Here is a 57,671-nt window from a genome sequence, read left to right as displayed (position 1 = left end):
AACAATTCGTCGAGCAGAAACACCGCCTTCAATTTTAATATTCGACCCGACTCCGAACATCTCCAGTGCTTTTTCCGAATAGAAGAAACCTTTTATATTACTGGGATTGTCTTGGTAGAGACTATTATTCCTTATTTTAATATCTCCCCCCGCAAAAATAATTAAAGAGCCTGTGTTGTTTAACCCATTAATTACTGAGTACTCAATTGTTACATCTCCCTTTACATACATAATCGTATTAAATTGGCCATTAACACCTTCAATCGTCACATTTCCTTCAACAAATATGGGACCATCTAATTTTATTTTTTCAAAATTATTTGGATATTCCCTCTCACTATATTCTGATATGTCAGTATTTCCAATGATTAAATTTCCTCCTATATACGCACCATTTTCAAATTTCGTTTCTTTAAAGTTTGATTTTGAGCCACGAATATATAGACTTCTTTTTGTTGCAAAATTTCCGAAGTAATTGTTACCTGTAAACTCAAAATCTTCATTTGTTGAAGGATTTTTACAATTATTTTTTTCACAATATTGAGGGTAAACCTTTTTGTTTTGATAAGATAAGTCTTGATTAAAAGATTTTTTATAACCACCATCTAAAGTTTGAGCATATATGACACTAGGACCCTCTGGGAAATAAAAAACATTTTTTTGGTTTTCAATCTGAATATCATCCCTTATCGGTTCTCTTTGTGTAATGACCGGTAGTGTCCCGAAAAAAGCTTTTGAAAGGTCACCGGTTGTATTTACGTATTTACTGTCAGTTGTTTTTTCAACATATTTACATTTTGGCCAAAACCAAGGTCCGGTACAAACCCAATATTTATCAGTAGATCCTTGATTAAAATTGGTCGTTTCAATATGTTTGTCGTAATCAGGATTATGATCAAAAGTATATACATTACCTTTCAAAACAATATGAGATGCTTTTTGTCCCTCAACAGGGGAAGCAGTTGGCAATACTGATGGAATCCACTGTTGACCTCCTAAATATGCATAGCCCCTGTCAGTAGTAATTATATTTCCATCAACTTTGAAATCGCCTTTAATCGATACACCTCCATGTAAGAACAAGTTACCTTCCCCTCTAACACAATATTTGCTATTTGTATTACATTTCTTAGAAAGCTCATCTGATTTATATGCACCAACTGTATATTTCAAAGTGTCAAGTGTCGACTGTGCTCCAAATACGACTTTTGTTGTTGTTGATTTTTTCCTTCCGTCAGCTATTCCGGTACTGACGATGGTTGCACGCTTTTTTAGTGGATTATCCTTAACTGAATCGATATTAGTTATTTTCGCCTCATAAGAACCCGTTTCTCCTGTATTTATCGCAACACCAGATTTGTATTTATTAAGAGTAGTTTCTAATATTGACTTAAATTGATCTTGCGTAAGCCCGTTTTCGCCAAGTTCTTTCTTCAAGTCCATGTTAATTTGATTCGTCAAATGGTCAATGCCCATCATTGCCAATTCTTGTGCTTGAATGTTGTGTTCACTTGTTTGATTTCGCTTCGAACCTGTCAACGTTGCTGTTAATAGCGCCATGGCGAGTACAGTAAAAAGGATGAAGACAAACATCGTTAATAGAAGGGAGTAGCCTTTTTCATTATTTGTTAATCGCATTTTGGTTAACCTCCTTTCGATCATCAAGAATGTTAAATATACTTGTCAACTCCAGTTTACGTTTTGTGTCTTTTGTCTGTAGAACAAGTGCAACCATATACTCAGACTCACTTGTTGCTATTATTTTCGATTCATTAGATAACTCTACATTCGAATCTAGTGGTTCTAACTCTTTATTTATTAAAACGACTTTGCCATCTTTAAATCCTAATTGTTTTTCCTCGGTTCCTTTTTTGATTGTAATATAGGATAAATTATTCGTTTCATTGGGGAGTTGTTTTATATCAATGTCACTCACCTTTAAAGTAAAAAACTCATCTATAAAATTAGCCATAATATAATCAGCTTCATCTCTCAATTTTGTTTCTTCCATTGTTCTTTCGTAGGAGCGAATTCCATTAAATAATACAGAATATATAACGATTCCTATAAATGACAAAATGGTAAGCGTCGCTAAAAGTTCGACTAATGTTAACCCGTTATTTGAGCGGATGAATTTATTCTGCATAATTAACATATCCTTCCACTTTCGACGTAATCGGCACTTTTGAATCGAGTAGTTTTGTCTCGACTAATACATGAACAAGGCTTAAATCTTTTTGATCGTTGTCACGGCTTGGTTTAATTCTAACTTCATAGTCCTTATCATTAATGATTTGAGATATTTTTATTGAGCCGTCATCCTCAATTTGAAATCCTTCTGCAGGGGTAATGCCGGTTTCAGTTAACACAAAATAATAAGATGGATTTCCTTTTACACTTTCCAACGTTGCTTTTGCCAAATGAACCGCAACAAGTTTTTCATTGTTTCGATTTGCTGTATTATTTGTAAATAAGAAAATACTTGAGAAAGTTAAAATAATGATTGATAGAATCGTAATTGACACGATGACTTCCACTAAAGTAAATCCTTGTTTATTGGAAAAACGTTTCCCCACAGGGACAACCTCCCCGAAATAATTTTGTTTGTAATTAGTATCAATTTTTACTCGATCGTTTTATAGTGAAATTGTATTAGTATCTGTTATAGTTCTATTTTCCCAAAAAGTGTTGCAGTTTGTTATCAAAAATATTAAACTTAAGTTAAATTCAAATTATATGTTCAAGTTTTTGGCAAATTTACCAATTTATTTATATTAATTATTAGGTTAAAATAATATTAGACAATGATTGTACTATTTATATAATACCTAAATTAGGAAAAATAGACTACTAAAATATGACAATATACTCATAAATTTCAAAAATTCAGGGCAAATTAGTCCTTTTTGCGAATATAACGAATAGAAAAACTAAATTTCTATCTGAATCAACCATATAACATGACATTTGTCTGATATAGGTAAAAAGAACTTTGTGTATCGATGAACTGTTATACATGACATTTGGCATATAAATTTTAAATATTCAGGGTAAGGTGGTTTCGTGATGGGTAGGGTGAAAAGGACAAAGGGACTTTACGTTTTGCTTATTGGTATTTTTATTTTTTCATTTGGTTTTTATGAAGTCGGTTCAAATCATTTTGCTTATGCAGCCACCACATTCCCGAAAGGATCATCCATCGGCGGAATTGATGTGGGAGAAAAAACGGAAGATGAGGCGGTTTCCTTATTATTGTCAGCAATTGAACGTTGGAAAAATGAAGGAGATTTTATCGTCCAGACGGCGAATGATTCCGTAGTCATCCCATATAAAAATATTAAATTTGATGTAAAAGACTCCGTAAAGGAAATGACAAATCAAATTGACAAGCCATGGTACGCCTTTTTTACGAAGTCTGAACCGCAACAATTGCCACTTACTGTGAGTGTTGATGTTACTGATGAACTGCTTGATAAATTTGGAAACTCGATCGATGTTAAAAAAACCGTTCAATTAATAGAAAACACGATTTCTTATCTTGGCCAGCATAAAATAACGGCAGTTTCTTCCAATCAGAACGATGCGGAAGTAGCAATTGCGGAAACTTCTTGGGAAATACCGAGTGATTATCTGTTTATGGATGAACTGCTTGAGGAATTAAACAGGATTTCCATTCCTGCTAATTCATCTTTTTCTTATCTTGAATCGATTGCCGACAAGGTAAGTTACTATAGTGAAGCGGAAGGAAATTTTGTCGTATCTATGCTATATGCCCTTCTTTTACAAACAAATGTAGAATTTGTTGAACGACATTCACAAGGAATCATTCCAAGCTATTCAGAACCGGGGATTGAGGCAAAGGTAAGCAAAAACGAAAAAAAGGATTTTATTGTGTATAGCCCGGGACCGAATGAGATTCGCGTGACAGCAGAACAAACGGGAAATGTGTTGAAAATGGGCTTAAGGTCCAAAAAGCCGGAGAATACATATCGCTACAGTATTGAAAATAGTCTCGATGTTGATTATCGAACAATCAACCGATATAACAAAGATTTGCAACCGGGTCACAGGCAAGTGCTTCAACCGGGTCAGAAAGGGAAACGGGTCGAAGTATATCGAATTACTGTTTCTTCAACCGGAGAAAAGATTGATAAAGAGTTGATCAGCAAAGATTTTTATTTACCAACACCGGAAATTTTGCTTCTCGCACCTGCTGTTGAGGAAACGGGTAATGGTACGGAAACCGGCGAGAACGCAGGGACGGGTGAAGCAAGTACCACTACTGAAGACGGGACAGTCCCGACTGACCAAACACCGAACACAACAATCGGCCCGGGAAATACAATGAATGCTACTGACGGCAATGACGCTAATCCTGCGGCAACAACAGATGATTCAATCTATGAGCAACCGAATGTTGTAAAATAGATGGAAAATTTTAGCCGGCACTGAGTTTGTCCCAAATCTACGTAGCTCGGATTCCTACACGAAAGGGTTGTGGCCTTGATGTGCTTTTTCTCCCAGAATAAAAAATAATCCTTTCAAAAACAGGAGGTGGACCCGTTGGCAAGAAAAAGATTAGGTGATCTACTTGTCGAATCCGGATTGATTTCAGAGGAGCAATTAAACAGTACCCTTAGAAGAAAATCGGCAGACGAAAAATTAGGGGATGCCTTACTTCGGGAAGGATATATTACCGAACAGCAATTGATTGAAGTTTTAGAGTTCCAACTTGGGATTCCTCATATCAATATTTTTCAATATCCGATTGATCCGGATGTAATTCAACTGGTCCCGAAAGAACTGGCCAAAAGACATTATGCGATGCCGATTCGTCGTGACAAAAATAAATTATTAGTGGCGATGGCAGACCCGATGGACTATTTTGCCATTGAAGAACTGCGGATGGCGACCGGTTATCATATTGAACCGGCGATTGCGACAAAAGATGAATTATTTCGGACCATAACAAAATATTACGACCTGCAGGAATCAATGGAAGAAGTCATGGGAGAAATTGCAACAAGTGAAACATTGGATGAAACAAGAGTGGCCGATGATGATTCACCGGTTGTTCGTCTCGTCAACCAAATCATTGACAATGCTCTCGTGCAACGAGCAAGCGATATCCATTTTGACCCGCAGGAAACTGAATTGCGCGTCCGTTATCGGGTTGACGGGATTTTACGAACAGAACGATCTTTGCCAAAACATATGCAAAACGTCATTGTTGCCCGGATTAAAATTATGGCGAATTTAAATATTACGGAAACTCGCTTGCCTCAAGATGGTCGAATTAAAACAACAATCAATTTTAGACCGGTCGATATTCGTGTTTCGAGTTTGCCCACCATTTACGGGGAAAAGATCGTAATGCGGTTACTCGACTTATCCAATACCTTGAATCGGATTGATAAAATCGGATTTTCAGAAACAAATTTGGAAAAATTCACGGATATGCTGAAACGACCGAATGGAATCATTTTAATTACCGGTCCGACCGGTTCGGGAAAATCATCAACTTTATATGCAACATTGAACGAGTTAAATTCCGAAGATGTGAACATTATTACGGTAGAGGATCCGGTTGAATACCAGATGGAAGGTGTCAACCAAATTCAAGTCAGTGAAAATATTGGTCTTACTTTTGCAAATGGTTTGCGGTCGATTTTACGACAAGACCCGGATATTGTGATGATTGGAGAAATTCGAGATACCGAAACGGCAGAAGTTGCTACCCGTGCATCATTGACCGGGCACTTAGTATTAAGCACGCTTCATACAAATAGTTCAATTGAAGCTCTTTCTCGCCTGGTCGATATGGGGATTGAACCGTTTTTAATTTCTTCTTCCATACTGGGGGTCGTCGCACAGCGTCTTGTTCGTCGTGTTTGTCGGGACTGCGGACAAACCGTTCCTGCGACGGAGCGGGAGCAACAAATTTTTTCCGGCCGCGGGTTAACCATCGAAACAGTTCGGCGGGGGCGCGGTTGTCCAAGCTGCAATATGACCGGTTATCGCGGGCGGATAGCGATTCATGAAGTATTGCCGATTGATGAAACAATTCGTCGCTTGATTTTAAAAACAGCGTCAACCACGGAAATTCGTGACTATGTTCGGAAAAAAGGAATGGAGTTTTTAATTGATGACGGGTTGAAGAAAGTAAAAGAAGGAGTAACAACGACGGAAGAAATTTTACGGGTAGCTGTATTGGAATAGGGGGATGACAATGACAACAAACATAAGAGCATTATTGGAAAAAGCGTACGAAGAACAGGCATCAGACCTTCATATCATTGTAAATTCCCCGCCGATTTTGCGCATAGACGGACAATTACGTCCGGCAGGCGGTTACCCGTTATCGCGGGTTGATACCGAAAATATGGCGAGAGACCTTATTCCGGAGTCGCTCTGGGACCATTTTATTGAACAGGGTGAAGTCGACTTTAACTATGAATTGGAAGGAAAGTCCCGGTTTAGGCTTAACGCATATCATCAAAGAAATAGCATTAGTATCGCAATTAGGACGATTCCGGCAACGATTCCGACAATTGCCGATTTAAACTTGCCAAAAACGCTGGAAGATTTAATGGACAAGCCACAAGGATTAGTATTGGTTACCGGTCCGACCGGTTCCGGGAAATCGACAACACTTGCAGCAATGATTAACTATATTAACCATAATTTTGCCAAACACATTATTACATTGGAAGACCCGATTGAATATGTGCATCAACATATCAAATCAATTATTAATCAGCGGGAAGTCGGCACAGATACGAAAAGTTTTGCCAATGGGCTTCGGGCGTCACTGCGGCAAGATCCCGATATCATTCTTGTCGGGGAAATGCGAGATTTGGAGACGATATCGACGGCCATCACTGCTGCAGAAACCGGGCATTTAGTACTCGCAACATTACATACGTCCAGTGCCGCCCAAACGATTGACCGGATTATTGATGTATTTCCGCCTCATCAACAGCGGCAAATTCGACTCCAAGTATCCAATGTGTTACAAGGGATTATTTCCCAGCGTTTGTTTCCGGTTCGCGAAGGTGGCGGTCGGGTGGCTGCAACGGAAATTTTAATAAATACACCATCTGTTGCTAACTTAATTCGTAATGAAAAAATTCATCAAATCCAAAATGTTTTACAAACGAGCCGAGCCCAAGGAATGCATACGCTTGAGATGTCGATTCAAAGTTTAGTAAAGAACGGAACAATCAGTTATGAAATTTCCGCCCCATATTTAAATACAGGTGATACAAATGGCTATTTATAAATATGTCGGCCGGTCAAAAGAAGGAAAATTGAAGCGGGGAACGGTTGATGCAATTAACAAAACCCAAGCGATTAATAAATTGCGGGAACAAGGGATCAGTCCACGGGAATTAACGGAAGCAAAAGGTGTATTAAATAAGGAAATTACCATTGGACATCAAGTGAAACAACAGGATTTCGTCATTTATTGTCGCCAATTTGCTACATTGATTCGGGCGGGCGTTTCCATCGTGGATTCAACCAATATTTTAGCGAAACAAACCGAAAGCAAAGCATTGAAAAAAGTGCTGATGGCCATTGAGGAAGATATTCGTTCCGGGATTCCGTTTTCGGATGCAGCGGGAAAATATCCAAAAATCTTTCCGCAAATTTTTGTTAATATGGTGCGTGCCGGGGAAGCAACCGGTAACTTGGATGAATCCTTGGATCGACTGGCTACTTATTTGGAAAAACAATATGACTTAAAGAAAAAAGTCCAGTCGACCATGGCTTATCCGATTACGTTAATCATTGTCATTATTGCCGTTGTAATCTTTTTAATGGTTACGATTATTCCGAATTTTACGGCTATGTTTTCCCAATTTGACGCAGAGCTGCCTGCAATTACAAAATTTATGCTTGGTGTCAGTAACGTCGTTCAAAAATTATGGTGGCTTGTAATTTTAATCGTACTGGCAATAGGGTTTCTATTTGCTTTTATGATGAGGCAAAATAAAGCTTTTCATTATGGCGTCCATGTTGCCATGTTAAAAGCACCCATTTTTGGGAAACTTTTGCAAAAATCAGCTATTGCACGAATGTCGCGAACGCTCGCATCGTTATTTTCCAGTTCCGTCCCAATCTTACAAGCGTTGACGATTGTTGAAAAAGTCGTGAATGACCCGGTTATTGGAAAAATTGTGTTAGAGGCACGGGACAGTTTGGAAAAAGGGAATAAGCTTTCCGAACCGTTGGAAAAAAGCTGGGTGATTCCTCCATTGGTTACGCAAATGGTGGCCATCGGTGAAGAAACCGGATCACTCGATTTTATGTTGGAGAAAATTGCCGATTTCTATGAAGCGGAAGTCGATCGCTCGGTCGATACATTGAAATCATTAATCGAACCGGTCATGATTGTCCTTTTGGCCGTCGTCGTAGGTACCATTATTCTATCCATCATGGTCCCGATGTTTACGATTTATCAGCAAATTTAATAAGTTAGCAGTTTTTCATTGTTTTTAACACCTTTGTTTGTTGTGTAAAAATAATATTCCTTTTAGGGGGTGATGGCCAAGGGAATGGGATATGAAGGGCAAGAAATAAGATCAAAAATGAAAAAAAATAGGAGGATAATAAAATGCAAAAACGTATGAAGTTATTAAAAAACCAAAAAGGGATGACGTTGGTTGAATTATTAGCTGTGTTAGTAATTTTGGGGATTATTGCCGCGATTGCAATACCGATGATTGGGAATGCTATTTCAGAATCAAAACAAAAAGGAGAACTTAATGATGCATTAAATATTATTGCTGCAGCTAAATTGGCTGATGCAAATGGTGATAAGGCAGGTAGTGATGATTCATATACCAAGGAAGAATTAGTTGAAGGCGGTTATTTAGATGATAGTGCATCAACTTCTTTTACAAGTGTGGATAAAAAAGATAAACAATGGATATTAAAAGGTTATAAATTTAATAAGGCTACAAAAATTGCAAAAACCGGTGGCGGTTACTCAGAAGCAAATATAAAAAAAGCATTAAAAGGCGAGGTACCTACTCCTACTACACCATAAAAAAAATAATAGAGCGGTAACTTTTAATAGCAATTAAAAATTTTTTTATGAATACAAGGAGGTCCACCCATGCTCAATTTATTTTCAACCAAAAAATCAATCAATCTCGTTATCGATGATTATGCCATTCGGATGGTAGATTATCCGGGCGGTGGTTTGACAAAAGTGAAAGACATGAAGGAAAAAGCCATTCCCGATGGACTGCTTGAGCATGGGCGGATTCTTGATGAAATGGAGTTTTACGCATTTTTAAAGGATGTCGTCCAAGATTGGGGGATCAAGCACCGCAATGTCCGCTTTTATGTCCCGGATTCTCTTATGATTATGAAAAAGGTTGAATTTCCGGCTCAATTGAATGATGAAGATGTCAAAGGTCATTTTTATATGGAACTCGGGCGGACCTTGTATTTGCCGTTTGATAATCCAATCTTTGACGTGTATCCTTTACCTCAGGCAGATCCTTCCAACAGTCAGAGGGAAGGTTTGCTTTTTGCCGTACCGGAAGAGGAACTAAACAAATATACAGCGATATTTGAAGATGCCGGCTTGAAACCGGTCGTCGCCGATATCCGTTCCATCGGGGTTTACCGCTATTATCGTTCCTTGCAAAACCATTTTGACGAAGAGACGGCGATTCTCTTTTTTGAACTAAATTTGAACTCGATTATGATTAGTATTTTTTCAGAGAATCGTCCGGAGTTTTTAAGATTTTTAGACTTGGAAATTTCGTTAAAAGATTGGCGATGTGATGTTCAGGAAGATGGTTCATTAACATGGATTTTTGATGGAGATGAAGAAGTCTTTTACGGTTTGTTAGATGACCAAATGATTGAGCTAGAAAGAATGATGAATTTTTATCGTTACTCGTTACATAAAGGGGAAAAATCCGTTTCAAAAATAATCTTACTTGGTGACTTTCCGCGACTTGATATTATTGTGAAAAAAATTGCTGCCAGTGTCCCGATTCCGGTAGAAATTCTGGAGGCATATCTTTCACCGGCAAAAACAGATAAAGTGGACAGGGTATTCATCCCTGCGCTGGGACTTGCATTAAAGGGGGAAGTGAAGTGATTCCAGAAATTAATTTATTACCGGAAAAAGACCGGGTGAATCAGCGATCTACGTTTATCGTGCTCGCCATTTCAATGATATGGGTTTTCCTCCTTATCTTTATGGTTATCCAATATTTCCAAATAAAAGGGGATATTGCTGTTTTCCAATCAAGAGAGGAAATGTTGACAGCTCAAAAGGCGGGACTAGAAAAGCAAACGGAAGATGCAACAAATGAAGTGGGCTACCCGGAAGCTGTAGCTTATGTTGAAAAATACACTGTTCCGACTTCAAACGTCATTAAAGAGTTAATTCATTTATTGCCAGACGACAAAAGCTACCTTAGTAACTATTCCTATGATGGCAATAATGTGACAATCCAAACACAATTTGAATCATTGGATATGGTAGCCAGTTACGTGTCAAAGTTAAATGGATCAAAATTTTTTACCGATGTGAAAGTAGACAGTATTTCTACTTTTTCTTTGGAAGAGTCAGAAGATAATACGGAAGCGGTAAATTTTAAAGAAATGCCGAGATATGACGTAAACATGAGCATTGTTATTAATCTGTCGTCCCTTTTGCCGGCCGGGGGTGAAGCTGATGAGTGATTTTTTTCAAGAAAAACGGAAAATCGTCCTTTTTATTGGTATTATTTTATTTCTACTTTTAGGGTTACTGTATTTTTATTTGATTATGCCGTTAAAAGATGACGCAAATGCAGCCGAACAAAATGTGAAGCAACTGGAAACAGAGGTAAAGGCCTTGGAAAATCGGTTAAACCAAAATGAAACTGATCAGCCGGAAAATACAGCAAAACTGGAAAAAAAGATGCCGTTATCCCGTCAATTAGATGAACTGATCTTGTCACTGCAAGAAATAGAAATGGTAAGCGGCAGTCAAATTGCCTCGATTAACTTTAATAATTATGATGGCGGATTAACGGAAGCGGATGGTACAAATGAAAATAATGAATCTACAGAGGGTACGGACGAAGCGACTGCGGATGATACAAATAATAATGATGAATTAACAGATAGTACAGACGATCTGACAATGAATGAAACAGATGAAAATCAGTCGGATGAACAAGCGACAGAGGATAATGAAAACAGTGAGGATAATGAATCCGATACGAATGATGAAAGTGAACAAGCGACGGATGAAACAGTAACTAATTTACCAACAAATGTAAAATTAATTACGATAAATCTATCCGTAGCATCACCTGATTTTGAGCATTTTCAACTATTTTTACAGGAATTGGAAAAACTGGAACGGATTACTCGTGTCGATACGCTGACTTTTACAAAACCGGCTGAACGAGAGCTTTTATATGAAAAAGATGGTAATCAAGCTGTCACGGCAGATGTGCAAATCACTACTTTTTATTATAATGGTGTTAAATAATCGAAATGATCTTTGAAGAGGAATTTGCCATGAATGAAATCATCACTTTGTTTTTCTTTATATTTGGCTTAGTTTTTGGTTCGTTTTTCAATGTGGTCGGACTTCGTATTCCGAAAAAAGAGTCGATCGTTTACCCAAATTCTCATTGTACAAAATGTCATCATGAACTGTCTTGGTATGAAAATATACCCGTGCTTTCGTATATTTTTTTACGGGGAAGGTGCCGGGTTTGTAAAGCTCGAATCTCTCCCATTTATCCGGTTATGGAGCTTGTTACCGGCATATTATTTGCTTTCTCCTTTCATCAATTTGGCTGGACGTTTGAAACAGTAATTGCCGTTTTACTGTGTTCACTGCTCGTCATTATCACAGTTTCTGATATTGCCTATATGATTATTTCTGATAAAGTTCTGTTGTTTTTCTTGATTGTATTTCTCATTTTACGGATGATTTATCCGCTTTCACCATGGTGGGATGCTGGATTAGCGGCCGTACTCGGTTTTGGGATTCTCTATTTATTGGCAGTCGTTAGTCGTGGTGGAATGGGCGGCGGAGATATTAAGTTATTTTTTGTCTTAGGTCTCGTTCTCGGAACAAAAGCCACGCTGATGACACTTTTCCTTGCTTCATTAGTTGGGGCTGTATTTGGGTTAGGGTTCATATTGATGAAAGGATACCAAAAACGAATCCCGATTCCCTTTGGCCCGTTCATCAGCATCGGCGCAATTATCGCCTATTTTTATACAGATTCATTGATTCAATGGTATTTGGGTATGTTTTTCTAGTATGGTAGATGGGAATCCGAGCTTGGGGAACAGGTTCCATTTTTTTTTAAAGAATTCGGTACATGAGGTAAGGGGGTTCCATTTTTGAATGTTTTTCAAAATAAAGAGGAATCCGGTACATATTGGAACGGATTCCTTATTTTTCCATCTCCATTCATCGATGGTTCTAAACTTCCATTGTTTTATAGTTGACTGATATTGGTTTCCTTTTTTAATATAATATTATTGAATTGAATGATTGTATCAAGATAAGGATTTTTTAACTAAATGCCCATTTTCCGGTGGTACACTTCCTAAATTTCCGACCAATATATACATTTCCCTATAAAAATATTCCACAATTTATTTTAAAATAAATAGTTATGTTAAAATATTAACTATCATTTTCTAATTCTGATAAAATATTATTTAATATAACTAAAAGGAGTAAAAGTGAATGAATAAAAGAAAAATTGTTTCCAAACTGTTTATTTCAATTTTCACCTTATTTACCATTATTTCGCTAGTTTTACCATTTTCTAACGCAAAAGCAGAGGAAAAAACTTATATCATTGCGACCGATGTCACCTTTGCTCCATTTGAATTCCAAGATGAGAATGGTGATTTTGTCGGAATTGATATGGACTTACTAAAGGCTATTGCCGAAGATCAAGGATTTAAATATCAAGTGAGGCCACTTGGTTTTAATGCAGCAGTCCAAGCTTTAGAAGCAAAACAAGTGGATGCGGTTATTGCCGGGATGAGTATTACAGATGAGCGTAAACTGAAATTCGATTTCTCGGATCCGTATTTTGATTCCGGCGTCATTATGGCCGTTGATGAGGACAATAACAAGGTTTCATCTTATGAAGATTTAAAAGGTGAGCGAGTTGCCGTAAAAACCGGTACCGAGGGAGCTGCTTTTGCCCAAAGTATCCAAGATAAATACGGATTTAAAGTCGTTACATTTGATGATTCTGCCAATATGTATGAAGATGTAAAAACAGGAAATTCCATCGCCTGTTTTGATGATTATCCGGTTTTGGCTTATGGGGTTAAACAAGGGAACGGGTTAAAAATCGTAACAGATAAAGAGTCTGGTAGTTCATATGGATTTGCTGTGGCAAAAGGGGAAAATGCCGAACTGCTGCAAATGTTTAATGACGGATTATCCAACTTAAAAGCATCCGGTGAATATCAAAAAATATTGGACAAGTATTTAGAAACGGGTGATGAAGAGGCTGATTCAGGTTTCTTCGGATTATTAAAGGAAAGTTTTCCAAGTTTAATGTCCGGTCTAAAAATGACAATCATCTTAACAGTTGTTTCATTAGTTGCCGCCACCATCCTTGGAGTTATTTTCGGTTTATTCCAAGTGTCAAATAAGAAACTTTTGCGTGCTATTGCAACGATCTATGTAGATATTTTCCGCGGCACACCATTACTTGTTCAAGCATTCTTTATTTATTTTGGAGTTCCTGCAGCGCTAGACATTCGAATTACCGCAGTTGTTGCCGGGATTATTACGTTAAGTTTAAATGCCGGTGCGTATATTGCTGAAATTGTTCGCGGTGGTATTCAGTCGGTCGATAAAGGACAAATGGAAGCTTCCCGCAGTTTAGGACTTCCATATCGAAAAGCCATGTCGAAAGTTGTTTTGCCACAAGCGATTCGGATCATGATTCCATCCTTTATTAACCAATTCGTCATCACATTAAAGGATACTTCGATTCTTTCCATTATCGGAATTAATGAATTGACACAAAGCGGGAAAATTATTATTGCAAGAAATTTGGAATCTTTCCAAATGTGGTTAATCGTCGGTATTATTTACTTTATTATTATAATGATCTTAACGAAAGTATCGAATCATTTGGAAAGGAGGATTAAACATGGAGAAAATTAGTGTAAAGAATTTGAAGAAAAACTTTGGCGACTTAGAAGTGTTAAAGTCGATTAGTTTAGATGTCCATGAAGGTGAAGTTATTTGTATCATTGGACCATCCGGATCCGGAAAAAGTACATTTCTTCGCTGTTTAAATTTATTGGAAGAAGTGACAGAAGGGGAAGTTATTGTCCATGGTGTTAACTTAACAGATAAAAATATAGATATTAATAAAGTTAGAGAAAATATTGGGATGGTGTTCCAACATTTTAATTTGTTTCCCCATTTAACGGTATTGGAAAATATTACGTTAGCACCTGTTGAATTGAAAAAAGCAACGAAGGAAGAGGCAAAGGAAGCGGCGTTGAAACTTTTGGAGCGGGTTGGATTAAAGGATAAAGCAGAGGTAAAACCGGATCAATTATCAGGCGGGCAAAAGCAAAGGGTAGCCATCGCACGTGCCCTAGCCATGAAACCTGATATCATGCTGTTCGATGAGCCGACAAGTGCACTCGACCCGGAAATGGTCGGTGAAGTGCTGGCCGTTATGAAACAATTGGCCGAAGAAGGTATGACGATGGTCATTGTCACGCATGAGATGGGCTTTGCAAGAGAAGTAGCCGACCGGGTCATTTTTATGGACGGAGGATACATTGTCGAACAAGGAACCCCGGAAGAAATCTTCGGAAACCCACAAAACGAACGGACAAGAGACTTTTTGAATAAAGTGTTGTAAGAAAAAGGAAGGAACTGGTTAATTACTAGTTCCTTTTTAGCAATTCCATCGTTAATGCAGTAGCTTTTTTGGAATTACTTTTCTTCAACTGTTGTCCTTTTGTCGGAATTCACCAGTCCCCCCAATTCAACAGCATCACCAAAATTGTCGAAATTCCACGAACACCTTTCCATATGAAACGACAAAAGTCTTGTTATTTTTTAAAAATCATATGATAGGATAGAAGGGAACTCTTCTAAATTGTGCAGCTAATGAAGTATTCTACAAATCTAGCAAGCTGGGAGGTACAATATAGTGGATGAGGAAAATAAAAATCAAATTAAAATAAAAATAAATGGTGAAGATAAAGAATTTAAAGAGGAATTGATCATTCATGATTGGAAAGCGAAAAGGGAAGTTGCAGCAACGGAAGAACGAGCGATTCCGCTGTTAAAAAATAAAAAGAAAAAAAGACCTGCACTCCCAAAAGGAAGAAACCATCCGGCTATCATTATTTCTTGCATCTCCGCCATTGTAATAGGAATCTTAATTGGAATTATCTTATTACAATTTATGACAAAAGACGCAAATGGAAACGGACAAGGCTCTCAAACGGATCCAGCGAACAATGGTACAACAACAGCCGGTAATGAGCAGGTTATTTTACCCGCAGTGAGTTTGTATATTTTGCAACAAGGGGCATACAAGAGTCAAGAATCGGTGGATAAAATCATTCAAGATTATAAAAAAGAAAATCAACCGGTTGCTTCCATAAATACCGGGGAAAATATACGTGTTTTCATTGCTGTAACAGATACACTCGAAACAGGTAAACAAATGAGGGAAACCGAATTTTATAAAAATACGTTCACTGAAACATGGCCGACGAAATTAGAAATGAATGAAAAAGTAATCCAACATTTAACAGGCGATGAAAAAACATTTTTAGAATCAGCTTATCCAATATATGAAAAACTAGTAGTAGAGGGAACAAAAGCATATTTACAAGATGGCCAAAACATCAATATGAATGAATTGACAAGTGAAATTGACAAGATGAAAAACTTCAAAAAGTTACAAAAAAAGCCGGTCCAAGAATTACAGAAAAATTTAATTCATGCGTATGAGGCATTGAATGGATATTTGAAAGATCGAAACATCGAGAATTGGCAAAAACTACAGCAATATTTATTGACTTTTGTTTCAAGCTATTACTTATTTTAAAACATTCCACCACTTAGCTTTCGTTTGGAGTGGTGGATTGCTATTATTTTCAACGACCAATTCGTAGAGGCGGATCCAGGTCCCCTCTTTTTAGTCGGAGTGTGAAGCCGCTATTTTTATTGGAATTATTTGGCAACCGTCAAATAATCGACCCATTTCGCATATAGTGGGGAAGGGGATTAAAGTCAATTATCTACCCAAACGTCGATTTTTGAGGAGGGACAGTGGTACTTAAAGAGACATCGATCCAAACCCCGATTCATCCCCCACACAAGTAGGGAAGGGGTATACATAAAGAGACGATTTGTCTTAACATATAGTAGGGAAAGGTGGACTTTGTGCAAACCTATAGATAAAATATAACAAAAGCACATTTTTGATGTCTTTTTCGTTTCAAAATGATGTTTTATGTCAGAAAAGGATGTCGAAAATGGATTTTTTGTAAGTGAAAATTAATTTTTATGTCGTTGAGTATAAAAGTATCGTTTGATAGTATTATTTTGTATCTCCCCCTCGTACAGATCTTAAACAGGAAGGTGAAAATATGGCACGCCTCATTTTAGCTTCGTCATCACCGCGTAGGCAGGAAATCCTCCAGTCTTTACGTGCATCCTTTGAGATTATAACAAGCAATGCAGATGAATCGGTCGATTGTAACATGCCTCCTGAAGAAATTGTTATGACATTGGCTGAACGAAAGGCGCAAACAGTTGCAAAGGAAAATCATGATGCATTTGTTATCGGGGCAGATACAATCGTTGTTTATAATGACCGGATTTTAGGAAAACCAGCCGATCGCGATGATGCTAAGCAGATGTTAATGATGTTATCTGGCAATACACATGCTGTTTTTACAGGTACATGCATTTTACATGGGAACGATAAAGAAATTTTTTATGAAAAGACAGAGGTTTCATTTTGGGAATTGGCGGAAGCAGAAATCGATCGATACATTCGTACAGGAGAGCCTTTAGATAAAGCGGGGAGTTATGGGATCCAAGGATATGGGGCGATCTTGGTGAAATCGATTCATGGTGATTTCTATTCTGTTGTTGGTCTACCGGTGGCAAAACTATATCGGGCATTGAAAAAGATGGGTTATCCGATCTAAGGACAAGCCTAGATCATCATATGAAAATAAGCAGTTTGTGAGGGAACACGGACTGGCATAAAGTCATATAGAAATCAGCCGTTCATGAGGCGCCCGAACTGGCATAAAGTCATATGAAAATTCAGCCGTTCAGCGTTAAAATCGCGGTAGCCCCATTAACATGCCCGTAAGATTTTTGTGTAAGACGCTAATCCATTTTTAGGAAAACTTTCGGTGACTTTTCCCCAAAAAATGAATAGGAGGAGATAGTTATTACGCAACAATTATTAATTAAAGATTTTCCGAAAGAAGAGCGGCCGCGCGAAAGATTTATCCATCACGGACCGAGTAGTCTTTCAAACCAAGAACTTTTGGCAATTATTTTACGAACGGGAACAAAAAATGAATCGGTTCTCCAATTGGCACAACGGCTTATAAAAGAATTTCAAGGATTACGAATGCTGATGAATGCCTCACTGGAAGAATTGACGAAAATAAAGGGAGTCGGTGAAGCAAAAGCCATCCAATTATTGGCCGCAATCGAACTTGGAAAACGAATTGCCAATATGAAAAATGAAGAACGTTACGTCATCCGTTCTCCTGAAGACGGAGCAAACTATGTCATGGAAGAAATGCGCTTCTTAACTCAGGAGCATTTCGTATGTTTATTCCTTAACACCAAGAATGAAGTGATTCACAAACAAACCATTTTTATAGGAAGTTTAAATGCTTCCATTGTCCACCCGCGTGAACTGTTTAAAGAAGCATTCCGACGTTCAGCCGCCTCGATGATTTGCCTTCATAATCATCCATCCGGAAATCCCGAACCAAGCCGGGAAGATATTGAGGTTACCAGGCGACTTGTCGAATGTGGTAGAATTTTAGGGGTGGATGTACTCGATCATATTATTATCGGTGACAAACGATATGTCAGTTTAAAAGAAAAAGGATATTTATAAGCCAATTACTACTATTATTTTTTTGCACAATGAGATATAATAATACGTATGATTTTTTTGTTTTTAAAAAGACGAACGAACCCTTATTTAGCGAAAAAGTTAAGAAACGAAAATTGGTCAATAAAATGACAATATTTGACAAACGATAAAAACGTGCTGTTTATATACAACATGATGAACAAGAGAATGTATGAGAAAGGGAGATACAACCATGTTTGGAATTGGTTCAAAAGATTTAGGAATTGACTTAGGAACAGCGAATACACTTGTCTACATCCGTGGAAAAGGTGTCGTATTGAGAGAACCGTCCGTTGTAGCATATCAGACGGATACAAAGCAAATTGTTGCGGTCGGAAATGATGCGAAAAATATGATCGGTCGTACACCCGGAAATGTTGTTGCCCTCCGCCCGATGAAAGACGGGGTAATTGCAGATTATGAAACAACAGCAAAAATGATGAAATATTTTATTAATCAAGCTTTGAAAAATAAAGGCGGATTTGGAAGAAAACCGTATGTCATGGTATGTGTACCATCCGGAATTACTGCGGTTGAAGAACGTGCTGTCATCGATGCAACTCGTCAAGCCGGGGCACGGGACGCATATACGATTGAAGAACCGTTTGCAGCTGCCATTGGTGCTGATCTCCCTGTTTGGGAACCAACCGGCAGTATGGTGGTTGATATTGGTGGCGGAACAACAGAGGTTGCAATTATTTCTTTAGGTGGAATTGTTACGAGTCAATCGATTCGTATTGCCGGTGATGAAATGGACGATTCCATTATTACCTATATTCGGAAAAATTATAATTTGATGATTGGGGATCGGACTGCTGAAACGATTAAGATGGAAGTTGGATCGGCCGGTATGCCTGAGGGAATTGGAAATATGGAAATTCGCGGGCGTGATTTATTAACCGGTTTGCCAAAAACCATTGAAGTAACGCCTGAAGAAATTGCCGAAGCCCTGAAAGATACGGTATTTGCGATTGTTGAAGCGGTCAAAAATACGTTGGAAAAAACTCCGCCTGAATTGGCAGCAGATATTATGGATCGTGGCATTGTCCTTACAGGTGGTGGAGCATTACTGAGAAACTTGGACCGAGTCATTGCCAACGAAACAAATATGCCCGTCTTAATTGCCGAAAACCCGCTCGATTGTGTAGCTATCGGAACCGGTAAAGCTTTGGAACATATTGATTTATTTAAAAATAAAGTAAGAGGGTAAATGTAAGAATCCTTTGTAAAACAATGTTTATACTTCAGTTTTTAAAAAATTGGATTTTCAACAAATTCGAGGTCACTGAAAAAGAAAAAAATCAGCTGAACACGAGTTTCTTCTTGTTTGCTTAGCCACCTGGCATTAGATATGGGAGAGTAGATATCGGGATAGGCTGTCAAGGAATTTCTCGTTGGTTTAGTGTGTTTATCCTACTCAATATTGTGTAAGGTAAACTTATCAGTGGTCTCGTTACCTTCTACATAATTTGTTCAATGTTGTCGTTCATTGCAATAACATATAAGAATCAGCAGTCGTTAAAGTCAATTGCTTTCGCGACTTCATGCGGTAAAGTGCAAGTAACAACATATAAGAATCAGCCATTAGTTAAAGAGGTGTAAATCATGCCACAATTTTTTAAGAATAAGCGTCTTATCATTTTACTTTCAGGGATTATTATCCTTGTGGCATTGATTGGTTTTTCATTAAGAGAACGGGATCAATTATCGTGGCCGGAACAATTTGTCAAAGATACAGCAGGCTTTGCCCAGATGGTTTTTGCAAAGCCTGCTCATCTTGTTTCAAACCTCGTCGAAAATATGCGAGATTTACTGCAAACCTATGAAGAAAATAAAATTTTAAAAGAAAGATTGGATGAGTACGCCCAAATTAAAGTGAAAGCGGATCGGTTAGAAAAAGAAAACGCGGAGCTTAAAGCCTTGATTGATAAGGAAAAAGATTTAGCCTCTTTTACTATCCATCATGCTTCGGTTATTGCCCGTGATCAAGATCGCTGGCAAGAAACGTTAACAATCGATAAAGGTGAGGTACAAGGAATAAAGAAAGATATGGCTGTTATAACTGCTAATGGAATGATCGGAAAAATTAAAAGTGTCGGAAAGATAACTTCTACTGTTCAATTACTTTCTACCGTAGATCGGACAAACCGAACCCACGTCGCTATTCAAGGCGAACATGATATTTACGGTTTAATTGAGGGATTTGATGTTGAAAAGCAGCAGTTGATTATTAAACAAATCCCGGCAGAAGAAAAAGTCAAAAAGGGCATGGATGTGATTACATCCGGTTTAGCAAATGTTTTTCCTAAGGGATTATACATTGGAAAAATTGAAAAGGTAGAACCTGATCAATACGGATTGACACAAACAGCTTATGTGAAACCAGCCGCGAATTTTTATAACCTTGAAAACGTCATTGTCGTTGAGAGAGAAATGACAGCTTCGGAAGAATCGGGGGAATGAGTCATGAGAAAGCAATGGTGGATTCCGGTTCTTGTGATTATTTTCTTTTGCGTGGAAAGTCAGTTTGTTAATTTTATTCCAACCCGGCTGTTTTCACAATATTGGATTGTTGTCCCGCGTTTTCTCTTTCTATTATTGATTTTTATAACTATATATTATGATAAAAAGTTAGGTCTCATTTATGCCTTGGTTACAGGTTTGATTATGGATATCGTGTTTATTGATATTTTGGGAATATATTTATTTTGGTACCCGGTTACGATTTATCTTGTATCAAAATTAATGAAAAATTGGCATGCGAATCTTTTCATTGTAGCTTTTGTTAGCTTGCTGGCGATCACACTTGTCGAATTCGGGATTTATGGGGTCTTTTCGATTTTACAAATAGCCAATATGCCACTAAAGTTTTTTGTTTTTCAACGCTTATTCCCAACCCTAGGCGCAAACCTGGCATTTTATATATTATTTTCCTATTCACTGAAAAAATATTTTACCCGATTAAGAAAAATCAGAAGTGAAGAAGAGGGAATGTTTCAATCATAACGGTTCTGAAGATGAGTTTTACATATATTTTTGCAAATCGTGTTCGCTCGCTTCCAGAAACGGGTAAAGCTCTACAGTATTTTGCGTTTACGGATTGTTCATGTGTAATTTTCGGAAAAAATTTGATTGTTAATCGTCCTGTACAAGGAGTTTATTTTTTATAAAATTTGTTTTTCGGATTTTTACAGGAAAAATAAAGGAAATTGCCTGGCTTTTGTCGAACTTTACTTTATTGAGGTGAAATCATGCATGATGAAGACGCAAAATGTCACGATAAAAGGTACAAAAGACGGGCTATTGTTACGTCTTGATGATACTTGTTCCTTTTTTGACCTTTTAAAAGAAGTTGAAGAGAAATTGTTTCCACATTCACAGCTCATGGACGATTCTCATGAAGTTTCTGTTCGTATTCATACCGGTAATCGATTACTTACCAAGGAACAGGAACAGCAATTAAGAGAATTAATCAGTCCGGAAAAAAATTTAATCATTGCATCTATCGAATCAAATGTTATATTAAAAGAAGAACTGAATCGAATAAGAACCGAAAAAGGTTTTACAGTCGTAACCAAAATTGTTCGCTCGGGGCAAATTTTGGAAATTACAGGAGACCTATTGTTGATCGGTGATGTAAATCCGGGTGGCAAAGTGATGGCAAGCGGCAATATCTTCATTTTAGGAAGGTTAAAGGGAATGGCTCATGCGGGTATGAACGGTAATGAGGAAGCTGTAATTTGTGCTGCTACAATGACGCCGACCCAATTGCGAATTGCGGATTACTTTGGGCAGTCACTGGATCGGAATAAGATAAACGACGAATCAGAATGTGCCTATCTGAATCAAGAAAAACAATTAGTTATTGATAGATTATCAGTTTTAAATAAGATTCGACCAAACATAAATCGTTTTGTGGAAGGAGGCTTGTCTTAATGGGTGAGGCAATCGTAATTACTTCTGGAAAAGGTGGAGTAGGGAAAACCACTTCTTCTGCTAATATAGGTACTGCTCTGGCTCTACAAGGGAAAAAGGTTTGTTTAGTTGATACCGATATCGGTTTACGTAATCTGGATGTTGTCATGGGCTTGGAAAACCGGATTATCTATGATATCGTCGATGTAGCTACAGGTCGCTGTAAATTACACCAAGCACTTGTCAAAGATAAACGTTTTGAAGATAAATTGTACTTACTTCCTGCCTCTCAAAGCAGCGATAAAACTGCGATTAATCCGGAACAGATGAAAAAGGTAGTCAATGATTTAAAAAATGAATTTGATTATGTCATTATCGACTGTCCCGCTGGTATTGAACAAGGTTTCCAAAATGCCATAGCCGGTGCTGATCGGGCTATTGTTGTGACTACGCCGGAAGTATCATCGGTACGTGATGCTGACCGAATTATCGGCTTACTGGAAAAAGAACCGATTGAACCGCCAAGATTGGTTATCAATCGAATCCGTACCAATATGGTTAAACGCGGGGAAATGCTTGATGTCGATGAAGTAACAAATATTTTGGCTATAGAACTAATTGGTATTGTGGCCGATGATGAAGAGGTCATTAAAGCATCAAATGTTGGCGAACCAATCGTTATGAATCCGGACAGTAAAGCAAGTATCGCTTACAGGAATATTGCAAGACGAATCTTAGGCGAATCGGTACCATTGCAACAGCTTGAAGATAACGGAAAAGGCATGTTTTCACGGTTGAAAAAATTTTTTGGTGCCCGGGCATAGGCATAAATTTTTACATATTTTGATATTTTTAAGAGGATGCTGATAAACATTGGCATTCTTTTTTTATTTTGATGATTCGCGGTCGCACCGATAGTTTTTTCATAGTTTAGCAGTCTAGTGTCAACGGTTCATGAGCGTCCCCGGATCCAACAAGCAACAGAAGAATCCCTGAATTCAACAGTAAAAAAGGAAAATTCACCAGTAAACGGACATAAATTCACCAGTAAAATTGAAAAATTCAACAGCTTGCTCCGTGAATTCACCAGTAAATTACGAGAAATCAACAGTGCCCTACCCGAATTCATCAGTACCCCCCATAAATTCAACAGCAGCAACACCATAAGATTGAAAAAACAAGTTCCAAATTAGACATGTCATATAAACTGCGGACAAGTCATACATTTTACTGAGTGGACAATCCGAGTTTTTTCGGAAGGGGGGAGTAGTTTGAAAGATCGAAGGAAAGAAGTCTTGAAGCGGATTGAAAAACGCAAGAAATATAAACGATCCTATCCGCCTAAAACGATAGAAAGTGAAAGAAATGTGAAGACTCCAGTATTTCCAGAGTACCAAGAACAACATGACTTTACTTGGTTTTCCATGAATGAAGGAATGAAAAACACTGAACATCCGTTATTTAATCGAGAAATATTCTTATTTAAAATATTGGCTTCAGCTTGCTTAGTCCTTATTGTGGCCATTGCGTTCAAAAATCAATCACAACAGCTGGAACCGGTCCGTTCAGCAGTGACACAAGTAATGGAAAAGGAATTCCAATTTGCCATGGTTGCGGACTGGTATGAAGATACATTTGGTAAACCGTTAGCACTTTTCCCGGAGAAGGCACCAAATAAAAAAGAAGCGCCGGCTAAGTATGCACTTCCGGCTAACGGGGTAATTCTAGAAGACTTCCAAGCGGATAATCAAGGCGTTACAATTCAAACGGTAAAAGGAGAAGCAGTCGAGGCAATTCAAAGCGGTGTTGTGAAATTTGCCGGTGTTGATAAAGAATTTGGAAAAACAATTATTATTCAACATCCGGATCAATCGGAAACTTGGTATGGACAATTGGGGGAAATAAAAGTAAAAGCCTATGATAAAGTTCAAGCAGGCGATCAAATCGGCGTTGTTTCATCAAAAGAAAACGAAACAACAGGCGAGTTTTATTTTGCCATTAAACAAGATGAAAAATTTATTGACCCTGTTCAGGTGATTAAGTTTGAATAAATGGTTCCGGCTCCTGACCCAAATCCATATACATCCGTTGCTTTGGCTTGTTGTTGCCATTGCCGTAATAACTGCACGCTTTCAAGAACTGTTGCTATTAATTGTTATTGTTCTGATTCATGAATTAGGCCATGCTGCGGCCGCTTCCTTTTTTTCATGGAGAATTAAGAACATTATCCTTTTACCATTTGGTGGAGTTTTAGAAACAGATGAACATGGAAATCGACCGATTAAAGAGGAGTTCATTGTCACAGTCTGTGGACCGGCTCAGCACGTTTGGATGATGATTGCCGCCTTTCTTTTTCATGAATGTCAAATAATCGGAGACAGAATATATACTGATTTTATCAACTATAACTTTATGATTTTGATATTTAATTGTTTGCCAATTATGCCTTTGGATGGAGGGAAAATCGTCTATTTGCTTTTTACCAAATATTATCCGTTCCATATTGCCTTGAAACGTTCGATTATTCTGTCGCTTTTGTTCTTGTTCATATATTGTTCCGTTATTCTTATCGTTTTTCCTTTCCATTTAAACGGTTGGGTAATTGCCATCTTCTTATTTCTATCTTTACATAACGAATGGAAAAACCGGCCGTATACGTGGATGCGGTTTTTAATTGAACGATATCATCGACCGAACGATGAAGTGGGTCGTATAAAAAAGATCTATGCAAAAAAAGATGACTTACTTTCAAGTGCCATCGAAAAATTCCAGCGGGGAACCGGTCATCAAATTATTGTTATCGATGCAGGAAAACAGGTTGCCATCATTCCGGAGAAAAAAATTTTACAATATTATTTTGAAAAATCTCCTATCCGGTTGAAATTGGAGGATTTACTTTATTAAAATGGAGAAGAGTTCAATGATATAAGAAGGATTGTGAAAATGAAACGATTACTAATCAATGCAAGAGAATCAGAAAAAAGAATGGCACTAATTGAGGATAAGCAAATCCAAAGACTGTATATTGAGCAACCGGAACAACAATCATTGCTCAGGAATATATATATTGGCATTGTTGAAAAAATCATGCCTAGTATGGATGCCGCTTTCATCAATATTGGAAAAGGAAAAAAGGGTTATTTACAACTGTCACAAAGTCCGGCAAATATGGAAAAAGATGACTCTATCAGGTCCCTGCCTAAGGTAAACCAAAGTGATAAAATGATTGTCCAAGTTATCAAAGATGAAACCGATACAAAATATTACCGTTTAACGAGAAATATCGAACTTAGTGATGAGATGATCGTTTATATGCCATATGGGTATTATGTTGCCGCATCGAAAAAATTACCGAATGACGTAAGAAACCAACTTAAAATGTGGGCTGTGGAGACAAAGAAAGAAGCGGAAGGCATTTTGTTCCGTACCCGCGCTGAAAAATTAACGAAGGAAGAATTTGTCACCCGTCTCAATCAATTAAGAGCGGAGTTTCAACAACTTGAAAAACTTGCCGATCATTTGAAAGCTCCTGCGCCAATAGTGGAGAAGAACTTGTTTTTTGAGGAAATAAAAAAGATTTATGACAAGGAAGAATTTACAGAGATAATCTGTGATGATTCAAACCTGTTCCGGCAACTGAAAACGGATTGGGAAAATCGCTGTCAACTTACGCATTATAAAGGAAGCGAAAATATTTTTTCCCATTTTATGTTAGATGATCAACTGGACACATTGCAGAAAAGGGTAGTATGGCTTGATAATGGTGCAAATATTGTCATTGAGGAAAATGAAGCTTTTACGGTCATCGATGTAAATACTGCTAAATCACCGAGTTATAAGTTGAAAAGGGATACCATCACGACAACGAACCGATTGGCCGCTAAGGAAATTGCCAGACAGGTCCGCCTCCGTAATATCGGTGGGAATATCCTCATTGATTTTATTAATATGCGGGATGAAAAAGATAGGAAGGCAATCATTCAGCTTTTAAAAGAAGAATTTGCCCGTGATTATGAGCGAACAATAATTTACGGTTTTACGGCTTTAGGTATTTTGGAAATGTCGAGGAAAAGAACGAAACCGAGTCTTCTGAACCAAATGACGGTACCGTGCGCAACTTGTCATGGTACCGGTTTTGTTGAATCAGCTGCTACAATCGCTTTTCGCTTAGAGCGGGAATTATGGACGTTTAAAAACAAAGATTTTTCGGAAGTTGTTATTGAAGCAACAGAAGACGTCATTAACTACTTTAGTGGGGAAAATAAACATCATCTCGAAAATTTAGAGAAAACCTTGCATTTTCTTATCAAATTTGAACAAGTGCAATTTCACAAGCCGCACTATTATATTAAAAGATTTGTCCGGTGATACGCGACCGTAACGATTTTTTATGGATTGACATGTTTGTTTTATTATGATAGTATTCATATGTTATGGTTTGTAGCACCCGTGCTACAACCGCTCGTATTCGGTTTAAGATTTTGCAAATTGTGCAAAACACCGAATGGCGGCGAGTCTGAGTCTATAGAGGAGGTGCAATTATGTACGCGATTATTGAAACTGGCGGTAAACAACTTAAAGTTGAAGAAGGTCAATCGATTTATGTTGAAAAATTAAACGCAGCTGACGGTGAAACAGTAACTTTTGATAAAGTATTGTTCATCGGTGGCGAAAATGTTAAAGTTGGTGCTCCTTTTGTCGAAGGTGCTACGGTTACTGGTAAAGTAGAAAAACACGGTCGTCAAAAGAAAATTATTGTTTTCAAATATAAAGCGAAGAAAAACTATCGTAAAAAACAAGGTCATCGTCAACCTTATACAAAAGTTACGATTGAAAAAATTCAAGGCTAGGGCGACTGACAAATGATAAAAGTCACCATCAATCTAACGTCCGATCACAAAATTGCAGCCTTTACTGTTGAAGGTCATGCGAATTTTGATAAATACGGATCAGATGTTGTTTGTGCAGGGGTTTCTGCGGTGACAATCGGTACACTAAATGCAGTGGAATCCTTGGCAGGTGTTGTTCCGGATGTCGAACAAGGCGGTAAAGGAGGCTATCTCCATTGGCAAGTGCCGGAATTACCGAAAGAAACAGATGATAAAGTACAGCTTCTCCTTCAAGGAATGGTTGTCGCTTTACAATCAATTAAGGATAGTTACAGTGATTATATAAAAATTTCTTTCAAATAGTGGGAGGTGGAACAAATGTTAAGAATGGATCTTCAATTTTTTGCGTCTAAAAAAGGGGTAGGTTCGACAAAGAACGGTCGTGACTCCATTGCGAAACGTCTTGGTGCAAAACGTGCGGACGGTCAATTTGTAACGGGCGGTTCTATCCTTTATCGTCAACGCGGAACAAAAATCTATCCGGGTGAAAATGTAGGTCGCGGCGGCGATGATACATTATTTGCAAAAGTTGATGGTGTTGTCCGTTTCGAACGTATGGGACGCGACAAGAAAAAAGTCAGTGTATACCCGGTAGCAAAAGAAGCGTAAGTGGTAGCGGACTTCTAGAAAGGTCAGACAGCTGCAAACATTCTGCCAAGACTGTTTGTTTCGCGTGTCTGGCCTTTTGTATTTTGTCCTTCCTTTAGCATATTCACCGGAAAAATTTGTTTATGTTATACTTATGGTTAGCACCAAAACATATTTTCTAATAAACGCTAATGACCATTAGAATTACATATAGAGGGAAATTTTAGCCAAAACTAGGCGGAAATTTTTGGAGATTGTAACTAGGGACAAAGATAAGTACAACCACAAGGACATCAAGCGAAGACGAAGGTTAAGCGGCAAACCTTGCATAGAAACTGGCGGAAATTACTGTATCCAAGGACAAAGATAAGTACAACCGCGATAGCATCTAGCAAGGACGAGCTTAATAGGACCAAACATACATAGAAACAGAGTGAAGGAAGGTTGAGGGGAAGTATGCGGGAATGGAATGTGATAGAGGTTTTACGGCATGCACGACATGATTGGTTGAACAGACTACAATTAATAAAAGGTTATATTGCCCTAGGAAATCTTGAAAAAGTTGATGAAATTATGAATGAAATTATCCATGCAGCCGAGCAGGAATCAAAATTATCCAATTTGACATTATCTAAATTTGTTTCTTTACTACTCACTTTTAATTGGGAACAGCATTCATTTGTTTTACATTATGAAGTATCAAGTCCTCGGAAATTAACTAATTTTAATGATGAAAAAATTTTTCAATGGTTCTCTAACTTGTTTCAGATCATTGATGACTATGCCGATCCAAATGTGCAAAATGATTTATACATAGAAATGAATTTGGAAGAAGATGTCCTGTGTTTCTTTATTGAATTCTATGGAATAATAAAAGAGACAGAAGCAATAAAGCAATTTTTACATAAACAAACACCGAGCTTTTCAATAAACAGCGTAAACATCAATGTAGAAGCTTTGTCTTTTGAAATAAAAATTCATGGTGAATAACGTTAAGCATATGTTTTTCATGGAAGGAGATATTCAATGTTTGTCGATCAAGTAAAAATTTATGTAAAAGGTGGCGACGGTGGAAACGGAATGGTTGCTTTCCGTCGCGAAAAATATGTTCCAAAAGGTGGTCCGGCCGGTGGAGATGGCGGGAAAGGCGGAGATGTTATCTTTATTGTTGATGAAGGACTGCGCACCTTAATGGATTTTCGTTATCAACGCCATTTCAAAGCGACAAAAGGAGAAAATGGTCGCTCAAAAAGTCAGCACGGAAAAAATGCTGAAGATTTGGTTGTAAAGGTTCCCCCGGGTACTGTTGTAAAAGATGATGATACGGGTGAGGTAATTGCTGACCTCGTTCGTCATGGCGAGCGGGCAGTCATTGCAAAAGGCGGTCGCGGCGGCAGAGGGAATATCCGATTTGCTACGTCAAGAAACCCCGCTCCGGAAATTGCGGAGAACGGAGAACCGGGGCAAGAACGGTATATTGTTTTGGAATTAAAAGTATTAGCAGATGTTGGTCTCGTTGGATTTCCCAGTGTCGGAAAGTCAACGCTTTTATCGATTGTATCTTCGGCAAGACCAAAAATTGCCGAATACCATTTTACGACGATTGTGCCAAATTTAGGTGTCGTTGAAACAGAAGATGGAAGAAGTTTTGTTATGGCTGATTTGCCGGGATTGATTGAAGGGGCGCATCAAGGTGCAGGGCTCGGACTTCAATTTTTACGCCATATTGAACGGACAAGGGTCATTGTCCACGTCATTGATATGGGTGCTGTGGAAGGGCGCGATCCATACCAAGATTTTTTAACGATTAATAAGGAATTAAGGGAATATAATTTGCGTTTAACCGAACGTCCTATGATGATTGCGGCCAATAAAATGGATATGCCCGGTGCGGAAGAAAATCTAGAAAAATTTAAGAAACAATTACAGGAAGATATTCCGATTTTTCCAATTTCGGCAGTTACCCAAAGCGGGATTCGTGAGTTGCTTTTTGCGATTGCCGATACGTTGGAGGACACACCTGAATTCCCGCTCCACCATGTAGAAGAAGATGAAACGATAAACCGCGTTGTTTATAAACATGAAAAAGCTGAACAAGATTTTATCATTACCCGGGATTCGGATGGAGTATTTGTTTTAAGTGGAGAAAAAATTGAAAAGTTATTCAAGATGACTGATTTCACCCATGATGAATCGGTTCGGCGTTTTTCCAGACAATTGCGCGGCATGGGTGTAGATGATGCACTTCGGGAACGTGGGGCAAAGGATGGCGATATCGTCCGTCTGCTTGATTTTGAGTTTGAGTTTATAGAATAGCTGAAAAACTGTCTTCAATTTGGGCAATTAATTGAAGGCAGTTTTTTATTTTGGTAAAATCAATGGGATATTTTCGGGAATCACCATTTGATCGATAATGCAAGGTTTTTATTTTTAGTAAAATCAGGCAAAAGTTAATTAGTTTTTGTGAAAACCTCCACAAATTAACGACAACACGTCCTCGCTGTCCGAGTTAGTTTTGATGAAAATCTGCACAAATCAACAGCAACACGTCTTCGCTGTCCGGGCAAGACTTACTTAGTTTTTGATGAAAACCCGGTAAACAGAAAACAGGTAACTGCTGCAACAGTAGTCACCAAAATGGCCATCAATAAACCTAGTGCAGCCATAAACAGATCTTGTCCGGGATAATCAGGTTTCAGCGTGATGAACCAATAAACAAATACGATGGTTAAAAGAAAATAAAAACTACTACCAACAGCTCCCATAATCAACTGATCTCGTTTTGTTCCGCTCCATGCTTTGTTAAATAAGATCCATGCATATAAACTTATTAAGACAGCGGAAACCATCACAACGAAATGTAAGTAGGGAATCAAGAAATACATCAAGAGAAAAAGAATGAAAACGGTTATGGAAAAGAAAACCGCATTGACGGCAAATATAAACAGGCCGGCAAGCCACGGATTTTGATACCAAGCCCAATGGCTAAGAGTCCGGATAATTTTATTCTTATCATTAACCATTGCCAATATCGGTCTTTTTAAAAATTGAACAAGCAGTATCCCTATGAACCCCAATATAAATAGAAAAGTAAAACTCATATTATATTCCTCCTGATAACCTTATAATGGGGGGGTCAATCTCATTTCCCGCCTCTGAAAAATTTTTTCTTAATTATATTATAGATGCCTATTTATTGAATAACAATAAATTTTTATTGAATTGGGTTATATTTTTTCTGTTTTATAGACTTGTTTGATGATAAAGGTATTCAAGAGGTCTTGTAACGTAGAATCATTTTCAAACAATCTTTAAATATCCGCCCTTGCGACATAAATTTTTCGGTATATTCATAAGTTTATACGAGAATGAATGGCAATTTGCCTATTGTTTCATACAATATATAGCGAGTTTAGATTAGGAGGGGAAATGAGTGAGGATTCACATTGTCCAAAAAGGAGATACACTGTGGAAGATTGCCCAAAAATATGGCGTCGACTTCAATCAGCTAAAGAGTATGAACACCCATTTATCGAATCCGGACCAAATAATGCCCGGAATGAAAATTAAAGTTCCCACCAATAGTGGAATGGTAAAAAAAGAAATGCCGGTTAAAGAGGTGCCAATTAATAAAGAAGCTCCAATTACTGAACACCCTTTCGCCCAAATTAAACCACCAACAATTCCTGTTGATGAACCGGTGAAAATGTTCGAACAACCAAAGGAAATTATTAAAGAAGTTCCCAAGCCGATTTATATGCCGAAACCGCCACAACCGATTATTCCGGAAATAGATATTAATAATTATTATATGGTCAACATGGCAAAAATGAACATCGAACAGCAACAACCGGTCCAGCAAGTTGAGATTCCTGTTTTTGAAAAAGAAGGACCGATCAAGGAAATGCCGGAACCGCCGAAAATGGAAGAACCGATTAAAGAAGCTCCGGAAATGATTTATTCAAAAATTGCTCAACCGCCAATGATGATGCAACCAATGTATCCATGTTCGCCGTGTATACCGATGACACCTGTTTTACCCGGGTCAGGATTGCCATGTATGCCGCTAACTCCGGTTGTTTATTCACCATGCCAACAACCTATTCATCATGGTTTCCCATTTGCTAATCAACCTATGATGCAAGGTTTTACCGGACCCATGATGCAAGGAAGCGATCCGCAGATGGGGATGGGTGGTTTTGCCCCGGGTATGATGCAAGGAAGCGATCCGCAGATGGGGATGGGTGGTTTCGACCCGGGTATGATGCAAGGAAGCGATCCGCAGATGGAGATGGGTGGTTTCGACCCGGGTATGATGCAAGGAAGCGATCCTCAAATGATGATGCCTCCCCATGGGATGAGCGGTTTCGACCCGAACGTGATGCAAGGTGCGGATTCACAAATGATGATGCCGATGCAGCCTAGTAGTCAGCAAATGATGGGAAGTTTTGACCCATCCAAGATGCAACCGATGGCACAAGGGATGGACCAGCAAATGATGATGGACTCAATGGATCAAAGTGGATTCCAACCGATGATGTCACCGGGTATGGGAACTTACCAACAATCAACCGGAATGCCAATGGGAACCGGACAAATAAATTGGGATGATGATGGAATGGACTTGGATGATAATCAAGATGGTTCAACACTTTATCAAACTCCTATGACTGAGCATATGCAAAATCCAATGAGTGTTCCTGACCAAGCTCCGTATTCGATGCCATTAACGACAAATCCAATGATGCAACCTTCTTTCACCCCGATGATGCAGCCAGCTTTCCCAATGACACAACAAACAAGTCCAATGATGCAACCAACGTATCCTATGGGTCAACAACCATATCCAATGATGCAACCGATGTTTGATATGCCGGGACAGGGTGATTGCGGCTGTGGTGCACCACCTTTTGCCTTACCTCAAACCGGACCAATGGCAGGAGCGATGCCTTATCAAGCACCAATCGGATACACAGAACCAATGCAGTCGGGACATCCGTTTGGTCAAGGGTTTGGTAATATGCCCGGAATGGATATGGCAAACATGTATCAAACCATGCCGATGGGAATGGGATTTCCCACAACTGGTGATATGACAGGTCAAATGTCCTATGATGAAATGGGAACCAATCAAAGAGACGAATTCGATGAAGACGATGAATAAAATTAATGCAAAAATCAGTGAGACCTAAACCCTCACTGATTTTTTACAATTATAAAACTTTCCAATAATAAGCTTAAGTTTTGCACCTTAGAAAACCAATCAATCGGCGAACACCAATTTCGTCACCATTTTGAGGTGAAAAACGCCTTATTTTGACGACGAGACCAATTTTCGTCGTCGTTTTTGGACGGAAAGCTTCATTTTTTGGCGACGAGGCCCGTTCTCGTCGTCGTTTTTGGACGGAAAGCTTCATTTTTTGACGACGAGGCCCGTTCTCGTCACTGTTTTGAGTCGAAAAACACCAACTTTTGGCGACGAAACCAATTCTCGTCGTCGTTTTGAAGTGAGAAACGCCCTATTTTGGCGACGAGATCGAATCTCGTCACCATTTTGAGGTGAGAAACGCTTCTTTTTGGCGACGAGACCAAATCTCGTCACCGTTTTGAAGTCGAAAACGCCCTTTTTTTGGCGACGAGAGTAAATCTCGTCACCATTTGGAGCCGAAAAACGCCCTATTTTGGCGACGAAACCAAATCTCGTCACCATTTTGAGGTGAGAAACGCTTCTTTTTGGCGACGAGGCCAATTTTCGTCGTCGTTTTTGGACAGAAAGCTTCATTTTTTGGCGACGAGATCCATTCTCGTCACTGTTTTGAGTCGAGGAACGCCTTATTTTGGCGACGAGATCCATTCTCGTCACCGTTTTGAGTCGAAAAACACCAATTTTTGGCGACGAGACCAAATCTCGTCACCGTTTTGAGTCGAGAAACGCTTCTTTTTGGCGACGAAACCAAATCTCGTCACCATTTTGAGGTGAGAAACGCTTCTTTTTGGCGACGAGGCCAATTTTCGTCGTCGTTTTTGGACAGAAAGCTTCATTTTTTGGCGACGAGGCCCGTTCTCGTCGTCGTTTTTGGACGGAAAGCTTCATTTTTTGGCGACGAGATCGAATCTCGTCACTGTTTTGAGTCGAAAAACACCAACTTTTGGCGACGAAACCAAATCTCGTCACCGTTTTGAGTCGAAAAACACCAACTTTTGGCGACGAGACCAAATCTCGTCACCATTTTGAGTCGAAAAACACCAACTTTTGGCGACGAAACCAAATCTCGTCACCATTTTGAGGTGAGAAACGCCTTATTTTGGCGACGAAACCAATTCTCGTCACCGTTTTGAGTCGAAAAACACCAATTTTTGGCGACGAGACCAAATCTCGTCACCATTTTGAGTCGAAAAACACCAATTTTTGGCGACGAGAGTAAATCTCGTCACCATTTGGAGCCGAAAAACTCCCTATTTTGGCGACGAGCTTCCTTCGATGGTTTGGAAATTGAAGCATTATTTTTCCGTGCCAAAAATGAAAATAATAACGGTCATGTTATTTTATGGCCACATGGCGGTCCACAATCGTTGGAAAGAAAATGGTTCCGTTCGATGTTCCAATTCCTGTTGAACCGTGGTTATTCAATTTTTGCACCAAATTTTCGCGGTTCCTCTAATTACGGTCTAAAATTTATGAAGATGGTTGAAGGAGACTGGGGACACGGACCTCGCCTCGATAATATTAAAGGTTTGGAATGGTTAATAAAAAACGGCTATGCAGAACGGGACAAAATTTTATTATTTGGCGGCAGTTACGGTGGTTATATGTCTCTCCTTTTGCATGGTCGTCATGCAGAATACTTTAAAGCTGTTGTCGAATTGTTCGGACCGTCTAATCTCTTCTCCTTTATTGAATCAGTTCCGGATTTCTGGAAGCCGTTTATGGAACAATGGGTGGGCGATCCGGTTAAGGACAAAGAAAGATTGATTGCCGACTCGCCGATTACTTATTTAGACGGCATGATCAAACCAATGCTTGTCATTCAAGGCGCCAATGATCCGCGGGTTGTCAAGGCGGAATCAGATCAGGTAGTTGAAGCGTTGCGTGAAAAAGGTCGTGATGTTGAATACATTGTACTTCCTGATGAAGGTCACGGCTTTTCGAAAAAGGAAAATGAAGTGAAGGTATATGCAAAAATACTTGAGTTCTTTGATCGATTTACACATTAATTTTTTATAGATTTAGATCACGTCTGGCATTTTGCTCAGGCGTTTTCTTTATAGCGGTGAAGGAACGGAAATTTCCCTGAGATCGTTTCTCGAGACCAAATTCAGGAGTGAAAAACGTCCCCGAGCCAAGTTCTCGATGCCAAATGAATCCTTGTAATTTTGCATATCAAACGACATTTGTTACATGCTAATACTAACAAATCCTTGAATTGAATGAACATGCACGGTTGTATTTTTTAAAAATTGCTTCACAAAATGAAAGATTAATGTAAAAAATTTTGCGGTCATATGATGTGCCTCTTTTATCGCCACTCGCTGATAAAATGATTAGTGCTTAACAAATTTTGTGTATATTTAGACAATATACGCTTGCATCTATATAAGCGCAAAATATTGAACTTTTTGCATTACCTTTTTAGAAATACGGACATATGAAGCGAACCATTAGGTACAAAAAATATTCATAATCATTATGTTAGAAAACTTAACATAAGAATGTTTCTATGATAAAATAGAAATAATTTAATGGAAAGGATGACCAAAATTGGAAGAAAAGATTGAAAAACTGATCCAATGGCTGCAAGAACAAGTAAAAAATGCAAATTTGAACGGTTTGGTTGTAGGAATTAGCGGTGGCATCGATTCAGCCGTCGTTGCCCATTTAATCAAACGTGCATTTCCGAATAATTCATTAGGTGTTATTATGCCATGTAAAAGCAATCCAAAAGACGTGGAAGATGCAATGAAAGTTGTAGAAAGCTCTGGTATAAATTATGTAAAAATCGATTTAACCGAAACGCATAATGTCTTATTCACTGCAATTGAAAAAGAATTAAAAGATAAGGGTGAGTGGGATAAAGAAAAAGCCCGTTTAGGCGACGCAAATATGAGAGCTCGTTTGCGTATGACTACTTTATACGCGGTCGCCAACAATTTTGGTTACCTCGTTACAGGTACAGATAATGCTGCGGAATGGTATACCGGTTATTTTACAAAATATGGCGATGGTGGCGTTGACCTTGTTCCACTTGTCAACTTTACAAAGGGAGAAGTTCGTGAAATGGCCAAAGTTCTCGGTGTGCCAAAAGAGATTATCGAAAAAGCCCCGAGCGCCGGACTTTGGGAAGGTCAAACAGATGAAAATGAAATGGGAACAACCTACGAAATGATCGATAAATATTTAAAAGGGGAAGCTGTCCCTGATAAGGATAAACAAGTAATTGAAAGAATGCATCGAATTTCTGAACATAAAAGAAATTTAGCAGCAAAACCACCAAAATTTTGATAATTGATCAGGAAAACTCGGTCCTGCCTTCGCTAAAAAGCTTGGTTGCCCGAGTTTTCTTTATTTATTTTTCAACTTCCGGGTTATTATTTTTTGTCTATGGTCAAAATAATAATAGTATCCAAAGATTTTATTTGAATCGGAGTGAGGATGTTGGGTATCTATCGTATTTTCTTTGTAGGTATAATTTTAACCGGAATTTTTATGGCCAATTCGTTATTTTTAAAACAGGTCGATGCAGAAGACGGTGCAATTAATCAAGGTCCAATGGTAGTTGTATTAGAACGTCATTATCTTGATGGCGACAAAAGTGAAGAGATTATCATTGAAAATTTGTCCGCATCTGAGATCCAAGAAAAATACGCGGATTGGGTACTGGTACATGTGGATGGAAATCGAATCGTATTCAAAAAGTATGTTGACGATATTTCTCCATTATTGAAATCGAACGGTTTTTTCGGTGTAACTGACGATGGAACTTTATCGATTTTTAATGGAAAACCCGATGTGACCAATGTCATTCACTCATTCTTTCAAATTGATATGGGAAAACTGGAAACAAAAACACAAAAGGAACTTGTTAAAGGAATACCAGTACGGACAAAAGAAGATTTTCTTCATGTTTTGGAGGCCTTTAAACCTTATAGTGTAACGGTTGAAGAATGAGGGGAAAAGGACATTTTTTAAAAAAATTGCAGGCAGCTAAATAGTTTTTGTGAACTATTTGTGAAATATATCACAAACAGATTGTTTTCTTCAAGAAATTCGATATAATTTATATAGAAACAAGTAAGCAAAACCAAAAAATAAAACGGTTACATATTTAATCTATCTCCTTGTTTCATCCTTTTCTTCGCCTCTAAAAAGCGGGGTATGGATAGATAGATTAAGCAGCATGATTACTTTCCTTATCTTTAATTGGGACAAAAATAGTCCTATATGGACAAAAATTTCACAAAACATTACCAAATTTTAAAGGAGGAATTGCAAATGGCAACAAGTGAATTTTATATGCCCACTGTAAACCTTTTTGGCGTAAATAAAGTGCAGGAAGTGGGATCAAGATTAAAGGGTCTCGGGTGTAAGAAGACTCTAATTGTAACAGATGAAGGAATCAAAAGTTTAGGATATGCCGACCAAGTTGCCGGAATTGTTCGGGAAGCTGGTCTGGAAGTTGTCATATATTCAGAAGTAAAACCAAATCCAACCGATAAAAATGTTGAGGCCGGTTTGAAAATATTCACAGAAGAAAATTGTGATTCAATCATTTCTTTAGGCGGCGGTAGTCCCCATGATTGTGCAAAAGGGATTGGTTTAGTTGCGGCAAATGGTGGCACGATTCATGATTATGAAGGTGTTGATCGTTCAGCAAAACCAATGGTACCACTGGCTGCCATTAACACAACTGCCGGTACTGCAAGTGAAATGACGAAATTCACAATTATTACAGATACAAGTAGAAAAGTAAAAATGGCGATTGTTGATAAACATGTAACTCCGACATTCTCTGTTAATGATCCGATGTTAATGATTGGTATGCCTCCATCCTTAACCGCTGCAACAGGTTTGGATGCGTTAACACATGCGGTAGAAGCATATGTATCAACGGCTGCTACACCAATTACGGATGCTTGTGCATTAAAAGCAATTGAAATCATTCCTGAATTTTTGCCGCGTGCATTTGCAAATGGTCAAGATTTGGAAGCACGTGAACAAATGATTTATGCTCAATATTTAGCTGGTATGGCTTTCAACAATGCTTCTTTAGGGTATGTTCATGCCATAGCACACCAATTCGGCGGATTCTATGATTTGCCTCATGGTGTATGTAATGCCATACTATTACCACATGTATCCAGATTCAATCTTGTAGCTCGTCCGGATCGTTTCCGTAATATCGCCATTGCACTGGGTGAAAATGTGAAAGGCTTAAGCACATATGAAGCTGCAGAAAAAGCAATTGCCACAATTGAACGACTGGCAAGAGATATGAATATTCCGAATGGATTTAAAGAATTAGGTGCAAAAGAAGAAGATATTCCGGTTTTAGCTGAACATGCGATGGCAGATGCTTGTGCAGCAACAAACCCGCGTAAGGCAAAACTTGAAGAGGTTATGGAAATTATCCGTCAAGCAATGTGATATTAAAGTGTGAAAACTCGCGCGCCCGAGCGTTTAGTCGATTCGAATCGGGCGCTTGCGGGCTATAATATTACTACTTGATTCTTCAATTTGTTAGTGGAAGTCCTAAAGCTCGTTAATAGAGGTTAAATTGTTTTGATTATAAGCAATTACCATTAAAGCAGTGGAGGGATTGTTATGAAATTAAAAGATAAAGTAGCCATTGTCACTGGAGCAAGTGCCGGTATCGGAAAAGCAACTGCAGAACTTTTTGTAAAAGAAGGCGCGAAAGTTGTTTTGACGGATATTAAGGAAGCTGAAGGTCAAAAAGTCGCTTCTGAAATTGGCAGCGAAGCCATTTTTATTAAACATGATGTAGCAAAAGAAGAAGACTGGATTCATGTGGTCAACACTACGATCGACAAGTTCGGCAAAATCGATATTTTAGTCAATAATGCCGGTGTTTACTATATTAGTCCGCTTGCAGAAATCACATTGGAAAAATGGAATTGGCTTATGTCGATTAATGTAACCGGTGTCTTTCTCGGAATGAAACATGTTTTACCTCATATGGCTAAAAATAAAAAAGGCTCAGTAATCAATCTTTCTTCTATCGCCGGATTAGGTGGTGCACCGGGACATGCATTGTATGGAGCCAGTAAAGGTGCAGTACGGATCATGACAAAAGATGTGGCAACTGAATATGGTCCATTTAATGTACGTGTAAATTCAGTTCATCCTTCCTATATCAAAACAGCTATGGCTTCGTACGGGGCTGAAACGGCACAAACATCAATTGATGAACTAGGAAAAGACTATCCGTTACGAAGAATCGGTAATCCTGAAGAAGTTGCTGCTACTTGCTTATTCTTAGCTTCAGATGATTCTTCATTTATTACCGGTCAAGAAATTGTCGTTGATGGTGGAGTCACTGCAGCATTGTAAACTGGGGATAAGGGAGAAGATAACCTGTAAAGAAAAATTCATTATGGTAGATGGTATTCCGGCAACTTTTGATATTTGTCAGGAAATTGTCAAACCTGGTGGCTATATCGCCAACGCAGGAGTACATGGAAAACCGGTTGAATTCCACTTAGAAAAACTATGGATTTCCAATATAACGTTAACAACCGGACTTGTGAATACATCTACAACACCGATGCTTTTAAAAACAGTTACATCCAAAAAATTGCAACCGGAACAATTAATTACCCATCGCTTTACATTTGACCAATTTTTAGAAGCGTATGATGTATTTAAACAAGCTGCCGAAAATGAAGCCATGAAGGTAATCATCTCTAACGAATAAATAAAGGTGAAAAGATTGTAATAAAACATCAGGATATGATTCTGACAGGTCATGTTCTGGTGTTTTTTTCAATTGGATTTGAGAATGAATTCAGTAGTTAAAATATTTTCACGACGGAGTGTTATTACTAGGCAAAAAGTCATTTCTATTGTAGTATTTTTACAAGATGAGTTTGAAATGTATTATGGAAGGAATGCTGAATGAGTGAAAACCATTTCGATTGAAAAATTGGTCCAAGAATTTTCTCTGGAAGTTTTAGAAGGGGAAGATTATTTAAACCGAAAAATATCACAGCCAAGAACCCATCGTCCCGGACTGGAGTTTATCGGCTATTTTGAATATTTTCCAATGGAACAAATTCAAATACTTGGCAAAAAGGAGATTACTTATTTACATAAATTAACTGATGAAAAGCGGCGATACCATATTGGAAATGTTGTCAAATATCATCCACCTTGCTTTATTGTCACAGCCGGTCAAGAAGGCTTAACGTATTTAAAACAATATTGTAAAGAGGAAAGAATCCCGTTATTAAGAACAAATGAGAAAAGCTCGGAGTTTATTGATAAACTGAACAATTATTTAAAAAATAAATTAGCACCTGAAATTGCCATTCATGGTGTGTGTTTAAATGTTTATGGCGTAGGAATTTTATTACGGGGAAAATCCGGAATCGGAAAAAGTGAAACAGCTCATACTCTTATTGGCCGAGGTCATCGTTTAGTTGCTGATGATATTGTTGTGTTGAAAAAAATAAGTTCCAAAACGCTTCTCGGAACCCATAATCGGACAAACAAAGAATTTTTGGCCCTCCGTAGTATTGGTCTTTTAAATATAGCCAAAATTTATGGAAGAAAAGCATTCCAGGAAGAAACTAGAATCGCTCTCGATATTGAATTGTGCCGTTGGGAAGACAATGAATTAAATAATCAACTGGAACCGGAATTGACTTATAAAGACTATTTAGGTGTGAAAATTCCCCATATTGAAATCCAATTGCAACCTGGTCGGGATGTGGCTGGTTTAGTGGAGGCTGCTTGCACGAATTGGTATTTATTTCAGCAAGGGTATAATGCCGCAGAGGAGTTTTTTGAACGGATACAGAACGAATTGAAGGATCAAGAAAACGAATAGGTAATAAATGTAAAGAAAATTATGTGCTAATAAATTTCACTTGAGTTTCGCACCTTGGAAAACCAATAAATTGCCGAAACCCATTGTCATTACCATTTTGGGGCGGGAATGGTCTCGTCGGCAAATTTGAGTGCGGAGATCTTATTTTTGTCGACGATTCCTAATCTCGTCACCGATTTTGTGAGAGCCTTATTTTTGCCTACGAGTCCCAATCTCGTCACCGATTTGAGGGAAGTTCCCTTTTTGCCGACGTTTTTAATGTTTAGCGAAAGTTCACAGCCATCATAGTTGGTATCTTGAAAATAATCGACAAAGCACTTCACTTTTCAAATAATGAAAAATCTTTAAAAACCCCCTGAAAATGTGTCTGGATTTTTACTGAATCATATTAATTATTAAGAATTTGTGAACGGAGTCGTTTCATAATAGCGCTTTCAACCAGATGTGAACGATTACAACCAATTTTACGAAAAGTCCTTGCGAATAATTTGTGAAAAACTTCACATTGATATTGATTATTATCCTTTTTGTTTATATAATGAACTTAGATAACAAGGATGTCACTAAACTTGTTATCGGTCTTCATCAAAGAAATGATGAAGATTAATTCAACTAAAAAAGTAGGAAAAGATTTTTTACAAGTAATTTTTTGTAAAATAGGGACAAAAAATGTCTACGTGGGACATAGTTAGTCCTATAGGTGCACACTCTATCCCGCACAAACGGACACTAAATCTTCCTTAGTGGCTTAAGGAAAATCAAAGATGTAAAGGAGGAAGATAAGTGCCCGTAAGTGCCCGATTGGTTCAACTAACCATCAGTGGGGGGGATGGTTATCCCCACTGATGGAAGTTTCACTTTATCCCACACAAAAATAAAAAATGATAGGAGGCCTTTAACATGAGTACAAAAACATTGGCAAAAGAAGAAAAAACGGTGAATCCAACCGGAAATGAAGTGGATGAGTTAGTTGCTAAAGGTCAGAAAGCGCTGGAAGCATTTATGGATTACGATCAAGAGACCATTGATAATATTGTCAAGGAAATGGCTTTGGCAGGATTAAATGAGCATATGCGACTGGCTAAATTAGCTGTTGAAGAAACGAAACGCGGTGTTTATGAAGATAAAATTATCAAAAACTTATTTGCAACGGAATATATTTACCACGGCATCAAATACGATAAAACAGTAGGTGTGATTCGGGAAGATGACAATGAAGGCATTGTAGAAATTGCTGAACCAGTCGGTGTTGTTGCCGGTGTCACTCCGGTTACAAATCCGACATCAACAACGATGTTTAAATCGCTAATTGCCATTAAAACAAGAAACCCGATTATTTTCGCATTCCATCCATCGGCGCAACAATCAAGTAAAGAAGCAGCAAAAGTATTGTTGGAAGCAGCGATTCGTGCCGGTGCACCGGAAAACTGTATTCAATGGATTGAAGCACCGTCTATGGAAAAAACTGATTACTTAATGAAACACCCCGGTATTTCCCTAATTCTTGCCACAGGTGGATCGGGAATGGTAAAAGCCGCTTACAGTTCCGGAAAACCGGCATTAGGCGTTGGACCGGGTAACGTACCTTGTTATATTGAAAAATCAGCGAAGATCAAACGGGCTGTGAACGATTTAATTTTATCAAAAACGTTCGACAACGGGATGATTTGTGCATCCGAACAAGCAGTGATTATCGATGAAGAAATTTATGATGCCGTTAAACAAGAATTGATTGCGAACAATTGCTATTTTTTAACAGAAGAAGAAAAGAAAAAAGTTGAAAAATATGTGATGCGAGAAACCGGTGGCGTCAATCCGGCCGTCGTGGGACAATCTGCTAATAAAATCGCCGAAGCAGCCGGAGTCAGCGTACCGGAAAACACAAAAATCCTTCTTGCCGAAACGGTGAAAGTAGGACCGGAAGAACCGCTATCCGGTGAAAAATTAAGTCCGGTACTTGCTTGCTTTAAGGTTAAAAATTCAAAAGAGGGCATTCAACGGGCCTTAGAAATGTTGCATTACAACGGTATGGGTCATTCAGCGGTCATTCATTCTCAAAATGAAGAGGTTATTCGTGAATACGGCAGAAAGATGAAAGCCGGTCGTGTGATTGTGAACCAGCCATCATCCCAAGGTGCAATTGGTGATATTTATAACGCCTATATTCCATCTTTAACATTAGGTTGCGGAACATATGGCGGGAACTCCGTATCAACCAACGTTGGTACGTTAAACCTAATTAATAAAAAAATCATGGCAAAAAGGCGTGTTAACATGCAATGGTTCAAAATTCCACCAAAAATTTACTTTGAAAAAAATTCAACTCAATATTTATCGAAAATGCCGGATATTTCAAGAGCTTTTATCGTGGCTGATAAAGATATGGTCCGCCTCGGTTACGTCGATAAAGTATTGTATTATTTAAGAAAAAGACCGGACTATGTCCACAGTGAAATTTTCTCGGATGTAAAAACCGAACCTTCCGTTGAAGTGGTGATGAAAGGTGTCGAAGCGATGGCTAATTTCCATCCGGATGTTATTATCGCCGTTGGTGGAGGATCTGTTCTCGATGCAGCGAAAGGGATGTGGCTATTCTATGAACATCCGGAAATTGAATTCAATGGCGCAAAACAAAAATTCATGGATATCCGGAAACGCGTTTACAAATTCCCTGAATTAGGTAAGAAATCTAAACTCGTTTGTATCCCGACAACTTCCGGTACCGGTTCTGAAGTTACTTCATTTTCGGTTATCACGGATGAAGATCTCGATATAAAATATCCGTTGGCAGACTATGAATTAACACCGGATGTGGCTATTATTGACCCGAGTTTTGTGATGACGATGCCAAAATCAATTACGGCTGACACAGGTATGGATGTTTTGACCCATGCGATTGAAGCCTATGTATCAAATATGGCCAATGATTATACAGACGGCTTAGCCATTAAAGCTATTCAACTCGTTTTTGAATATTTACCAAAAGCTTATCATAACGGGAATGATGAACTGGCAAGGGAAAAAATGCATAATGCATCGACAATTGCAGGGATGGCATTCTCAAACGCATTCCTCGGTTTAAATCATAGTATTGCCCATAAACTTGGCGGAGCGTTCGGGATTCCACACGGACGGATGAATGCGATTCTACTGCCGCATGTCATTCGTTACAATGCACAAAAACCAACGAAATTTGCCACATTCCCGAAATATGAACATTTCATTGCCGATGAGCGTTATGCGGAAATTGCAAAGGCTCTTGGATTACCGGCTCGCACCACTGAAGAAGGGGTCGAAAGTTTAGTCAATGAAATTATTAAATTAGCAAAAGGAATCAATATCCCGATGAGTATGAAAGAAAACGGGGTAAAAGAAGAAGAATTAGAGGCACAAATTACGGAACTTGCCGACAAAGCATTTGAAGATCAATGTACAAATGCTAATCCGAAATTACCGCTAATTACAGAAATTGAAGAAATCATCCGCAAAGCCTATCAAGGGATTTAATTAAACCGCCATCTTGTAAGAGGGACATCTCTTTTGGATTCATTTTCGAAAGAGGCTGTCCCTCTTCTCTTTACTGTTATAAATGTGGTAAAATGTATGACAGTTAGGCAAGGGAGAGGATTAAGTGTACGCATATATTGTTGGAACCGTAGAATATATTAGTCCGCAATACATTGTTGTTGAAAATCATGGAATCGGTTATCAAATTTTTACACCGAATCCGTATATTTTTCGTCAAGATCAAACAAAACAGAAAATATATACGTATTTTCATGTACGGGATGATGCACATATTTTATACGGTTTTCAAACATTAGAGGAAAAACAGTTCTTTACAAAATTGATTAATGTTTCCGGTATTGGACCTAAAGGGGCACTTGCCATCCTTGCAGCAGGAGAGCCGAAGCAGATTGCCCATGCTATTGAGCAGGAAAACGAGAAGTTCTTAACTACTTTCCCCGGTGTCGGTAAAAAGACAGCAAGACAAATAATCTTAGATCTGAAAGGAAAACTGCAAGAATTTTTCAATGAACTTCCCGATCATGCTGGAGGAGACAGCAATGATATGGATGAGGAAAATCATGAACTCAAGGAGGCATTGTTGGCTCTTGAAGCGCTCGGCTATTCGAACAAGGAAATCAGGAAGGTCGCCGGAATGTTAAATACGGAAAACTTATCTACGGATCAATATATAAAATTAGCTTTAAAGAAACTGTCCCATTTATAAAAACGGACCCGTATACGAAAAGTTTCGTTACCACCTTAACGGGTAGTAGGACCTTCACCTCAAGTTTTTCGAGTTTACATAAAAGATAGGTGGGGAATGAGCTAAGTCCCAAGTAGGAAGTAGTTTTTCATTACCATATAGATGAGTACAAATGGGTTGCCGCAATTCTACAAAAGGAAGTAGTTTTCACCATATATATAGTTAAGTACGAATGAATCGCCGCCATTCCACAAAAGGAAGTAGTTTTTCATCACCATATAGAGGGGGATTGTCATGACAGAACGAATTATATCCGATCAAGCCGATTTTGAGGATCTATCTTTGGAACAAAATTTGCGCCCCCATTCGTTTGACCAATATATCGGACAAGATCAGGTGAAAAATAACTTAAAAATTTTTATCGAAGCAGCGAAAATGAGAATGGAAACTTTAGACCATGTCCTGTTATATGGTCCCCCGGGACTAGGGAAAACAACATTGGCAGCAATCATTGCCAATGAAATGGGGGGGAACTTACGGACAACATCAGGTCCCGCCATTGAACGGCCAGGTGATCTTGCTGCCGTGTTAACCGCCATTGAACCCGGTGATGTGTTATTTATTGATGAAATTCACCGTCTTAATCGTGCAATAGAAGAAGTCCTTTATCCGGCAATGGAAGATTTTTGCTTGGATATTGTGATTGGGAAAGGTGCCGGTGCTCGCTCGATTCGAATCGATTTGCCTCCCTTCACTTTAGTCGGAGCAACAACCAGGGCCGGGGCATTGTCTGCACCGCTAAGGGATCGATTTGGAGTTTTAAGCAGATTAGAGTATTATAAACCTGACCAGTTAATCGAAATCGTCTTTCGAACCGCCTCAATATTGGATGCTGAAATTGATGAAGGGGCAGCGAACGAAATTGCATTACGTTCCCGGGGGACACCGCGAATAGCAAACCGGTTACTCCGCAGGGTTCGTGATTTTGCCCAAGTGAAAGGTGACGGTACGATTACACGAGCACTGGCCAATGAAGCACTTGACCTGTTGCAAGTTGATCGATTGGGTTTAGACCATATTGACCATAAATTATTACGAGGTATCATAGAAAAATTTAACGGCGGGCCGGTCGGGTTGGATACAATTGCGGCAACAATCGGCGAAGAAGCAGAAACAATCGAGGATGTCTACGAGCCTTATTTATTACAAATCGGCTTTTTACAAAGGACACCGAGAGGAAGAGTTGTAACCGGAGCTGTATATGAACATTTTCACATGGAGGTTCCGAAAAAATGACAGGACTGGGAAAAATGTTGATGACCATCGGAGGCATTATCTTTCTTGTTGGCTTATTGATGCAGTTTATTAAAATTGGTAGGCTGCCCGGTGATATTATCATTCAAAAAGGTAACACAACCTTTTATTTTCCAATTATGACCTCGATATTATTAAGTATCGTCCTTTCTCTTATCTTTTTTATTATAAACAGATTTAGATAGAAGTTGGTGGGAAACAATGAAATTAGAAGACTTTGATTATTATTTACCGGATGAATTAATTGCCCAAACACCTTTACAAGATCGGGCCGCAAGCCGTTTAATGGTATTGAATAAACAAACGGGTGAAATTGAACATAAAATTTTTTCCGACATTATTCATTATTTGAACCCGGGAGATTGTCTCGTATTAAATGATACAAAAGTGATGCCGGCACGACTTTTTGGAATGAAAGAAGACACAAATGCCCATGTAGAAGTATTGCTCCTGAAACAAATTGAAGGGGACAAATGGGAAACGCTTGTAAAGCCGGCCAAACGGATTAAACCGGGAACAGTCATCAGTTTTGGCGGGGGTAAATTACATGCCAAATGTATAGATACGTTAGAATATGGGGGCAGAATATTCGAATTTCAGTATGACGGCATTTTTTACGAGATTCTAGATGAATTAGGGGAAATGCCGTTGCCTCCATATATTAAAAAACGGCTGGATGATGCCGATCGCTATCAAACCGTCTATGCCCGGGAAATCGGTTCTGCGGCAGCACCAACCGCGGGACTTCACTTTACTGAAAAATTGTTAGCGGACATTAAAAACAAAGGGGTCCATATTGCGTTTATTACGCTACATGTCGGTCTCGGGACATTTCGTCCGGTCAATGTTGAGTCTATAGAAGAACATGAAATGCATGCGGAATTTTATCATATGACTGAGGAAACAGCGAACTTGTTGAATGAAGTGAAGAAAAACGGCGGGCGGATCATTTCTGTCGGGACAACGTCAACAAGAACATTGGAAACCATTGCTGCACGCCATAATGGTTCTTTTGTTGCTGAAAGTGGCTGGACGGATATTTTTATTTATCCAGGGTTTCAGTTCAAGGCAATCGATTGTTTAATTACTAATTTCCATTTGCCAAAATCAACGCTCATTATGCTTGTCAGTGCGTTGGCCGGGAGAGAACATATCTTGCATGCCTACGGAACTGCGGTAAAGGAACGTTATCGTTTTTTCAGCTTTGGCGATGCGATGTTTATTCATTAAAAGAAAGGAGCAGCATGATTTGACTGCGATACGTTATGAATTAATAAAAACCGATAAACAAACGGGTGCAAGGCTTGGCATTTTGCATACACCACATGGTTCTTATGAAACACCGATGTTTATGCCGGTTGGAACATTGGCGACGGTAAAAACAATGTCACCTGAAGAATTAAAGGAAATCGGTGCCGGGGTTATTTTAAGTAATACGTATCATTTATGGTTACGACCGGGGCATGATATTGTGAAAGAAGCGGGCGGACTTCATCAATTCATGAACTGGGATCAGGCTATTTTAACTGATTCCGGCGGTTTTCAAGTTTTTAGTTTGAGTGAATTTCGAAAAATTGAAGAAGAAGGTGTCCATTTCCGTAATCATTTGAACGGGGACAAGCTGTTTTTATCTCCGGAAATATCGATGGAAGTTCAAAATGCGCTCGGTTCCGATATTATGATGGCTTTTGACGAATGCCCACCTTATCCGGCAGAATATGATTACATGAAAAAATCGGTGGAGCGGACATCACGATGGGCTGAACGCTGTTTGAAAGCACATAAACGCCCGAAAGATCAAGGACTTTTCGGGATCGTTCAAGGCGGCGAGTATGAAGACTTACGAAAGCAAAGTGCCGAAGATCTCGTATCTCTTGATTTCCCGGGCTATGCAGTTGGTGGGCTGTCGGTCGGGGAACCAAAAGAGACAATGAACCGGATGCTAGAATTTACGACACCGCTTTTGCCGGCTGATAAACCGCGCTATTTAATGGGTGTCGGTTCGCCGGATTCCTTAATTGATGGTGCCATTCGCGGGATTGATATGTTTGACTGTGTGCTGCCAACCCGGATTGCTCGTAACGGTACCGTTATGACATCAACCGGCCGACTTGTTGTGAAAAATGCCAAATATGCCCGTGATTTCGGTCCGCTTGATGAGCATTGTGATTGTTATACTTGTCGTAATTACAGTCGTGCCTATATCCGACACTTAATTCATACAAATGAAATATTAGGATTTCGACTTTGTACTTATCATAACCTCTATTTTCTGTTAAAATTAATGGAGCAAGTCCGTCAAGCGATTCGTGAAGAGCGTCTTTTGGACTTTCGTGAACAATTTTTTGAACAATATGGGTTTAATAAACCTAATGCAAAAAATTTCTAATAGAGAGGAGGAAACAAATTGAATCAAGGAACATACAGTATTCTCATGTTAGTTTTGATGTTTGTCATTTTTTATTTCCTGTTAATCAGACCTCAGCAAAAGCGTCAAAAAGCAGTACAGCAAATGCAATCAAGTCTGGAAAAAGGGGATAAAGTAGTAACTATTGGCGGTCTCCATGGCTTTATCGACTCCATTGATGAAAGTACAGTTGTTATTAAATGTGGAGATGGCAGCCGTCTTACATACGAGCGTAGTGCTATTCGTGATGTGTTAGAAAAAGCGAATAAATCGTAGGAAATGTTTTCCGTGATGATGAATACCCAGCCCTATAAAAAGAGCTGGGTTTTTTCAAAGATAAAAAGAACTGAATTTTATTTAATCCTCAAAATCAAGCTTGCCGTGAACGGTTTCCCATCATATTTACCCCGAGAATACCTCCCATAACAGCAGTTAGCGTAAAGCAAATATAATAGATTGTTTGTTCCATATTAAAAACAGAATCATATCCAAAAAAATGAAACAAGAAATTAATCACTGTATATAATATTCCGGTTAATCCTCCCAGTAGCCATCCTTTTTCCTTTCCACGGCCGCCTGCAACAAAACCCCCAATGAATAAGGAAATAAACGATATGACTGTAATGATTAAACTAAGTTGTCCCTCTTGAACAGATGAAAACTTGAGAATTAATGAGAATATCAAGCTAAATAGTGCGGCAACCACATAAACGACACCTAAACCGACAAATACAGAACTGCTTAATCTTCTTGTATCCACATAGAGTCCCCCCATAGTCATGGCATTAAAACTGATATTGGTACAAGCATATTCAGAGCTTGGCAAAAATAGAATCTCTTTTATTAAATTTTCAACTCATTTAATAATGAATAAGGAATGAAAACAAAGGAAAACTAATTTGAAGAGAAACGGGGGATATGATATGGAAATATATGGAATTATTTCTTTACGAGTAGTAGTTGTTTATTTGTTAATTGTCCTCATTTTTCGCTTGATGGGGAAAAGGGAAATTGGAGAGTTAGGGATTATCGATTTAGTTGTGTTTATTATGATTGCTGATATTGCCGTCATTTCCATTGAAAGATACAACGAATCTTTTTTTAAACCACTGTTACCAATGGGAATTTTAGTTCTCATTCAAGTTATTTTTTCGCATTTCTCATTAAGAAGCCGAAACTTCAGAAAGCTGGTCGACGGTGAACCTTCAATTATAATAAAAGACGGGAAAATACTCGAGAAACAAATGAAAAAACAAAGATACAATTTCGACGATCTCCTCATGCAACTGAGAGAAAATAATATTCGTTATATTTCCGATGTTGAATTTGCAATTTTGGAACCAACCGGGAAATTATCTGTCTTAAAAAAGGAAAAAAATAAAACCGGCTACACGGTTGGACTGATTATCGATGGGGAACTGCAAGAAGAAAAATTATCAGAGTTAAATTTGAATAAGGAATGGTTATATGATGAATTAAATAAAAGAGGGATTAAAAATCTGAAAGAAATATCTTTTTGCAGTTACGAAAACGGCAAGCTTTATATTGATAAAAATAACTAATAATATAAGGTCCCTTTAGTGAAAGGACCTTATATTTTTTTAACTCTATCTAAACAATTGCCATCAAAAAAAGTGTTATTTTCTGTTTGGACTGATTAAAGATACCGCTTTTTGAATGTCTCCTTTATTAATCACTTTTAAAAATAACAAGAAAAGGAAATAAATTCCGCACATCACGATAACAGTTGCAAAAATTGCAAATAGTAAGGGCAGCTGAACTGCAAAAATGGGATATAGATACTTTCCGGCAAAACCCGTAAGTACGGTTGTAATCAAAATTTTTGCATAGTAACCGGCATAAAAAGTAAGTGGGATCACCTTTAAAATGGTTGCATAATGAAGTAATGTTACCAGTACAAAGCCAACAACAATGCCAATGGCAACCCCATTAATACCAAAGCTTGGATTGGAAGCAAGAGTGAAAATAACCGCTAACTTCACCACAGCACCAATTAAACTGTTAATCATGGCGGCCCGGGCCAAATCTAATGCTTGAAGTGCTGATTGTAACGGGGATTGTAAATATTGCAATAAGATGAACGGTGCAATTAGTTTAATAAAAAATGCACCGCTTAAAGAATTATATAACATTTCCATTAACGGACCGGCAAGAACAAGCAAAATAATGACCGGCAAAGCACCTGTTAACACACAAAATTTCAATGCTTGTTGGATCCGCTTTTCCACCGTTGCGTATTGTTTTAATGAATGGGCTTCACTAATGGCAGGGACAAGGGAAGTGCTTAAGGCAACCGTTACAAAAGAAGGCAGCAATAATAACGGCATGGCAAATCCGGTCAAAGCACCGTATTGCTTTGTCGCCATCATGGCACTTACACCGGCAATGGCTAACGCTTGGGTAACAACAATCGGTTCTAAAAACCAGGAAACAGAACCAATCATTCTGCTGCCGGTCGTTGGTATACCGATACTCATTAATTCTTTAAAAATCGTTTTTGTCTTACTCAAGCTTTTAAAAAAGTTCTTTCGTAATGGAAACGCTTTTCGAATTTTAAACATCGTTAATAAATAAAGTAAAGAAATGAACTCTCCAATTACCGTAGCGATCATAACCGCTGATGCTGCATACTCGATTCCATAAGGTAAGAAAATTCTCGTTAAGATCATAATAAAAATGATTCGCACCGTTTGTTCAATCAATAGCGAATAAGCGGAGGGTTTCATATTTTGCTTCCCTTGAAAATATCCGGCAATTACCGAGCTAACTGCTATAATCGGAATTACCGGACTAATGGCAAGGATAGGATAAATAATTCTTGCATCCGTAAAAACAGTTTTCGCTAAAATAGGTGCACCAAAAAAGAGTACCGGTGTAAAAATTAACGATAAGGTCAATGTTGTCATTAACGAAACAACCAGTATTTTCTTTACCTTTGCCGAATCTCCCTTTGCATCCGCTTCAGCCACCCTTTTGGAAATGGCGACCGGTAAGCCAACTTGTGTCAATGTAACAACTAAAGAAAATGTAGGATAAGCCATCATATATAAACCTACACCCTCTTCACCAATCAATCTTGCTATTAAAATCCGATTAAGGAATCCGAGCATTCTTGTGATAAGACCGGCAACTAAGAGGATGATTGTTCCTTTTAGAAATTTAGACATTTTTGTTCCCTGCCTTCTCAAATGGGATTTTTTTTTATACAATGATATATATGCAAATTTGTGGACAACCTTGCTAACAATTTTAATCATTGCTTATCAAATCGTTATATTTGGAAGAAGGTGGGGATTACTTTGACTGTTCATCTCTATGAAAAATACCGAGAAGATGTTGCCGTTGTCTTGAGTTCGAAGCTGGATGAATTTAAAGTATTTGACTATGATCAAGTTTCTGAAGATGACTTATGGAATTTTTTACTTACAAAAAAATGGAGAAAACCGCGGGAAGATGTACATATTTATGAAATAGTCCGCGATATTTTGAATGTGAAGGTCAGCGATTTTATTTCCTTTCAAACAGTCGAACATTTAAAGGGTCCTGATTGGTTCTCGGATGCGGGAGCGGGTGAACTAGAAGAATTGTTAAAAAAATAGGAAAAATTGACAGCTTGTAATGGTTGTAACATAATGTACATGGTAATAAATGATATTGAAACCTCATATAAAAACATTTTTCATAGCTAATATGGGTGTTCTCTTTAAGGGAGGATTTTTAAACAGATGATTAAACGTAGCAGAATGATTGCTTTTTTTCTTCTCGTTATTTTATTTGCCAGCTTGCTTGGTACGACGACAAATCCTATTCTTGACCGAATCAAGCTAGGACTTGACTTGCAAGGTGGATTTGAAGTACTTTATCAGGTTCAACCGGTAAATGATGGGGATAAGATTACTCAGGCTACATTGGCCAGTACAGCAGAAGCACTGAGTAAACGGATTAATGCTTTAGGTGTCAGTGAACCAAGAATCGATGTAGAGGAAGGAAATCGTATCAGGGTTCAACTGGCAGGGATAAAGGATCAAAAACAAGCAAGGGAAATGTTATCAACAACGGCAGAGTTATCTTTCCGTGACTCTGAAGATAATAAATTACTTGATGGTACGGATCTTGTCCAAGGAGGCGCAAAACAATCCTATGACCAAAACGGCAAGCCAAACGTCACCTTAAAATTGAAAGATGCTTCGAGATTTGCCAAGGCGACGGAAAAAGCTATGGAAAAGACCCCTTCCGTGATGGTTATTTGGCTTGATTTTGATGAAGATAAAGACTCCTATGCAAAAGAGGCCGGAAAGGAAAATCCAAAATATATTTCTGCACCGATGGTTTCAAAGGTTATCAATAGTCGCGATGTGGAAATTACAGGGAATTTTACTGTAGAAGAGGCAAAAACATTGGCTGAACTATTAAACGCCGGTGCTTTACCTGTTAAGTTGAAAGAAATTTATTCTACGTCGGTCGGAGCTCAATTTGGTTCTGATGCTTTACAATCTACCGTATTAGCCGGAATTATTGGAATAGCTGCCATCTACCTCTTCTTAATTGTCTATTACCGCTTGCCGGGTCTGGTTGCTTGTATTGCCTTATCGGTTTATATTTGGATGCTTTTAGCTGTTTATGATGGACTCAATGCGGTTCTGACCTTACCGGGTATTGCAGCGCTTGTATTAGGTATTGGGATGGCGGTCGATGCAAATATTATCGCATACGAGCGACTTAAAGAGGAGATTAAAGTAGGGCGCTCCCTTCAAGCTGCTTTTAAAGAATCAAATAAAACATCATTTGTCACGATCTTTGACGCCCAAATTACGACGCTCATTGCCGCTGTTGTTCTATATATTTATGGACAAAGTTCTGTCAAAGGCTTTGCAACAATGCTTATTATCAGCTTATTAATCAGTTTCATCACAGCTGTATATTTATCCCGTTTCTTATTGGGCCTGCTCATTCACAGCAATTGGTTTAACCATAAATTAGTCTGGTTTGGTGTAAAAAAACAAGATGTTCATGATATCAAACAGGGTGTCGAAACAGTCGATCTTCCTACCCGCTTTGATAAAATTGATTTTGTGAAACGAAAAAATGTATTTTTTACGTTATCCGGAGTTTTACTTGCACTAGGTATCGTTATGTTGCTTATCTTCCGGTTAAACTTGTCCATTGACTTTACCAGTGGTACCCGGATTGAAGTATCCTCGGATAAACCTTTAACGACAGAAACAGTGAAAAGTGAATTAGCAAAATTTGATATTGAAACGGATGATATTGTTTTATCCGGTGATAATAACAACAGTGCCGTCGCTCGTTATAAAGGCAGTTTATCTCAAAATGAAATCAATGAATTAAAAGATTACTTCCATGAGAAATATGGTGCCGATCCGAATGTTAGTGTCGTTACTCCGACAGTTGGCCGGGAATTGGTAAAAAATGCCATTTATGCTGTACTGATTTCATTAGCCGGAATCATCATTTACACTGCATTCCGCTTTGAATGGAAAATGGGGACTGCGGCGATCTTAGCATTAATCCATGACTCGTTCTTTATGGTAGCAGTCTTTAGTATTTCGAGACTTGAAGTTGATCTCAATTTCGTAGCGGCCGTTTTAACCATTATCGGGTTTTCCATTAATGATACGATTGTTACATTTGACAGGATTCGCGATCATATGAAGAAAAAGAAGAGAATCCGTACGTATCAAGAATTGGAAGATATTGTTAATAAAAGCTTGCGTCAAGTGTTGACACGTTCCATTAATACTTCACTTTCAACATTATTGCCGATCATTTTCTTATTATTAATAGGTAGTCAGGCAATTTGGAACTTCTCCCTTGCCATGCTGGTCGGTTTAATTGTCGGGGTTTATTCCTCCATCTTTATCGCCGCTCAATTATGGCTCGTATGGAAAGGCAAAGAATTGAAGAAAAAAGGTGTATTGATTACGTATAAAGAAAAGAAAAAATACTCTGATCAACCGGTTGTGTAATGATGAATCCGACTCGCTCCTACCTTAGGGGCGTTTTTTTTCTAATCCTCTCATTGATTCACTTCTATTCCTCTAGTATAATAGATGAGTTGAGAGGTGAAAGGAAATATGTTGCAAGCAAAGACGCGTTGGGCGGTTCGAGAAGGAAATCGTCAAAAAGCGGAACAATTAATGAATGAACTGCAGTTGACACCTCTAGTAGCAAATTTATTAGTCAATCGAGGTTTAGATACGGCTGAAAGTGTAAAGAAATTTTTAAATCCGGATGAAGAGTTTCACCATCCTTTTTTGCTTAATGATATGGATATATGTGTTGAACGAATTTTTCGGGTAATTCGAAATGGTGAGCGAATGGTCGTGTATGGCGACTATGATGCCGATGGAGTAACAAGTACTTATGTATTATTGAAAACATTACGTGAACTCGGTGCGGATGCCGATTTTTATATACCAAATCGCTTCACGGAAGGATACGGCCCAAATGAAAAAGCATTTCGAACACTGAAAGAAGCCGGTTATCATTTAATTATCACGGTTGATAACGGAATTGCCGGGATTCATGAAGCAAAAGTGGCAAAAGAAATTGGTATTGATTTAATCATCACCGATCATCACGAACCCGGACCGGAACTCCCGGATTGTTTGGCGATTATTCATCCGAAGAGGGCTGATTCCAATTACCCGTTTAAAGATTTAGCCGGTGTCGGTGTCGCGTTTAAATTGGTGACAGCTCTTTTAGGGAAAGTTCCGGAAGAATTGCTTCCATTTGCAGCAATCGGAACTATAGCTGATTTAGTACCTCTCAAAGATGAAAATCGCTTGATAGTAAAAAAAGCATTACCTCTCTTACAATCGTCGGATCATTTTGGTTTAAAGGCGTTAATGCGGGTTGCCGGAATCAATCAGCAAGAATTAAATGAAGAATCAATTAGTTTTGGACTAGCCCCGCGGATAAACGCTCCCGGAAGATTATACCATGCCGGTATGGTCGTTGATTTATTTTTGGCAAATGATAAAGATGAGGCTGAACAATTGGCCCATGAAATTAATGAAATCAATAAAGAAAGACAAGAAATCGTCGATAAAATAACTGTTGAAGCGATTGAGGAAATTTCTCAATCATCAAATTACATAGACGATCAGGTCATTGTTGTCGGTAAGGAAGGCTGGCATGCAGGGGTCATTGGCATTGTTGCTTCCAGATTAGTGGAAAAATTTTATCGGCCGGTTATTGTTTTTTCTTTTGATCAAGCAACCGGATTGGCTAAGGGTTCGGCAAGAAGTATTCCAAAATTTAATATGTATCAAAATTTGTTCCAATGTAAAGAACTTTTGCCGCATTTTGGAGGACACCCGATGGCTGCCGGGCTGACTATGAAAATCTCAGATGTTCCGGAATTAAGGGAACGGTTGAACCGGTTGGCAAGTGAACAATTAGATGAAGAGGATTTTATCCCGGTTACTGAAGTCGATGGGATGATTCCATTGGAGGATATCCATTTGCAATCTGTTAAAGAATTGCTTCAGTTTGCCCCGTTTGGAACAGAAAATCCAAAACCATTGCTTTTAATAAATGATATTCAATTGCCACAAATCAAAAAAGTCGGTGCAGAGAAAAATCATCTGAAAGCAATCATTGAAAACCATTCGGCTCAACTTGATTGTATCGGTTTTCATATGGGGGATCTTGCCGATGAAATATCACCATTATCGAAAGCTTCGGTCATTGGAGAGTTAGCGATTAATGAATGGAATCATGTCAGTAAACCGCAGTTCATATTAAAAGATATTTGTATTGATGAATGGCAATTGTTTGATTATCGCGGTAACCGAAGAATCGACCAGTGGATTCATCAAGTACCGGAAAAAAGCAGTAAACTGATTGTTTTTCGCGAATCCACCGTCAACCAAATGAATTTATCCGAATTCGCTGCCGGTCTTGAAATCATCCATTCTGAAGCCTCAGCGAAAAATTGTGATATCGACGGAATGAACATTGTTCTAATTGATTTACCCCAATCAAAAAAACAATTAGAGTCATTATTGGCTGGAAAGCAGGTTGCAAGAATTTATGCCCATTTTTATCAAGACGATATCGAACTCTTAAATACGATGCCGACAAGAGAACATTTTAAATGGATGTATGCATTCTTGTGTAAAAAAGGTGTGTTTGATTTCCGGCGTTATGGAGCCGAATTGGCGAAATATAAAGGATGGTCACTTCATACCATAAAATTTATGCTAACGGTGTTTTTTGAACTGAATTTTGTTACAATGGATAATGGTATTCTTTCAGTTATAAAAAATCCGTCAAAACGAGATTTATCAGAATCGAAAACTTACCAATTAAGACAGGAAATTATTCAATTGGAAAAAGAGTTGCTCTTTTCATCCTATAAACAATTAAAAAATAGTCTCGATAGATTTATCGGTACCGCAAATATGAAGGAGGCAAAGGCATGGATTTAGAAAAATATATTGCGATAGTTGAAGATTGGCCAAGTAAAGGAATTAGTTTTAAAGATATTACGCCGTTAATGGCCGATGGAGCTGCGTTTAAGTATGCAACTGAACAAATTGTTGAGTATGCGAAAAAAAAACAAATTGATATTGTCGTCGGTCCGGAAGCTCGCGGCTTCATCATTGGTTGCCCGGTTGCTTATGCTTTAGGCGTTGGGTTTGCGCCAGTACGTAAAGAAGGGAAACTTCCTCGGGAAACAATTAAAGTAGAATATGGCTTGGAATATGGTAAGGATGTCCTGACCATTCATAAAGATGCGGTAAAACCCGGACAACGGGTGTTGATTATTGATGATTTATTGGCAACCGGCGGGACGATTGAAGCAACCAAAAAATTAGTTGAACAATTAGGCGGAATCGTAGTTGGTGCGGCATTTCTTATTGAATTAACGTATTTAAACGGTCGGGAAAAATTATCAGGCATCGATTTAAAAACTTTGATTCAATACTAGTTCGTTTTTTGGGCTTGGCTTTTTCGCCAAGCTATTTTTTAAAAGATAAGAAAGTATAAAAATACAAGTAAATAACTTAGAATTAGTTTTATTGTCTAGCTCCGAGCGCCAGCGACTGAGAAACTAACTCCCCT

55 protein-coding genes, 2 pseudogenes and 1 other annotated feature (1 of these 58 running past the window's edge) are annotated in these 57,671 nt (G+C 38.4%); of the genes and pseudogenes, 48 read left to right on the top strand and 9 right to left on the bottom strand.

The genetic code is table 11. The features are described from left to right. The 3 genes in view from LIZ98_RS04220 to LIZ98_RS04210 are tightly spaced (each overlapping or abutting the next) and all read right to left on the bottom strand, a layout consistent with a single transcriptional unit that may run on beyond the window. Window positions 1-1,638, bottom strand: partial view of a hypothetical protein gene (locus tag LIZ98_RS04220; protein ID WP_227139475.1) — the 5' portion only. The gene continues 231 nt to the left of window position 1, outside the view; only the first 1,638 of its 1,869 coding nucleotides appear in the window; its start codon is at window positions 1,636-1,638; its stop codon lies beyond the left edge, outside the window. Beyond that, entirely contained in the window at window positions 1,622-2,146 is a 525-nt protein-coding gene (locus LIZ98_RS04215; protein ID WP_161522424.1) for a PulJ/GspJ family protein, read from the bottom strand. The genes LIZ98_RS04220 and LIZ98_RS04215 overlap by 17 nt, the downstream gene beginning before the upstream one ends. Beyond that, the gene (locus LIZ98_RS04210; protein WP_227139474.1) at window positions 2,136-2,576 is read right to left on the bottom strand and encodes a prepilin-type N-terminal cleavage/methylation domain-containing protein; all 441 of its coding nucleotides are present in this window, start codon (window positions 2,574-2,576) and stop codon (window positions 2,136-2,138) included. Before LIZ98_RS04210 ends, LIZ98_RS04215 begins: the two co-directional genes overlap by 11 nt. Window positions 2,577-3,066: 490 nt before the next feature. Between LIZ98_RS04210 and LIZ98_RS04205 the strand changes: the two genes are divergently transcribed. The 27 genes from LIZ98_RS04205 (at window position 3,067) to obgE (ending at window position 29,875) form a co-directional block, all read left to right on the top strand. Further along, on the top strand, window positions 3,067-4,428 hold the full coding sequence (locus LIZ98_RS04205) for a G5 domain-containing protein (RefSeq protein ID WP_227139473.1): 1,362 nt from the start codon (window positions 3,067-3,069) through the stop codon (window positions 4,426-4,428). Between the two features lie 135 nt (window positions 4,429-4,563). Then, window positions 4,564-6,219, top strand: a complete 1,656-nt coding sequence (locus tag LIZ98_RS04200; protein ID WP_108898375.1) for a GspE/PulE family protein — start codon at window positions 4,564-4,566, stop codon at window positions 6,217-6,219. A gap of 10 nt (window positions 6,220-6,229) precedes the next feature. Continuing rightward, window positions 6,230-7,282: a type IV pilus twitching motility protein PilT gene (locus LIZ98_RS04195; protein ID WP_227139472.1), complete on the top strand. Its 1,053-nt coding sequence runs from the start codon at window positions 6,230-6,232 to the stop codon at window positions 7,280-7,282. Further along, window positions 7,269-8,474, top strand: coding sequence for a type II secretion system F family protein (locus tag LIZ98_RS04190; protein WP_227139471.1), 1,206 nt, complete (start codon window positions 7,269-7,271; stop codon window positions 8,472-8,474). The genes LIZ98_RS04195 and LIZ98_RS04190 overlap by 14 nt, the downstream gene beginning before the upstream one ends. Window positions 8,475-8,617: 143 nt before the next feature. After that, window positions 8,618-9,052, top strand: a complete 435-nt coding sequence (locus tag LIZ98_RS04185; protein ID WP_227139470.1) for a type II secretion system protein — start codon at window positions 8,618-8,620, stop codon at window positions 9,050-9,052. A 69-nt stretch (window positions 9,053-9,121) separates the two neighbouring features. Beyond that, window positions 9,122-10,123: a type IV pilus biogenesis protein PilM gene (gene pilM / locus LIZ98_RS04180; RefSeq protein ID WP_227139469.1), complete on the top strand. Its 1,002-nt coding sequence runs from the start codon at window positions 9,122-9,124 to the stop codon at window positions 10,121-10,123. Then, window positions 10,120-10,713 carry a PilN domain-containing protein gene (locus tag LIZ98_RS04175; RefSeq protein ID WP_227139468.1) on the top strand — a complete coding sequence of 198 codons (594 nt, stop codon included), beginning with the start codon at window positions 10,120-10,122 and terminating at the stop codon, window positions 10,711-10,713. The genes pilM and LIZ98_RS04175 overlap by 4 nt, the downstream gene beginning before the upstream one ends. Further along, window positions 10,706-11,512 (top strand): midas domain-containing protein, encoded by an 807-nt coding sequence (locus LIZ98_RS04170; protein WP_227139467.1) that lies wholly within the window; start codon window positions 10,706-10,708, stop codon window positions 11,510-11,512. Before LIZ98_RS04175 ends, LIZ98_RS04170 begins: the two co-directional genes overlap by 8 nt. Before the next feature lie 29 nt (window positions 11,513-11,541). Beyond that, window positions 11,542-12,297, top strand: coding sequence for a prepilin peptidase (locus LIZ98_RS04165; protein ID WP_227139476.1), 756 nt, complete (start codon window positions 11,542-11,544; stop codon window positions 12,295-12,297). 436 nt (window positions 12,298-12,733) lie between these two features. Next, window positions 12,734-14,182, top strand: a complete 1,449-nt coding sequence (locus tag LIZ98_RS04160) for an amino acid ABC transporter substrate-binding protein/permease (RefSeq protein WP_227139466.1) — start codon at window positions 12,734-12,736, stop codon at window positions 14,180-14,182. Beyond that, window positions 14,169-14,897 (top strand): amino acid ABC transporter ATP-binding protein, encoded by a 729-nt coding sequence (locus LIZ98_RS04155; RefSeq protein ID WP_108898368.1) that lies wholly within the window; start codon window positions 14,169-14,171, stop codon window positions 14,895-14,897. Before LIZ98_RS04160 ends, LIZ98_RS04155 begins: the two co-directional genes overlap by 14 nt. A 294-nt stretch (window positions 14,898-15,191) precedes the next feature. Continuing rightward, window positions 15,192-16,100 carry a hypothetical protein gene (locus LIZ98_RS04150; protein ID WP_227139465.1) on the top strand — a complete coding sequence of 303 codons (909 nt, stop codon included), beginning with the start codon at window positions 15,192-15,194 and terminating at the stop codon, window positions 16,098-16,100. Window positions 16,101-16,644: 544 nt separating this feature from the next. Continuing rightward, on the top strand, window positions 16,645-17,211 hold the full coding sequence (locus LIZ98_RS04145) for a Maf family protein (protein ID WP_108898366.1): 567 nt from the start codon (window positions 16,645-16,647) through the stop codon (window positions 17,209-17,211). A gap of 251 nt (window positions 17,212-17,462) precedes the next feature. After that, entirely contained in the window at window positions 17,463-18,149 is a 687-nt protein-coding gene (radC, locus tag LIZ98_RS04140; RefSeq protein WP_095141478.1) for a RadC family protein, read from the top strand. Window positions 18,150-18,360: 211 nt separating this feature from the next. After that, a complete protein-coding gene (locus LIZ98_RS04135) occupies window positions 18,361-19,377 on the top strand; it encodes a rod shape-determining protein (RefSeq protein ID WP_034771430.1) in 1,017 nt (338 codons plus the stop codon). Between the two features lie 395 nt (window positions 19,378-19,772). Beyond that, window positions 19,773-20,630, top strand: a complete 858-nt coding sequence (gene mreC, locus LIZ98_RS04130; protein WP_227139464.1) for a rod shape-determining protein MreC — start codon at window positions 19,773-19,775, stop codon at window positions 20,628-20,630. 3 nt (window positions 20,631-20,633) lie between these two features. After that, window positions 20,634-21,173: a rod shape-determining protein MreD gene (gene mreD / locus LIZ98_RS04125; protein WP_227139463.1), complete on the top strand. Its 540-nt coding sequence runs from the start codon at window positions 20,634-20,636 to the stop codon at window positions 21,171-21,173. Between the two features lie 249 nt (window positions 21,174-21,422). After that, window positions 21,423-22,103: a septum site-determining protein MinC gene (minC, locus tag LIZ98_RS04120; RefSeq protein WP_095141476.1), complete on the top strand. Its 681-nt coding sequence runs from the start codon at window positions 21,423-21,425 to the stop codon at window positions 22,101-22,103. Continuing rightward, on the top strand, window positions 22,103-22,906 hold the full coding sequence (minD, locus tag LIZ98_RS04115; protein ID WP_034771393.1) for a septum site-determining protein MinD: 804 nt from the start codon (window positions 22,103-22,105) through the stop codon (window positions 22,904-22,906). The genes minC and minD overlap by 1 nt, the downstream gene beginning before the upstream one ends. Before the next feature lie 447 nt (window positions 22,907-23,353). Next, window positions 23,354-24,133 (top strand): M23 family metallopeptidase, encoded by a 780-nt coding sequence (locus tag LIZ98_RS04110; RefSeq protein WP_227139462.1) that lies wholly within the window; start codon window positions 23,354-23,356, stop codon window positions 24,131-24,133. Continuing rightward, the gene (locus tag LIZ98_RS04105) at window positions 24,126-24,986 is read left to right on the top strand and encodes a M50 family metallopeptidase (RefSeq protein WP_227139461.1); all 861 of its coding nucleotides are present in this window, start codon (window positions 24,126-24,128) and stop codon (window positions 24,984-24,986) included. Before LIZ98_RS04110 ends, LIZ98_RS04105 begins: the two co-directional genes overlap by 8 nt. A 39-nt stretch (window positions 24,987-25,025) precedes the next feature. Continuing rightward, a complete protein-coding gene (locus LIZ98_RS04100) occupies window positions 25,026-26,450 on the top strand; it encodes a ribonuclease E/G (RefSeq protein ID WP_227139460.1) in 1,425 nt (474 codons plus the stop codon). A gap of 78 nt (window positions 26,451-26,528) precedes the next feature. Continuing rightward, window positions 26,529-26,610, top strand: a sequence feature (ribosomal protein L21 leader region). A 13-nt stretch (window positions 26,611-26,623) separates the two neighbouring features. Then, complete coding sequence (gene rplU, locus LIZ98_RS04095) at window positions 26,624-26,932, top strand: 50S ribosomal protein L21 (RefSeq protein ID WP_034771382.1); 309 nt, start codon at window positions 26,624-26,626, stop codon at window positions 26,930-26,932. Between the two features lie 12 nt (window positions 26,933-26,944). Continuing rightward, entirely contained in the window at window positions 26,945-27,274 is a 330-nt protein-coding gene (locus LIZ98_RS04090; RefSeq protein ID WP_041844868.1) for a ribosomal-processing cysteine protease Prp, read from the top strand. Window positions 27,275-27,289: 15 nt separating this feature from the next. Further along, window positions 27,290-27,580: a 50S ribosomal protein L27 gene (gene rpmA / locus LIZ98_RS04085; protein WP_034771380.1), complete on the top strand. Its 291-nt coding sequence runs from the start codon at window positions 27,290-27,292 to the stop codon at window positions 27,578-27,580. A gap of 435 nt (window positions 27,581-28,015) precedes the next feature. Next, complete coding sequence (locus tag LIZ98_RS04080) at window positions 28,016-28,549, top strand: Spo0B C-terminal domain-containing protein (RefSeq protein WP_227139459.1); 534 nt, start codon at window positions 28,016-28,018, stop codon at window positions 28,547-28,549. Window positions 28,550-28,585: 36 nt separating this feature from the next. Continuing rightward, a complete protein-coding gene (gene obgE / locus LIZ98_RS04075) occupies window positions 28,586-29,875 on the top strand; it encodes a GTPase ObgE (RefSeq protein WP_227139458.1) in 1,290 nt (429 codons plus the stop codon). A gap of 254 nt (window positions 29,876-30,129) precedes the next feature. Here the strand turns inward: obgE and LIZ98_RS04070 are convergent, their stop codons facing one another. After that, complete coding sequence (locus LIZ98_RS04070; RefSeq protein ID WP_227139457.1) at window positions 30,130-30,660, bottom strand: hypothetical protein; 531 nt, start codon at window positions 30,658-30,660, stop codon at window positions 30,130-30,132. Window positions 30,661-30,992: 332 nt separating this feature from the next. Here LIZ98_RS04070 and safA point away from each other — a divergent pair, with 332 nt between their 5' ends. Further along, the gene (gene safA, locus LIZ98_RS04065; RefSeq protein WP_227139456.1) at window positions 30,993-32,723 is read left to right on the top strand and encodes a SafA/ExsA family spore coat assembly protein; all 1,731 of its coding nucleotides are present in this window, start codon (window positions 30,993-30,995) and stop codon (window positions 32,721-32,723) included. A gap of 73 nt (window positions 32,724-32,796) precedes the next feature. Here the strand turns inward: safA and LIZ98_RS04060 are convergent, their stop codons facing one another. Genes LIZ98_RS04060 through LIZ98_RS04050 form a run of 3 tightly spaced genes read right to left on the bottom strand, consistent with a single transcriptional unit; the run spans window position 32,797 to window position 33,776 of the window. Continuing rightward, on the bottom strand, window positions 32,797-32,976 hold the full coding sequence (locus LIZ98_RS04060) for a hypothetical protein (RefSeq protein WP_227202950.1): 180 nt from the start codon (window positions 32,974-32,976) through the stop codon (window positions 32,797-32,799). Then, window positions 32,973-33,464, bottom strand: a complete 492-nt coding sequence (locus LIZ98_RS04055; RefSeq protein ID WP_227202948.1) for a hypothetical protein — start codon at window positions 33,462-33,464, stop codon at window positions 32,973-32,975. The genes LIZ98_RS04060 and LIZ98_RS04055 overlap by 4 nt, the downstream gene beginning before the upstream one ends. A gap of 6 nt (window positions 33,465-33,470) precedes the next feature. Then, on the bottom strand, window positions 33,471-33,776 hold the full coding sequence (locus tag LIZ98_RS04050) for a hypothetical protein (protein WP_227202946.1): 306 nt from the start codon (window positions 33,774-33,776) through the stop codon (window positions 33,471-33,473). Here LIZ98_RS04050 and LIZ98_RS04045 point away from each other — a divergent pair. From LIZ98_RS04045 to yajC, 15 genes and pseudogenes are all read left to right on the top strand, one after another. Then, window positions 33,761-33,898, top strand: coding sequence for a hypothetical protein (locus LIZ98_RS04045; protein WP_227202944.1), 138 nt, complete (start codon window positions 33,761-33,763; stop codon window positions 33,896-33,898). The genes LIZ98_RS04050 and LIZ98_RS04045 overlap by 16 nt on opposite strands. Before the next feature lie 135 nt (window positions 33,899-34,033). Further along, window positions 34,034-34,774 (top strand): annotated as a pseudogene (locus tag LIZ98_RS04040) (alpha/beta hydrolase family protein); the annotation flags it as partial. A 544-nt stretch (window positions 34,775-35,318) separates the two neighbouring features. Further along, on the top strand, window positions 35,319-36,059 hold the full coding sequence (nadE, locus tag LIZ98_RS04035) for an NAD(+) synthase (protein WP_216407713.1): 741 nt from the start codon (window positions 35,319-35,321) through the stop codon (window positions 36,057-36,059). Between the two features lie 153 nt (window positions 36,060-36,212). Further along, on the top strand, window positions 36,213-36,725 hold the full coding sequence (locus LIZ98_RS04030) for a BofC C-terminal domain-containing protein (RefSeq protein WP_216407715.1): 513 nt from the start codon (window positions 36,213-36,215) through the stop codon (window positions 36,723-36,725). A 324-nt stretch (window positions 36,726-37,049) separates the two neighbouring features. After that, window positions 37,050-38,201 carry an iron-containing alcohol dehydrogenase gene (locus tag LIZ98_RS04025; protein ID WP_034771364.1) on the top strand — a complete coding sequence of 384 codons (1,152 nt, stop codon included), beginning with the start codon at window positions 37,050-37,052 and terminating at the stop codon, window positions 38,199-38,201. A 177-nt stretch (window positions 38,202-38,378) separates the two neighbouring features. Next, window positions 38,379-39,125 carry an SDR family NAD(P)-dependent oxidoreductase gene (locus LIZ98_RS04020; protein ID WP_227139602.1) on the top strand — a complete coding sequence of 249 codons (747 nt, stop codon included), beginning with the start codon at window positions 38,379-38,381 and terminating at the stop codon, window positions 39,123-39,125. A 52-nt stretch (window positions 39,126-39,177) separates the two neighbouring features. Continuing rightward, a pseudogene (locus LIZ98_RS04015) lies at window positions 39,178-39,489 on the top strand (alcohol dehydrogenase); the annotation flags it as partial. A gap of 204 nt (window positions 39,490-39,693) precedes the next feature. Then, window positions 39,694-40,623 carry an HPr(Ser) kinase/phosphatase gene (gene hprK / locus LIZ98_RS04010; RefSeq protein WP_227139600.1) on the top strand — a complete coding sequence of 310 codons (930 nt, stop codon included), beginning with the start codon at window positions 39,694-39,696 and terminating at the stop codon, window positions 40,621-40,623. 900 nt (window positions 40,624-41,523) lie between these two features. Continuing rightward, window positions 41,524-44,130 carry a bifunctional acetaldehyde-CoA/alcohol dehydrogenase gene (gene adhE, locus LIZ98_RS04005; protein ID WP_227139598.1) on the top strand — a complete coding sequence of 869 codons (2,607 nt, stop codon included), beginning with the start codon at window positions 41,524-41,526 and terminating at the stop codon, window positions 44,128-44,130. Between the two features lie 124 nt (window positions 44,131-44,254). Then, the gene (ruvA, locus tag LIZ98_RS04000; protein ID WP_227139597.1) at window positions 44,255-44,857 is read left to right on the top strand and encodes a Holliday junction branch migration protein RuvA; all 603 of its coding nucleotides are present in this window, start codon (window positions 44,255-44,257) and stop codon (window positions 44,855-44,857) included. A 273-nt stretch (window positions 44,858-45,130) separates the two neighbouring features. Beyond that, window positions 45,131-46,132 (top strand): Holliday junction branch migration DNA helicase RuvB, encoded by a 1,002-nt coding sequence (gene ruvB, locus LIZ98_RS03995; RefSeq protein ID WP_034771341.1) that lies wholly within the window; start codon window positions 45,131-45,133, stop codon window positions 46,130-46,132. Beyond that, on the top strand, window positions 46,129-46,335 hold the full coding sequence (locus LIZ98_RS03990; RefSeq protein WP_041846203.1) for a DUF2905 domain-containing protein: 207 nt from the start codon (window positions 46,129-46,131) through the stop codon (window positions 46,333-46,335). Before ruvB ends, LIZ98_RS03990 begins: the two co-directional genes overlap by 4 nt. Window positions 46,336-46,351: 16 nt before the next feature. Further along, window positions 46,352-47,380, top strand: coding sequence for a tRNA preQ1(34) S-adenosylmethionine ribosyltransferase-isomerase QueA (queA, locus tag LIZ98_RS03985; RefSeq protein WP_227139596.1), 1,029 nt, complete (start codon window positions 46,352-46,354; stop codon window positions 47,378-47,380). Window positions 47,381-47,399: 19 nt separating this feature from the next. Further along, a complete protein-coding gene (tgt, locus tag LIZ98_RS03980) occupies window positions 47,400-48,539 on the top strand; it encodes a tRNA guanosine(34) transglycosylase Tgt (RefSeq protein WP_227139595.1) in 1,140 nt (379 codons plus the stop codon). A gap of 45 nt (window positions 48,540-48,584) precedes the next feature. Further along, a complete protein-coding gene (yajC, locus tag LIZ98_RS03975) occupies window positions 48,585-48,833 on the top strand; it encodes a preprotein translocase subunit YajC (protein ID WP_108899133.1) in 249 nt (82 codons plus the stop codon). A gap of 94 nt (window positions 48,834-48,927) precedes the next feature. Here yajC and LIZ98_RS03970 read toward each other — a convergent pair whose 3' ends face one another. Further along, window positions 48,928-49,317, bottom strand: coding sequence for a TIGR04086 family membrane protein (locus tag LIZ98_RS03970; RefSeq protein WP_041846206.1), 390 nt, complete (start codon window positions 49,315-49,317; stop codon window positions 48,928-48,930). A gap of 163 nt (window positions 49,318-49,480) precedes the next feature. Between LIZ98_RS03970 and LIZ98_RS03965 the strand changes: the two genes are divergently transcribed. Further along, window positions 49,481-50,119 (top strand): DUF421 domain-containing protein, encoded by a 639-nt coding sequence (locus tag LIZ98_RS03965; protein ID WP_227139594.1) that lies wholly within the window; start codon window positions 49,481-49,483, stop codon window positions 50,117-50,119. Between the two features lie 75 nt (window positions 50,120-50,194). Here the strand turns inward: LIZ98_RS03965 and spoVB are convergent, their stop codons facing one another. Next, window positions 50,195-51,745: a stage V sporulation protein B gene (gene spoVB, locus LIZ98_RS03960; protein WP_227139593.1), complete on the bottom strand. Its 1,551-nt coding sequence runs from the start codon at window positions 51,743-51,745 to the stop codon at window positions 50,195-50,197. A gap of 132 nt (window positions 51,746-51,877) precedes the next feature. On the opposite strand from spoVB, the gene LIZ98_RS03955 reads away from it, so the two are divergent. The 4 genes from LIZ98_RS03955 (at window position 51,878) to LIZ98_RS03940 (ending at window position 57,537) form a co-directional block, all read left to right on the top strand. Further along, window positions 51,878-52,177, top strand: a complete 300-nt coding sequence (locus tag LIZ98_RS03955) for a post-transcriptional regulator (RefSeq protein ID WP_227090767.1) — start codon at window positions 51,878-51,880, stop codon at window positions 52,175-52,177. Between the two features lie 126 nt (window positions 52,178-52,303). Further along, the gene (gene secDF, locus LIZ98_RS03950) at window positions 52,304-54,565 is read left to right on the top strand and encodes a protein translocase subunit SecDF (protein ID WP_227139592.1); all 2,262 of its coding nucleotides are present in this window, start codon (window positions 52,304-52,306) and stop codon (window positions 54,563-54,565) included. A gap of 108 nt (window positions 54,566-54,673) precedes the next feature. Further along, complete coding sequence (recJ, locus tag LIZ98_RS03945; protein WP_227139591.1) at window positions 54,674-57,034, top strand: single-stranded-DNA-specific exonuclease RecJ; 2,361 nt, start codon at window positions 54,674-54,676, stop codon at window positions 57,032-57,034. Further along, on the top strand, window positions 57,025-57,537 hold the full coding sequence (locus LIZ98_RS03940; protein ID WP_041846212.1) for an adenine phosphoribosyltransferase: 513 nt from the start codon (window positions 57,025-57,027) through the stop codon (window positions 57,535-57,537). The genes recJ and LIZ98_RS03940 overlap by 10 nt, the downstream gene beginning before the upstream one ends. The last annotated feature ends 134 nt before the right edge of the window (window positions 57,538-57,671 follow it).

This window comes from Caldibacillus sp. 210928-DFI.2.18 (assembly GCF_020554505.1).
GTDB classification, from domain to species: Bacteria; Bacillota; Bacilli; order Bacillales; family Caldibacillaceae; genus Caldifermentibacillus; species Caldifermentibacillus hisashii.
Note: the sequence above shows the minus strand (reverse complement) of the source record. Positions and strands in the feature narration are given on the sequence as shown.

Excerpts from the sequence above, each read along its gene's own strand:
- LIZ98_RS04215 (WP_161522424.1), bottom strand. The coding sequence starts at position 2,146 with ATGCAGAATAAATTCATCCGCTCAAATAACGGGTTAACATTAGTCGAA.
- LIZ98_RS04205 (WP_227139473.1), top strand. The coding sequence starts at position 3,067 with ATGGGTAGGGTGAAAAGGACAAAGGGACTTTACGTTTTGCTTATTGGT.
- LIZ98_RS04195 (WP_227139472.1), top strand. The coding sequence starts at position 6,230 with ATGACAACAAACATAAGAGCATTATTGGAAAAAGCGTACGAAGAACAG.
- LIZ98_RS04190 (WP_227139471.1), top strand. The coding sequence starts at position 7,269 with ATGGCTATTTATAAATATGTCGGCCGGTCAAAAGAAGGAAAATTGAAG.
- LIZ98_RS04185 (WP_227139470.1), top strand. The coding sequence starts at position 8,618 with ATGCAAAAACGTATGAAGTTATTAAAAAACCAAAAAGGGATGACGTTG.
- pilM (WP_227139469.1), top strand. The coding sequence starts at position 9,122 with ATGCTCAATTTATTTTCAACCAAAAAATCAATCAATCTCGTTATCGAT.
- LIZ98_RS04170 (WP_227139467.1), top strand. The coding sequence starts at position 10,706 with ATGAGTGATTTTTTTCAAGAAAAACGGAAAATCGTCCTTTTTATTGGT.
- LIZ98_RS04165 (WP_227139476.1), top strand. The coding sequence starts at position 11,542 with ATGAATGAAATCATCACTTTGTTTTTCTTTATATTTGGCTTAGTTTTT.
- LIZ98_RS04160 (WP_227139466.1), top strand. The coding sequence starts at position 12,734 with ATGAATAAAAGAAAAATTGTTTCCAAACTGTTTATTTCAATTTTCACC.
- LIZ98_RS04155 (WP_108898368.1), top strand. The coding sequence starts at position 14,169 with ATGGAGAAAATTAGTGTAAAGAATTTGAAGAAAAACTTTGGCGACTTA.
- LIZ98_RS04145 (WP_108898366.1), top strand. The coding sequence starts at position 16,645 with ATGGCACGCCTCATTTTAGCTTCGTCATCACCGCGTAGGCAGGAAATC.
- LIZ98_RS04135 (WP_034771430.1), top strand. The coding sequence starts at position 18,361 with ATGTTTGGAATTGGTTCAAAAGATTTAGGAATTGACTTAGGAACAGCG.
- mreC (WP_227139464.1), top strand. The coding sequence starts at position 19,773 with ATGCCACAATTTTTTAAGAATAAGCGTCTTATCATTTTACTTTCAGGG.
- mreD (WP_227139463.1), top strand. The coding sequence starts at position 20,634 with ATGAGAAAGCAATGGTGGATTCCGGTTCTTGTGATTATTTTCTTTTGC.
- minC (WP_095141476.1), top strand. The coding sequence starts at position 21,423 with ATGATGAAGACGCAAAATGTCACGATAAAAGGTACAAAAGACGGGCTA.
- minD (WP_034771393.1), top strand. The coding sequence starts at position 22,103 with ATGGGTGAGGCAATCGTAATTACTTCTGGAAAAGGTGGAGTAGGGAAA.
- LIZ98_RS04100 (WP_227139460.1), top strand. The coding sequence starts at position 25,026 with ATGAAACGATTACTAATCAATGCAAGAGAATCAGAAAAAAGAATGGCA.
- rplU (WP_034771382.1), top strand. The coding sequence starts at position 26,624 with ATGTACGCGATTATTGAAACTGGCGGTAAACAACTTAAAGTTGAAGAA.
- LIZ98_RS04090 (WP_041844868.1), top strand. The coding sequence starts at position 26,945 with ATGATAAAAGTCACCATCAATCTAACGTCCGATCACAAAATTGCAGCC.
- rpmA (WP_034771380.1), top strand. The coding sequence starts at position 27,290 with ATGTTAAGAATGGATCTTCAATTTTTTGCGTCTAAAAAAGGGGTAGGT.
- LIZ98_RS04080 (WP_227139459.1), top strand. The coding sequence starts at position 28,016 with ATGCGGGAATGGAATGTGATAGAGGTTTTACGGCATGCACGACATGAT.
- obgE (WP_227139458.1), top strand. The coding sequence starts at position 28,586 with ATGTTTGTCGATCAAGTAAAAATTTATGTAAAAGGTGGCGACGGTGGA.
- LIZ98_RS04070 (WP_227139457.1), bottom strand. The coding sequence starts at position 30,660 with ATGAGTTTTACTTTTCTATTTATATTGGGGTTCATAGGGATACTGCTT.
- LIZ98_RS04060 (WP_227202950.1), bottom strand. The coding sequence starts at position 32,976 with ATGAAGCTTTCCGTCCAAAAACGACGACGAGAACGGGCCTCGTCGCCA.
- LIZ98_RS04025 (WP_034771364.1), top strand. The coding sequence starts at position 37,050 with ATGGCAACAAGTGAATTTTATATGCCCACTGTAAACCTTTTTGGCGTA.
- LIZ98_RS04020 (WP_227139602.1), top strand. The coding sequence starts at position 38,379 with ATGAAATTAAAAGATAAAGTAGCCATTGTCACTGGAGCAAGTGCCGGT.
- adhE (WP_227139598.1), top strand. The coding sequence starts at position 41,524 with ATGAGTACAAAAACATTGGCAAAAGAAGAAAAAACGGTGAATCCAACC.
- ruvB (WP_034771341.1), top strand. The coding sequence starts at position 45,131 with ATGACAGAACGAATTATATCCGATCAAGCCGATTTTGAGGATCTATCT.
- LIZ98_RS03990 (WP_041846203.1), top strand. The coding sequence starts at position 46,129 with ATGACAGGACTGGGAAAAATGTTGATGACCATCGGAGGCATTATCTTT.
- queA (WP_227139596.1), top strand. The coding sequence starts at position 46,352 with ATGAAATTAGAAGACTTTGATTATTATTTACCGGATGAATTAATTGCC.
- yajC (WP_108899133.1), top strand. The coding sequence starts at position 48,585 with ATGTTAGTTTTGATGTTTGTCATTTTTTATTTCCTGTTAATCAGACCT.
- LIZ98_RS03965 (WP_227139594.1), top strand. The coding sequence starts at position 49,481 with ATGGAAATATATGGAATTATTTCTTTACGAGTAGTAGTTGTTTATTTG.
- spoVB (WP_227139593.1), bottom strand. The coding sequence starts at position 51,745 with ATGTCTAAATTTCTAAAAGGAACAATCATCCTCTTAGTTGCCGGTCTT.
- secDF (WP_227139592.1), top strand. The coding sequence starts at position 52,304 with ATGATTAAACGTAGCAGAATGATTGCTTTTTTTCTTCTCGTTATTTTA.
- recJ (WP_227139591.1), top strand. The coding sequence starts at position 54,674 with ATGTTGCAAGCAAAGACGCGTTGGGCGGTTCGAGAAGGAAATCGTCAA.
- LIZ98_RS03940 (WP_041846212.1), top strand. The coding sequence starts at position 57,025 with ATGGATTTAGAAAAATATATTGCGATAGTTGAAGATTGGCCAAGTAAA.